Below are 56,673 nucleotides of genomic sequence, written 5' to 3'. Positions count from 1 at the left end.
CCAACGCTGCCCGATGCCGGACGAGCGACCATCCGATGTCCACGGCAGAAGCGTCGTTGGCGGTGACGAACTCCCTCAGCCGTCCCGCCTGCGCCCGCAGCCCAGCCTCGGACCGCCCCGACACCACCCACGGCACCACCCCACCCGGCACCGCCCCCTCCACCACAGCACCCTGGACCTCCGGAGCCTCGACCGTCGGAGCCTCCTCCACGATCACATGCGCATTCGTCCCGCCCACGCCGAACGACGACACCCCTGCCACCAGCGGTGCCTCAGGACGCGGCCAGTCCGAGGGCTCGGTCTGTACTCGCAGGTTCCACTCGTCCAGCGGGATGGCCGGGTTGGCGGTGCGGAAGTGCAGACTGGCCGGCAGCCGACGCCGTTCCAGGGCCAGCAGGACCTTGATCAGTCCGGTGATGCCCGCCGCGCCCTCGAGGTGCCCGACATTGGTCTTCACCGACCCGACCCGCAGTGGCGAGTGCGCCGGGTGCGCGGAGCCGAGGGCCTGCGCCAGGGCCGCCGCCTCGACGGGATCGCCGACCGGCGTTCCCGTACCGTGCAGCTCGACGTACTGGACCTGCGCGGGGTCGACACCCGCGGCGGCGCAGGCGCTGCGCACCACGCGCGCCTGGGCGGTGCGGCTCGGGGTGGTGAGGGTGTCACCGCCGCCGTCGTTGTTGACCGCGCTGCCCCGCAGGACTCCGTGGATGCGGTCGCCGTCGGCGAGCGCCCGGTCCAGGGGTTTGAGGAGGACGAGACCGCCGCCCTCCCCGCGGACGAAGCCGTTGGCACGGGAGTCGAAGGTGAAGCACCGGCCGTCCGGTGACAGTCCGCCGAAGCGGGCCGCGCTCAGGGCGCCGTCGAAGGCGAGGTTGAGGTGTACGCCGCCGGCGACGGCGGTGTCGCACTCGTCGGCGCGCAGGCTCTGGCAGGCCGTGTGGACGGCGACGAGCGAGGAGGACTGGCCGGAGTCGATCACCAGGCTGGGCCCGTCGGCGCCCAGCACATAGGAGAGCCGGTTGGCGATCATGCCACGGTTGAGGCCGGTCAAGGTGTGGTGGGTGACGGCCGAACCGCCGTGCCGCCGCAGGAGAACGGCGTAATCGTCGCTGATGGCGCCGACGAAGACGCCGGTGCGTTGTGCGGAGAGCCGCTCGGGGGTCAGCCCCGCGTCCTCCAGGGCCTCCCAGCCGAGTTCGAGCATCAACCGCTGCTGGGGGTCCATGGCCGCGGCCTCGCGGGGCGAGATCCCGAAGAACCCGGCGTCGAACAGGTCCGGCCCGTCGAGGAAGGCGCCGCGGTCGAGGGCGGGGTCCTGGTCGGTGCCGGGAGGACGGGTCCATCGCCCCGGGGGTACCGGGGTGACGGTGTCCTGGCCCTCCGCGAGGAGTCGCCAGAACTCCTCCGGACTGTTCGCGCCCGGTAAGCGGCAGGCGATGCCGATCACCGCGATCGGACGGTGCTCGGCACGGTCACGCGACACATCAGTAATTCTGGACAATTAGGCACCTTCCCCCGGACGCCTTGAAATCACTTACCGGCCCCTCACCCTGAAGCGGAGCCGGATTCGCACATGAAGAAATCCGGCAGCGCTCGGCACCGGCTCACTGGACGTACACAGCGGCAACAAGGTGCGCGGATAAGAAGAGCATAAAAGCCATCCGAGCCCGCAGCGGCCGCCCGGAAAGGTTGATCAACTCAGCCGAACGTACCCCAGCGTTCTGCCGGGCGCAAGCATGTTCAAACGCCACCGACCCTGGGTATGGACCGCCCGTATGGGCGGTTGCGTGTGAGGCCTCTCACCGTCCCGCCCACAGGAGGAGTCCCTTCCGAATCCGGCCGACGTATGCCTAGACTGACCGGGCCTCACACATGGACGGCCTTTCGGACGGGGGAATTCGAGTGCCGAGCAGAAGACTCTTGCGGGCCTGGAACCGCTCTTTCTGCATGGTGTTCCCGAGATGCAGAGCCGCCGAGCGCTAGTCGCCGGCTGACGCTCCGGGTACGACCACTCCGCTCACCGTCCTTCACGGCATTCGGTCATTCCTGTCGACCCCGCCGATCGAGGCAATCCCCATAAACACGCGCATGGTCAAGACTTCGCCGAAGAGGGGAAAACTCAGTGACAGCACCCTTAGCAAGCCTGGACGTCCTCGAACCGGAAATTATTCGCCGGACGGTGGACGAAGTGCTCGTGGACTTCCTGACGGAAAAGGACGACGCCGCACCCCAGCCCCATCTGCCCTATCTCTCCGGACTGGTCCGGGAGTTCCTCTCCGGCGGTAAGCGGATCCGGCCCCTGCTGTGTGTGACCGGCTGGCAGGCCGTCGGCGGCACCGCGGAGTCCGAGTCGGTGTTCCGGGTCGCCGCCTGCCTGGAGATGTTCCACGCCTTCGCGCTCATCCACGACGACGTGATGGACCTCAGTGACACCCGTCGCGGCCGCCCCACCGTGCACCGCACCCTCGCCACCCACCATGCCTCGTGCCGAAGTCCGGACGAGGTCGAGTGGTTCGGCTTGAGCGGCGCGGTCCTGCTGGGCGACCTCGCGCTCACCTGGTCCGACGAGCTGCTGCACTCGGCCGGACTCTCCCCCGCCCAGCTCGCGGCGGTCCTGCCGCTGGTGTCCCGGATGCGCACCGAGGTGATGGTGGGTCAATACCTCGATCTGCATGCCACCGGTGGCCTGACCGACGACGTCGAGGCCACGCTGAACGTCTGCCGCTACAAGACGGCCAAGTACACCATCGAGCGCCCGCTGCACGTCGGCGCAGCGCTCGCGGGCGCCGGCCCCGAGGCCATGGCGGCCTTCACCTCCTACGCCCTCCCGCTCGGCGAGGCCTTCCAGCTCCGCGACGACCTGCTCGGCGTGTACGGCGATCCGCTGGTCACCGGCAAGTCCCGGCTCGACGACCTGCGCGCCGGCAAGAACACCACGCTGACCGCGCTCGCCCTGCGCGCCGCCGACGAGAAGCAGAACGCGACGCTGCGCCGGCTTCTCGGCGATCCGCTGCTGGACGAGGAGGGAGCGGCCGCCGTCCGCGGGATCTTCGAGGCGACCCGCGCCCGGGAGACCGTCGAGCGCATGATCGACGACCGGCAACGACAGGCACTGAGCGCGCTCGACGACGCGCCGTTCACCGCGGACGCCGTCGGCGCCCTGAGGCGGATCACCCGTACGGCCACTGCGAGGGACTCATGACCACTGAAATCTCCGCCCCCGAGACCGTTCTCCCCGGCATGATGCGCCACTGGAACCAGTGCACCCGGAAGTTCACCGAGGTGTTCGAGCAGCACATCGGGTACATGCCGCAGATGGTGCCGATGACCGATACCGAACTGCGGGAAGTCATCGACGCCTGCAATACCGCGGTGGCGCCTTTCGGGAAGTCCGTCTCCGACGAACGCTGGATCTCCTACATGGATGTCGTCCGGTGGTCGCAGAGCGCCCGCCACATCCGGGACATGGAGGCATTCAAGGCGGTCTGCATCCTCAACTGCGTCACCTTCGTGTGGGACGACATGGATCCCGCCCTGCACGATTTCGACGTCTTCCTGCCCGAGCTGCGCAAGATATGCGAGAAGTATTACGACGAGGACGGTGCGCAATTCGCCCTCGAAGGCGCCCGCACTTTCATCACCAGCGATCACATGTTCCGCAACTCCCCGATAAAGGAAGTGCTCTGCAACACCTCCCCCGAGCAGTACTTCCGATTCCGCGTGACGGATGTGGGCGTCGACTTCTGGATGAAGATGTCGTATCCGATCTACCGTCACCGGGAGTTCACCGAACACGCCAAGTCGAGTCTGGCCGCGCGTATGACCACCCGAGGCCTGGCAATCGTCAACGACTTCTACTCGTACGACCGTGAAATCTCCCTCGGCCAGATCACCAACTGTTTCCGGCTCTGCGACGTATCGGATCAGGACAGTTTCGAGGAGTTCTTCCAGCGGCGCCTGGACGACATCGTCGAGGACGTGGAGTGCATCAAGTCCTTCGACGACGTCACCCGTGACGTCCTGCTCGACCTCATCTACGGCAACTTCATCTGGACCACCAGCAACAAGCGGTACAAAGCGGCCGTGAACAACGTCAACTCACGTATCCAGTAGGGAAACGGGAAACGTGCACCCGAGCAAAGCCCCCGAAACACCCGCCCGTTCCTGGTCGTTCGGCGCCGCCCCGGGGGCGGTCCCGCTCCTTGGGCATGTGCTCGCGCTCTGGCGCCGGCCTCTGGAGTTCCTGGCCTCCCTGCCCGCCCACGGCGACGTGGTCGAGATCAGGCTCGGGACCGCCCGTGCCTATCTCGCCTGCCATCCCGAGCTCGTCCACCACATCCTGGTGAACCCGCGGACCTTCGACAAGGGCGGTCTCTTCGACAAGGCCCGGCAACTGCTGGGCAACAGCCTGTCCGTGTCCCGCGGCGAAGAACACCGGTATCAGCGACGGGTCATCCAGCCGGCGTTCCACCCCACGAAGATCGCCGACTACACGGCCGCCGTGGGCGACGACACCCGTACCGCGATCAGCGCCTGGCGGCCCGGCCGGACCCAGGACATCGGCGAGGCCATGCACGCCCTGCTGATGCGGGTCGCCGCCCGGACGCTGTTCTCCACCGGTGCCGACGAGCGGACCATCGAGGAGGCCCGGTACTGCCTGCGGATCGTCTCGCAGGGCATCTACAAGCGCACGATCTCCCCGCTGGGCTTCCTGGAGAAGCTCCCCACCCCCGGCAACCGGCGCTACGACCACGCCAACCGCAGGCTGCGCGAGATCGTCGAGTCGATGATCAGCGACCGCCGCCGGTCCACGGCCGACCACGGCGACCTGCTCTCCACCCTGCTGCGGGCCGAACACCCGGAGACCGGGCAGCGGTTGACCGACGAGGAGATCCTCGACCAGGTCGTCACCTTCCTCGTGGCGGGCAGCGAGACCACCGCCTCCACCCTCGCGTTCGTCTTCCACCTGCTGGGCGCGCACCCCGAGGCCGAGCGGCTGGTGCACGCCGAGGTCGACGCCGCCGTCGGCGACCGCTCCCCCGTCTTCGACGACCTGCCGAAGCTGGAGTACACCCGCGCCGTCATCACCGAGGCGTTGCGGCTGTACCCGCCGTCCTGGATGTCGATGCGGGTGGCCGCGGTCGACACCCACCTCGGCGGGCACCCCGTCCCGGCGGGCACGCTGGTCCTCTACAGCCCCCAGGCCCTGCACCACAATCCCGAACTGTTCCCGGCTCCCGGGGAGTTCGTCCCCGAGCGCTGGCTGGGCGACAGCGCCAAGGAAGTGCCACGCGGGGCGCTGCTGCCGTTCGGAGCGGGCAGCCACAAATGCATCGGGGACGTCCTCGCCCTCACCGAGACCGCCCTCATCGTGGCCACGATCGCGAGCCGGTGGCGGCTGCGTCCCGTCCCCGGCACCAGCCTGCGCCCGGAGCCGAAGGCCACCCTGGAGGCCGGCCCGCTGCCCATGATCTGCGAACCGCGCCGACAGCCGTGAGACAAAGGGGATGAAGGACCTATGAGTACGAGGACCGCGCGCCAGCCGTCAGCCGCCCGTGACTGGCGTGTCAGCACCGCGCCCGGTGGTCTGCCGCTGATCGGACATGCCCTGCGGATGGGCCGCGGCCCCTTGGAGTTCCTGACCTCGCTGCCCGCCCACGGCGACCTGGTCGAGCTTCGGCTGGGCACCGGTCGCGCCTATCTGCCCTGCCATCCCGATCTGGTCCACGAAGTGCTGCTCAACGCCCGCGTCTACGACACCGGCGGCCCGGTGAAGGAGAAGGCGCGCCCGATCCTGGGCAACGGCCTGATCACCTCCGACTGGGCGGACCACCGCCGGCAGCGGCGACTGGTGCAGCCCGCCTTCCATTCGGCCCGGCTGCCGACGTACGCCGAGGTGATGCAGCAGGAATGCGCCGTCGAGGCCCGGTCGTGGGAGGCGGGCAGGCCCTTCGACGTCAGCACCGCGATGCAGGCGCTGACCGCCCGGGTCACGGCCCGTGCCCTGTTCTCGACCGAGATCGCGGACCGGGCGGTCGCCGAGATCCAGCGCTCGCTGCCGGTCATCGTGCACGGCGCGTACCGGCGGGCGATGGACCCGACCGGGCTGCTCGCCAGACTGCCCCTCGCGGCCAACCGCCGCTTCGACGAGGCACTGACCCGGCTGCACAGGCTGATCCACCGGATCATCGAGGACTACCGTACGGCCTCCACCGACCGCGGCGACCTGCTGTCGGCCCTGCTGTCCGCCGAGGATCCGGAGACCGGCGCACGCCTCGACGACCAGGAGATCCACGACCAGGTCATGACCCTGCTGCTGGCCGGTATCGAGACCACGGCGAGCGCCCTCGCCTGGAGCTTCCATCTCCTCGGCCAAAATCCGGAGGCCGAGGCGGCCCTGCACGCCGAACTGGACGAGGTCCTGGACCGCCGGCCGCCCGCCTACGCCGACCTGCCCCGGCTCGACCGCACGCAAAGGGTGTTCACCGAGAGCCTGCGGCTCTACCCGCCCGCCTGGCTGTTCACCCGGACCACCGTCCAGGCCACCGAACTCGCGGGCCACGAACTGCGGCCCGGCTCCGACATCCTGATCAGCCCCTACGTCCTGCACCACAACCCCGCGCTGTTCCCGGACCCGGAGTCCTTCGACCCCGACCGCTGGCTGCCCGAGCGGGCCAAGGACGTGACCCGGGGCAGTTACCTGCCGTTCGGCGCCGGCAGCCGCAAGTGCATCGGGGACGTGTTCGGCATGACGGAGGCGACCCTGGCCCTGGCCGCGATCGCCTCCCGCTGGCGGCTGCGCCCCCGACCGGACACGACGGTCCACCCGCGCCCGCACATGAGCCTCAGCTCCGGACCGCTCCTCATGGTCCCCGAACCGCGCTGAGGCCACGCCGGGCAACAACGCGGACGGCCCCCGGGAACTTCTTCCCGGGGGCCGTCCGCTGCCCTGGCGGGCGTGGCTTCAGCGCGTGGAAACAGCCTGTGGATCAGTGGTGGCCGTGGCCGCTCGTGATCTCCTTGTACTCCTCGACGGTCGGCTTGGCGATCTGGGCTTCCTCGCCGTAGTACGCCTCGCTCAGCTTGGCGCGCAGCTTCTCGGAGCCCTTGACCTTGCGCTCGACGCCGTTCTCGTCGACCGTGGGGCCGATCTCGGCCGGCTTGTACTGCTCGTGCGCCGTGAGCGTGTGCAGCTGCTCCTGGCTGAGCGGCTCGTGCACCTCGATGAACTCACCGTGCGGCAGGCGCTTGATGATGCCGGACTCGCGGCCGTGCAGCACCTTGTCCTTGTCCCGGCGCTGGAGGCCGAGGCAGATCCGCTTGGTGACGATGAAGGTGAGGACCGGGATGACGAAGAAGCCGATCCGGACGAACCAGGTGATCGCGTTGATCGAGAGGTGGAAGTGGGTCGCCCAGAGGTCGTTTCCACCACCGATCAGCATCACGAAGTACGCGGCCAGCCAGGCCATGCCGAACGCCGTCCGGGTCGGGGCGTTGCGCGGGCGGTCGAGAATGTGGTGCTCGCGCTTGTCGCCGGTGACCCAGGCCTCGACGAACGGGTACACGGCGATGGCCACCAGCACCAGCGGGAAGACCACGATCGGGATGAACACGCCGAGGACCAGCGTGTGACCCGCGAAGTTGATCTCCCAGCCCGGCATCACACGCACGAGGCCTTCGGCGAAGCCCATGTACCAGTCGGGCTGGGCGCCCGTGGACACCTGGTCCGGCCGGTAGGGACCCATGGCCCAGATCGGGTTGATCGAGGCGATCGCGGCGATGGCCGCGATGACACCGAAGACCAGGAAGAAGAAGCCTCCGGCCTTGGCCATGTAGACCGGCAGCAGCGGCATGCCGACCACGTTGTTGTTCGTCTTCCCGGGGCCCGCGAACTGCGTGTGCTTGTGGTAGAAGACCAGGATCAGGTGCGCCACCATCAGGCCGAGCATGATGCCCGGCAGCAGCAGGATGTGGACGGAGTAGAACCGCGCGACGAAGTCGCCGCCCGGGAACTCGCCACCGAAGACGAAGAACGAGATGTACGTGCCGACGACCGGGATCGACAGCAGCACGCCCTCGATGAACCGCACACCGGTACCCGACAGCAGGTCGTCCGGGAGCGAGTAACCGGTGAAGCCGGTGAACAGCGACAGGACCAGCAGCAGCCAGCCGAACAGCCAGTTGACCTCGCGCGGCTTGCGGAACGCGCCCGTGAAGAACACGCGCATCATGTGGACCATCATCGCGGCGACGAAGATCAGCGCCGCCCAGTGGTGGATCTGCCGGATGAGCAGGCCACCGCGCACGTCGAAGGAGATGTGCATGGTCGAGGCGAAGGCCTCGGACATCAGCTGTCCCTGCAGCGGGACGTAACTGCCGTGGTACTCCACCTCGTTCATCGACGGGTGGAAGAACAGCGTCAGATACACACCCGTGAGGATGATGATGATGAAGCTGTACATGCACACTTCGCCCAACATGAACGACCAGTGGTCGGGGAAGATCTTGCGCATGTTGGCCTTGGCCAGGGAGTAGATCCCGAGCCGGCCGTCGGCCCAGTCGGCGACGCGCTCGCCGGCCGGTGCCTTCCCGCGTGCGCGGGACTCTGAGGTCTCTGTAGTGCTCATCCGCGCTCCCAGAATGCAGGACCGACGGGCTCCTCGAAGTCGCCGCGCGCTTCGAGGTAACCCTGGTCGTTCACGCCGATCCGCAGCTGCGGCAGGGCGTGACCGGCGGGGCCGAAGATCACCCGGGCACCGTCGGAGAGGTCGAAGGTGGACTGGTGGCAGGGGCAGAGCACGTGGTGCGTCTGCTGCTCGTACAGGGAGATCGGGCAACCGACGTGGGTGCAGATCTTCGAGTACGCGACGATTCCCTCGTACGACCACTCGAGCTCGCGCTTGTCCTTGATGTTGTCCGGCTGGATGCGGACGATCATCAGGGCGGCCTTGGCGATCTCGGTCTGGAACTCCTCGTCGTGCTCCTCCAGGCCCTCGGGCTTGGCGAAGGTCAGCGAGCCGACCTGGACGTCGGAGGGACGCAGCGGCTCGTTGGTGTTCATGTTGACGAGCTGCAGGCCCTTGCGCCACATGGTGTGGCGGAGCTTGGTGCCGGGCAGCGGACCGAGGTCCCGCAGCAGCACGACGCCGGAGAGCGGGAACAGGGCCAGCGCGCCGAACATCGTGTTGCGGATCAGCTTCCGACGGCCGAGCGCCGACTCCTTGGCACCCTGCTTGAAGTCCGCGTGGACCTTCGCGCGGACCTCGGGGGACGCCTCGATCGGGTGGCGCTCGTCGGCGATCTCCTCGTCGGACATCAGGGTGCGGGCCCAGTGGACCGCGCCCGCGCCGATCGAGAAGAGGGCGAGACCGAGGGTCAGGCCCAGCGCGAAGTTCAGCGCGTTGATGTGCCCGATCGGGAAGACGTAGATCGTCTTGTCGTGGGGGACGCCCACGTACGAGGCGATGAACCCGACGGTGGCCAGCATCGACACCGTGAACAGCATGGCCACCACGCGCTCGGACCGCTTGGCGGCCCGCTCGTCGATGTCCTGCACCCGGTGCTCGTGGGGCGGGAGGCCGGGGTCCGCGAACGGGTTCTTGTCGTCCGCGACGCCTACCGCGCCGTGCGCGTCCTGCTCTGCGGGCAGGTTCTCTTCTGGAATGTCTTGGCTACTCATGACTTCTTGGCCTTTGCGGTCCGAGCGGCGACCCAGACGGCGACCGCGATCAGCGCGCCGAGGCCGAAGATCCAGGCGAACAGGCCTTCGGAGACCGGGCCGAGACCGCCCAGCTCAAGGCCGCCGGGGCTCACGGAGTCGTCGCCGTTGACCGCGTTCAGGTACGCGATGATGTCCTTCTTGTTCTGCTCCGACATCGTGGTGTCGGGGAACGACGGCATGTTCTGCGGGCCGGTCTGCATGGCCTCGTAGATGTGCTTCGGGCTGACGCCCTCGAGGTCGGGTGCGAACTTGCCGTGGGTCAGGGCGCCACCCTTGCCGGTGAAGTTGTGGCACTGCGCGCAGTTGGTGCGGAACAGCTCACCGCCCTTGGCGATGTCGGCGCCGTCGGGGCCGTACTGCGCCTCGGTCGGGACGGACGGACCCGAGCCCAGGGAGGAGACGTACGCGGCCAGCTGGTCGATCTCGGCCTGCGTGTAGATGACCTTCTTGCGCGGAACCTGCGCACCCGGCTGCTGGGCCGGCATACGGCCGGTGCCGACCTGGAAGTCGACGGCCGCGGCGCCCACGCCCACGAGGCTCGGACCGTCGGAGGATCCCTGACCGCCGGTGCCGTGGCAACTGGCGCAGCCTACGGCGAAGAGCTTCTTGCCCTCGTCGATGGCCAGGGACTGGGCGGTTTCATCTGCCTTCGCCTTGTCCGCGGGTGCGAACACGGCGTACAGCCCCCCGGTGCATGCCAGCGCGAGGAGTAGGACGACGAGCGCCGCCAGCGGATGGCGTCGTCGTGCGGAGAGCTTTTTCACGGATTACCCCGGTGTCAGGATCTTCTGCGTCGATGCTTGCGATGTCGGGAGCGGGCCCGGCTACTTGATCAGGTAGATCGTGGCGAAGAGGCCGATCCAGACGACGTCGACGAAGTGCCAGTAGTAGGACACGACGATCGCCGCGGTCGCCTGCTCGTGGGTGAACCTCTTGGCCGCGTAGGTGCGCCCGAGAACGAACAGGAACGCGATGAGGCCGCCCGTCACGTGCAGGCCGTGGAAGCCGGTGGTCAGGTAGAACACCGAGCCGTACGGGTCGGAGGAGAGCGAGATGCCGTCCTTCTTCACCAGCTCGGTGTACTCGTAGATCTGACCGCCGATGAAGATCGCGCCCATGATGAAGGTGATGATGAACCAGCCCCGGAGCTTCTTCACGTCACCGCGCTCGGCGGCGAAGACGCCGAGCTGGCAGGTGAGGGAGGAGAGCACCAGGATCGTGGTGTTCGTCGCCGAGAACGGCACGTTCAGGGCGTGCGCCATCTCCTTCCAGTGATCGGGTCCCGTCACCGATCGCAGGGTGAAGTACATCGCGAAGAGGGCCGCGAAGAACATCAGCTCGGAACTCAGCCAGATGATGGTTCCGACGCTGGTGAGGTTCGGCCGGTTGACCGACGGGTGCGCGTGCCCGGTATCTACTGTCGTTGCTGTCGCCACGACCGACATTATGTCGGTCGCTTATCCCGCCCTCACCCCGGGGGGTGCCGTTCGGAGTGTCTTGCTGCTCCATACCGGTGTTGACGTGGTGTTCAAGGGAGTAGCATCCGGCCCAACGGGCCTGTCCTTACGACGCTGACGTCACGGAGGAACAATGCAGCCGACCGCCACGGTGCTGGTCTACAGCGACGATTCCAACACCCGCGAGCAGGTGCGGCTCGCCTCCGGCCGGCGGCCGGCTCCCGACGTCCCGCTGGTCGAGTTCCTGGAGTGCGCCACGCCCGCCGCGGTGCTGAAGGAGCTGGACAGGGGCGGGATCGACGTCTGTGTGCTGGACGGGGAGGCCGTGCCGATGGGCGGCATGGGCCTGTGCCGGCAGATCAAGGACGAGGTGTTCAACTGCCCGCCGGTGCTGTTGCTCATCGGGCGGCCGCAGGACGCGTGGCTGGCGACGTGGAGCCGGGCGGAGGGCGCGGTGACGCATCCGGTGGACCCGGTGGAGTTCGCGGCGGCGCTGGCTTCTTTGCTGCGGGACCGGAAGGCCCTGAGCGCCTAGGGCCTCGGGAGCCTCTGTTCATCGGCGACTGCGGGCTCGTCGTGGCTGGTCGCGCCCACGCGGCGGTAGCCGCAATTTCGATACAGCCCCGCGGCCCCGGTAGGTCCAGCGAGCCCCGGTCTAGACGCTCTCCGGCCTCAGCCTGGCCATCTCCGCCGGGGTGGGGCCGTCCGGAGTGCCGGCGACCAGCGCGCTGCCGTCGCGCCACTTCTTCCAGTCCACGTTCCAGTCGCCGAAGCCGTTGCCGAACGGCTCCATCGTGTCGCCGTCCGAGTTGATGACCTTGACCACATCTCCCTCGTGGACCGTGTTGAAGAACCACTCGGCGTTGGACGTGCTCATGCCGGTGCAGCCGTGGCTGACGTTGGCGTAGCCCTGGGAGCCGACCGACCAGGGGGCGGCGTGGACGTACTCGCCGCTCCAGGTGACGCGGGTGGCGTAGTAGACCGGGAGGTCGTAGGAGTCCGAGGAGCCCTCGGCGATCCCGATGCTGGTGCCGCGCATACGTACGAAGTACTCCTTGCCCAGCACGACCTTGACCCCGTTGCGGGTCTCGAAGCCGGGCTTGCCGGTGGTGACCGGGAGCTCGTTGATGACCTCGTCGTTCTTGTACACCTTCATCGAGTGTGACGCGGCGTCCGTCACGGCGATGATGCGGTCGCCGGTGGTCAGCTTCAGGGGCTTGGCCTTGCCGCCCCAGAGCCGGTCGCCGATCTTGATGCCCTCCAGGTCGCTGCGGACCTGGATCGTGGCGTGGGCGGGCCAGTACTCCTTGGGGCGGTAGTGGAGTTCCTTGTCGTCCACCCAGTGCCAGGCGCCCGGTACGGCGGGCGTGGAGTCGACTCTGAGGGCACGCTCGACGACGGCCCGCTGGGCCTTGTCCTTGACGGGACGGTCCAGCTTGGCGGTGACGGGCTGGCCGACGCCGTACGTGCCCGACTTGGGGCCGAAGGTGACGTTCAGGCGGGTCTTGCCGAGTGGTTTGCTGGTGTCGAAGTCGAGGACCTTGCGGCCGGGTGCCCCGTCCTCGTCCTCGGTGCTCACCCGGACCGTGTAATGGGCGTTTGCGGCCAGCGGGGAGGTGCTGCGCCAGCGGGTGCCGTCGGCGGAGAGTTCGCCCGCCAGATAGCGACCGGTGGCGTCCGTGGCGATGACGTCGGTGATGCGGCCGTCGTCGTCCTCGGCGGTGACCTCCAGGGGCTTGTCCGGGTCGGCCTTCTTCCCGTCGCCCGAGGGCGCGTTGAAGGCGATCTGGTCCGCCGCGTCGTACGGCGCCTCTGCCAGCGGGTTCCCGTCGGACCCGCAGGCGGAGGCGCTCGCGCCGAGCGCGATCACCAGCAGGCTGCAGCTGACGACGGTGCGGGTACGCGGTGTGTGGTTCATGACTTCACGCTAGGAAGCGAAGTCAACTGCGGCACGCCGGGTGACTCGTACGAGTGATCACTCTTGCGGCAAACGCAGGAGCCCGGACGCTCCTGACGGAGTGTCCGGGCCCCTGGTGAGCTCGGCTCGTGCTACTGGGTGCGGTTCTCACCGCGGTAGTACTCGAAGACCCAGCCGTACAGACCGACCAGGATCAGCGGCGCCGAGAAGTACATCAGCCACCAGCCGATCGCGATCGAGAGGAAGGCGAGGGCGCCACCGACCGCGAGGGAGAGCGGCTGCCAGCTGTGCGGGCTGAAGAACCCGACCTCGCCGGCGTCGTCCGCGACGTCGGCCTCCTTGTTGTCCTGCGCGCCGGCGTCCACCCGCTTGGCCGTGAAGCCCAGGTAGAAGCCGATCATGATGGACAGCCCGAAGGCCAGGAAGAGCGCCGTGGTACCGGCCGGCTCCTTCGACCACACGCCATAGATGATCGCCATGGCGAGGATGAAGACGCTCAGCCAGATGAACATCCGTCCCTGGATCTTCACTTCCCGGCCTCCTTGCCGCCGTTGCCGGCCAGAGCCTTCTCACCGTGACCGGCGTTCTCGAGCTGGTCGAGAGCGGCGATCTCGGGGTGGTGCAGGTCGAACGCCGGGGATTCGCTGCGGATCCGCGGCAGGGTGAGGAAGTTGTGGCGCGGCGGCGGGCAGGAGGTCGCCCACTCGAGCGAGCGGCCGTAGCCCCACGGGTCGTCGACGCCGACCGGCTTGCCGTACTTGGCCGTCTTCCACACGTTGTAGAGGAACGGCAGGATCGACAGGCCGAGCAGGAACGAGCTGATCGTCGAGATCGTGTTCAGGGCGGTGAACCCGTCGGCCGCCAGATAGTCGGCGTAACGACGCGGCATGCCCTCGGCGCCCAGCCAGTGCTGGACCAGGAAGGTGCCGTGGAAGCCGATGAACAGCGTCCAGAACGTGATCTTGCCGAGGCGCTCGTCGAGCATCTTGCCGGTCCACTTCGGCCACCAGAAGTGGAAGCCGGAGAACATCGCGAAGACGACGGTGCCGAAGACGACGTAGTGGAAGTGCGCCACCACGAAGTACGAGTCCGAGACGTGGAAGTCCATCGGGGGCGAGGCCAGGATGACACCGGTCAGACCACCGAAGGTGAAGGTGATCAGGAAGCCGGTGGCCCAGAGCATCGGGGTCTCGAAACTCAGGGACCCCTTCCACATCGTTCCGATCCAGTTGAAGAACTTCACGCCGGTCGGTACGGCGATGAGGAACGTCATGAAGGAGAAGAACGGGAGCAGCACACCGCCGGTGACGTACATGTGGTGCGCCCACACCGTCACGGACAGACCGGCGATCGCGATGGTCGCCGCGATCAGGCCCGTGTAGCCGAACATCGGCTTGCGGGAGAACACCGGGATCACTTCGGAGATGATCCCGAAGAACGGCAGGGCGATGATGTACACCTCTGGATGGCCGAAGAACCAGAAGAGGTGTTGCCAGAGCAGGGCTCCGCCGTTGGCCGCGTCGAAGACGTGGGCCCCGAACTTTCGGTCCGCCTCCAGGGCGAACAGCGCGGCCGCGAGGACCGGGAAGGCGAGCAGGACCAGGACACCGGTCAGCAGCACGTTCCACACGAAGATCGGCATGCGGAACATCGTCATGCCAGGAGCGCGCATGCAGATGATCGTGGTGATGAAGTTGACCGAGCCGAGGATGGTGCCGAAGCCGGAGAAGGCCAGACCCATGATCCACATGTCGGCGCCGACGCCCGGGCTGCGGACCGCGTCCGACAGCGGGCTGTAGGCGAACCAGCCGAAGTCGGCCGCGCCCTGCGGGGTGAGGAAGCCACCGACCGCGATGAGCGACCCGAACAGGTACAGCCAGTAGGCGAACATGTTCAGCCGGGGGAACGCCACGTCCGGCGCGCCGATCTGCAGCGGCATGATCCAGTTCGCGAAGCCGGCGAACAGCGGCGTCGCGAACATCAGCAGCATGATCGTGCCGTGCATCGTGAACGCCTGGTTGAACTGCTCGTTCGACATCAGCTGCAGACCCGGCCGGGCCAGCTCGGCGCGCATGAACAGCGCCATGACGCCGCCGATCATGAAGAACGCGAACGACGTGGCCAGGTACATCGTGCCGATGGTCTTGTGGTCAGTGGTGGTGAGCCACTTGATCACGACACTGCCGCGGTTCTGGCGCCGGACCGGCAGCTCGTCCGTGTAGTGGGACCCTGCTGCCGCGGCACCCTGGGGTTCGTTGAGGATGCTCACAGGTTCGTCGTCTCCCGGTCCTTCTCGTGGGCGGTCTGCTCGATGCCCGCGGGAACGTAACCGGTCTGCCCCTTCTTCGCGAGGTCCTTGAGGTGCTGCTCGTAGCGCTCGGGGGAGACGACCTTCACGTTGAACAGCATCCGGGAGTGGTCGACGCCGCAGAGCTCGGCGCACTTGCCCATGAAGGTGCCCTCCTTGTTCGGAGTCACCTCGAAGGCGTTGGTGTGGCCCGGGATGACGTCCTGCTTCATCAGGAACGGCACCACCCAGAAGGAGTGGATGACGTCACGCGAGGTGAGGACGAAGCGGACCGTCTTGCCCTTGGGGAGCCAGAGGGTCGGGCCGGGGTTACCGGTCTGCGGGTTCCGCGTGGCGGGCGTCCCGAAGTCGTAGACACCGCCGGCGTTCGCCGGGAAGGCGTTCTTGAACCGGGTCGGAATCGCGGCCAGGTTCTTGTCCGTCTTCGCGTCACCCGTGGAACCCGCGACGGGCTCGATGTAGTTGAACGCCCAGCTCCACTGGTAGCCGACGACGTTGATGGTGACGTCGGGCTGCTTCTTGAGGCTGAGGAGCTTCGACTCGTCACGGGCCGTGAAGTAGAACAGGACCGAGACGATGACGAGCGGAACCACGGTGTACAGCGCCTCGATGGGCATGTTGTACCGGGTCTGCGGAGGTACCTCGACCTTGGTGCGGCTGCGCCGGTGGAAGATGGCGCTCCAGATGATCAGACCCCACACCAGCACGCCAACGGCGAGCGCGGCAGCCCAGGAGCCCTGCCACAGGGAGAGGATCCGCGGAGCCTCTTCCGTGGTCGGGGTGGGCATACCAAGGCGGGGGAAGTCCTTGTATGTGCAACCGGTGGCGGTCGCCAGGACCAGGCCCGCGGTCATTGCCTGCAGCAGCTTCCGCCGCATCGGGCGCCGCGGCGAGCGGTCGGAGCCGTTGGGACTCACGTAGCGCCTTCCCGAGAGTCTCGCCCGCGCGTATTGGCTGCGGCCTGGCCTTACTCGGTGGTCGGTCGCCGCCCTGCGTCGGGCAGGGGTTTGGATGTTTATGCGGACCAAACCCTAGCCGACGCCCATCCGGGGGTCGCCAGGAGGGGGGCCTACCGAGTTGGGGGTTCGCTGGATTGGCGGCTGCGGGTGCGTTGTGGCTGGTCGCGCCCCGCGGCGGAGCCGCAAACAGACCCAGCCCCGCGCCCCTGAGGGGTTAGCGTTGCCGTGTGTCTTATTTCGACGCTGCTTCCAGTGCTCCGCTTCATCCCGTTGCCCGTCAGGCGCTGTTGGCCTCGTTGGATGAAGGGTGGGCTGATCCCTCTCGGTTGTATCGGGAGGGGCGGCGGGCTCGGATGTTGCTGGATGCCGCCCGGGAGGCCGCTGCCGAAGCCGTGGGATGCCGTCCTGACGAGCTGACGTTCACCTCATCCGGAACGCGGGCCGTGCACACCGGGATCGCGGGGGCGTTGGCCGGTCGTCGTCGCGTCGGACGTCACCTGATCGTGTCAGCCGTCGAACACTCCTCGGTGCTCCATTCGGCTGAGGCGTTCGACGTGACGGAGGTGCCGGTGGACCGTACGGGAGCGGTGGACCCGCGGTCGTACGCCGATGCCCTTCGCCCCGACACCGCGCTGGCCTGTCTCCAGTCGGCCAACCACGAGGTGGGGACCGTGCAGCCGGTGGGCGAGGTGGCTGCCCTGTGCCGGGAGGCCGGGGTGCCGTTGCTGGTGGACGCGGCACAGTCGCTCGGGTGGGGGCCGGTCGGGGGTGAGTGGTCCCTGCTGACCGCCAGCGCGCACAAATGGGGTGGTCCGTCGGGGGTCGGCCTGCTGGCTGTACGGAAAGGTGTCCGGTTCTCGCCCCAGGGACCGGCCGACGAGCGGGAGTCGGGGCGGGCGCCCGGTTTCGAGAACCTGCCGGCGATCGTCGCGGCGGCGGCCTCGCTGCGGGCGGTACGGGCCGAGGCTGAGCAGGAGGCCGTACGGCTGCGGGAGCTGACGGCGCGGATCCGTTCGCGCGTGCCGCGGCTGGTGCCGGATGTGGACGTGGTCGGCGATCCGGAGCGGCGACTGCCGGGGATCGTCACCTTCTCCTGTCTCTATGTCGACGGAGAGACCCTGCTGCACGAGCTGGACCGGGCCGGTTTCTCCGTTTCCTCCGGATCGTCCTGCACCAGCAGCACTCTGACGCCCAGCCATGTGCTGAAGGCGATGGGAGTGCTGAGTGAGGGGAATGTGCGGGTCTCGCTGCCGTTCGGGGCGGTCTCCGAGGAGGTCGACCGGTTCCTGGAGGTGTTGCCGGGGGCGGTGGCGGCGGTACGGGAGAAGCTGGGCGTGGTGACGCCGTCGGCCGCCGCCCACGAGGACTCCCTGGTCGTGGACGCTCTCGGCAAGCGGTGCCCGATCCCGGTCATCGAGCTGGCGAAGGTCATCGGGACGGTCCCGGTGGGCGGCACGGTCCGGGTCCTCTCCGACGACGAGGCCGCGCGGCTCGACATCCCGGCCTGGTGCGAGATGCGGGAGCAGGAGTACGTGGGAGAGGAACCGGCGGACCGGGGTTCCGCGTACGTGGTCCGCCGGATCTCCTAGCCGGTCACTTGAGGTGCGTGCGGACCTCGTCGGCCGCCTCGTCCCCGTACGCCTTGGTGAACCGCTCCATGAAGTGACCGCGCCGCAGCCGGTACTCCTGGGTCCCCACGGTCTCGATGACGAGCGTCGCGAGCATGCATCCGACCTGTGCGGCGCGCTCCAGCGAGACGCCCCAGGCGAGGCCCGACAGGAAGCCCGCGCGGAACGCGTCGCCGACACCCGTCGGGTCGGCCTTGCGCTCCTCCTCCGGGCAGCCGACGATGATCGGCTCCTCGCCGACCCGGTCGATCCGCACGCCCTGCGCCCCGAGCGTCGTGACCCGGTGGCCGACCTTGGCGAGGATCTCCTCGTCGGACCAGCCGGTCTTGGACTCGATGAGGCCCTTCTCGTACTCGTTGGAGAAGAGGTACGTGGCGCCTTCCAGCAGGATCCGGATCTCGTCGCCGTTCATCCGGGCGATCTGCTGGGAGAAGTCCGCGGCGAACGGGATGCCGCGGGACCGGCACTCCTCGGTGTGGCGCAGCATCGCCTCGGGGTCGTCGGCGCCGATGAGGACGAGGTCGAGGCCGTCCACGCGGTCGGCCACGGTCTTGAGCTCGATCTGGCGGGCCTCACTCATCGCGCCCGTGTAGAAGGAGCCGATCTGGTTGTGGTCGGCGTCGGTGGTGCACACGAAGCGGGCGGTGTGCAGCGTCTCGGAGATGCGGACGGACGCGGTGTCGACGCCGTGCCGGTCGAGCCAGGCGCGGTACTCGTCGAAGTCGAAGCCCGCGGCGCCGACGAGGATCGGCTTGGTGCCGAGCTGGCCCATGCCGAAGGCGATGTTCGCGCCGACCCCTCCCCTGCGGACGTCGAGGTTGTCGACCAGGAAGGAGAGCGAGACCGTGTGCAGCTGGTCCGCGACGAGCTGGTCGGCGAAGCGGCCGGGGAACGTCATGAGGTGGTCGGTGGCGATGGAGCCGGTGACTGCGATGCGCACGGCGAGGCTCTCCAGAAGAAGGGTGTGTTGACGGTTAACGCTATCGGGTCCGTATGGAGTACTGCGAGACAACCTGCGGAGCGGTGAAGCAGGTGAAACTACCCGATAGTAGATCTTTCTTCGCGGGCTCCGGCGTGCATACGGTTCCGTCATGACGAACCTTGAGCTGTACGCGTCCGCCCCGGCCGAGCTGGACGGGGACCTCGCCTCGCTGCGCGGTGACTGTGCCCGGATGGCTCCGCACTGGGCGGTCCCGGACCGGATCGTTTCTCTTCCGGTTTCTCCCTCGCTCATCCACGGTGTGACGGTTCCGGAGGGGTCCGCCCGGCTGCTGGAGGCGATGTCCGAGTACGGCGACTGAGCCACGGGGCTGAGTCACGCGTCTGAGTCACGGCGCGCACGTCGGCGCGTTCGAGGGAACCGCGCGCTCCCCCGCTGCGTCCCATCGCCGTCCCCCGGAAAGGGGATGCGGGATACGACCCGTTCGCCGGCTTTTTTGACAGGGCCGGGTCAGGGTCGAGGGACAGTTGCACAGCAGAAGGAGCGATGCGGTGAACACCGAGCGACCCGACAACAACGACCCCGGCGAGGCTGAGACCGGGAGCGCGGGGGCGTCCGGTGCCGAGGCTCCCCCCGGGGAGGAGAGCCACGCCGAACCCGGTGAGGCCGGCGGGGCCGAGGGCACCGAGGAAGTCACCGACGCGAGCCATGACGGCGACGCGGACGGTCCCGCGAGCCCTGACGCCGGCGCGGACGACGACGTGCCTCAGGCCGTCGCCGGTGCCGACGGCTCCCCGGCCCCCGACACCGAGATCCCCCGCAACGAGGACACCGAGGCCCCCCGCGCCCCGCGGCGCCGGTCCCCCGTCGCCATCGCTGCCGTGGCCGCTGCCGTGCTGGTGGTGGGAGGGGGTGGGGCCTATCTCGCCGCCAGTGCCTCCGGGGGGTCCGGAGGGGCCGCAGGGTCCGGCGAGAACGCGGCCTCCGGTGCGTCCGGTGACGACACCCCGCCGCTTCTCGCCCTCGACGGGTACGGCGCGAGCGGTGGGGCGGGGAACGGGATCGCACCCGGGGAGCCCAATCCGTACGGCGTGACCTACCGCGTGGACGGAAGCCTCCCGGAGGGGCCCGACTCCGCGCCCGTCTACCGGGTCCAGGGGCAGGTCACCGAGGACGACGTGGCACGGCTCGCCGAGGCGCTCGGGGTCGGCGGGACCCCGGTGGCGCAGGGGCAGGTCTGGCGGGTCGGCGGCAAGGACGGCTCGGGGCCGAGTCTCCAGGTGAACCGGCAGGCGCCGGGGGCGTGGACCTTCCAGCGCTACTCCCCCGTCATGGACAACTGCGGGAGCGCCACCGTGTGCGGAGGGAAGCCCGGGACCCCCACCGGCCCTCCGGTGAGCGTGGCGGTCGCGGAGAAGGCCGCCGCCCCGGTGCTGAAGGCGCTCGGCCAGGACACCGCGAAGCTGGACGCGAGCCAGGTCATGGGCGCCCTGCGGGTCGTGAACGCCGATCCGGCCGTGGGCGGGCTGCCCACGTACGGCTGGAGCACCGGCGTCACGGTGAACGGGCAGGGTGAGGTGGTCGGCGGTGCCGGCCAGTTGAAGGCGCCGGTGAAGAGCGACACGTACCCCGTGCTGAGCGCCGAGAAGACGCTGGGCCTGCTGAACAAGGTGCCGGCGCCCGGTCACCGCATGGGTATCGGCGGCTGCGCCAGTCCCGTACCGCTGAAGGACCGTCTCGAGGCGCCCTGCGGGGAGTCGACGGCGAGTCCGGCGAAGAGCGTGCTCACCGTCGAGAAGGCGGTCTTCGGGCTGGCGTCGCACTTCGTGGGCGGTCGGCAGGCGCTCGTGCCGTCCTGGCTGTTCGAGGTGCGGGCGACGGGTGCGAAGGACGCCTTCACGGTGACGTATCCGGCGGTCGACCCGAAGTACATCGCCTCCCCGGCGACCGCGACGCCGGTCCCGCCCGCCTCCCCCTCCGCGCCCTCCGGCCGGCCCACCTCCGCGCCGAAGACGCGGGACGTCAAGGTGGACGGCTACACGGCCGAGGGTGACGAGCTGACCGTGAGCTTCACCGGCGGGGTGTGCGGGGACTACACGGCGACGGCGAGTGAGAGCGCGGGCGAGGTGACGGCCACCGTGACGTACACGCCGTGGCCGGACAAGGTCTGCATCATGATCGCCAAGGAGATCCAGAAGACCGTGCCGCTCGACGAGCCGCTCGGTGACCGCAAGGTCGTGGGCTCGGACGGCAAGGAGATCCCGCTGAAGAAGGCGGGAGCGCGGCTCCCGGAGACCGCCGGGGCCCGGTAGTTCCTCGGACGCGCGAAGGCGGCGGCCCCGTCGGAGGGGGCCGCCGCCTTCTGTCGCTCGAGACCTGGTCGAGCCCGGGACTCAGCTGAAGGAGTCGCCGCAGGCGCAGGAGCCGGTCGCGTTGGGGTTGTCGATCGTGAAGCCCTGCTTCTCGATGGTGTCCACGAAGTCGATGGACGCGCCACCCAGGTACGGGGCGCTCATGCGGTCGGTGACGACCTTGACGCCACCGAAGTCCTTGACGACGTCGCCGTCGAGGGAACGCTCGTCGAAGAAGAGCTGGTAACGCAGGCCGGAGCAGCCGCCGGGCTGAACGGCGACGCGCAGGGCCAGGTCGTCACGGCCTTCCTGGTCGAGCAGGGCCTTGACCTTCGCCGCTGCGGCGTCGGACAGGATGATGCCGTCGGTGACGGTGCCGGTCTCGTCCGATACGGACATCTACATCTCTCCCGGGTTGTACGGAGACTGCTTGCCGACTGGTGCAACCGGCAAGGCCGCGGATTCATTCCGGGCCGGACGCCGGTTTTTCCGGCGCCTTCTTCATGCTCGCACATGCGGTCGCCGTCAGAAAATGCCTCTTCGGGATTCACGTCACATCGACGCAATGACCATCGTCAAAGTGACGTGAACCGGGTTATGATAGATAACGTCAGTTCGACGAAAAGTAGAAAGGGTGCGTGTCGTGACCACCGCCCAGACCACGGAGCTCGACGTACAGCCGACTCCGCTCGCCCTGTTGCTGCTCGGCCGCGAGGCCGACCCGAGGAGCGAGCGGGGCGTCGAGTGTCCCGGCGACCTGCCCTCGCCCTCCGACCCGGACCTGGTCGAACGGGCCCGCGCGGCCAAGGAGAAGCTCGGGGACAAGGTGTTCGTCCTCGGCCACCACTACCAGCGTGACGAGGTCATCCAGTTCGCCGACGTCACGGGCGACTCCTTCAAGCTGGCCCGGGACGCGGCCGCGCGCCCGGAGGCCGAGTACATCGTGTTCTGCGGTGTGCACTTCATGGCCGAGTCCGCGGACATCCTCACCTCGGACGACCAGAAGGTGGTCCTCCCCGACCTCGCCGCCGGCTGCTCCATGGCCGACATGGCGACGGCCGAGCAGGTCGCCGAGTGCTGGGACGTGCTCACCGACGCCGGCATAGCCGAGCAGGTCGTGCCGGTGTCGTACATGAACTCCTCGGCGGACATCAAGGCGTTCACGGGGAAGCACAGCGGCCTGATCTGCACGTCCTCCAACGCCAAGCGCGCCCTGGAGTGGGCCTTCGAGCAGGGCGAGAAGGTCCTCTTCCTGCCCGACCAGCACCTCGGCCGCAACACCGCGGTCCGCGACATGGGCATGTCCCTGGAGGACTGTGTCGTCTACAACCCGCACAAGCCGGGCGGCGGCCTGACCGCCGAGCAGCTGCGCGACGCGAAGATGATCCTGTGGCGCGGGCACTGCTCGGTGCACGGCCGCTTCTCGCTGGAGTCCGTGGAGGACGTGCGCGCCCGCATCCCCGGGGTGAACGTCCTGGTGCACCCCGAGTGCAAGCACGAGGTCGTGGCCGCGGCGGACTACGTCGGCTCGACCGAGTACATCATCAAGGCACTGGAGGCTGCCCCGGCCGGCTCGAAGTGGGCCATCGGCACGGAGCTCAACCTCGTACGCCGCCTCGCGAACCGTTTCGCCCCCGAGGGCAAGGAGATCGTCTTCCTCGACAAGACGGTCTGCTTCTGCTCGACCATGAACCGCATCGACCTGCCGCACCTGGTCTGGACCCTGGAGTCCCTGGCCGAGGGCAAGCTCGTCAACCGGATCGAGGTCGACAAGGAGACCGAGACGTTCGCGAAGCTGGCGCTGGAGCGGATGCTGGCGCTGCCGTAGAACCGTGGCCGCAAGCGCTCACCCCGACGCGGAGGTCCGCTCGGGGTGGGCGGGGTCGAGGGTGAAGACGTCGCCGGAGAGCGTGGGGACGACCAGGGCACCCTTGTTGAGCAGCACCTGGGGCAGCACTTCGCTCTGCGAGTTCACCCACTTGGCACGCGGCGGGGTCTCCCACAGCAGCGTGCCCCCGTCGGCGTCCAGGGCCGCGACCCGGCCACTGGCACCGGACAGATAGACCACGCGGGCGCCCGGGGCGGGAGTGACACCGCCGGGCTGCTCCAGGCTCGTCGGGGTCTGCCACAGTTGCTTGCCGGTGCGCACCGACACGGCGGTCACCCGCCCGGAGTCCCCGGTGAACCACAGGGTGCCGCCCGCCGCCGTCGCGGTGCCCTCGGACTTCTCGGCCAGCTCCGTCGTCGTGGCGGCGCCGGTGACGGGGTCCACCAGCCGGATGCGGGAGAAGGGGCCCTTGGTACCGGTGCTCAAATGCCCCGCCACTTCCTCGCCGGCATCGAGGTAGAGCAGGCGGCCGTCGTACGTGCCGACGAGGGTCGAGTGATCGGGCACCTTCAGGCGCCGCACCGAACCGTCGGCGCGGTCGAAGCCCAGGAGCAGGATCTCCTTGGCGGGCGTCATGCCGGGGACGCACTCCAGGTAGAGGCCCACGTTCGTGTGCGCGGGGTCGCACTGCATCCCGGCCGGAAGGGGCGCCGTCCAGCGCTGGGCGCCGGTGCGTGCCGAACGAGCGGTCAGCGATCCGCGGCCGATGTCCGGGACGAGCACCAGGTCTCCGGTGACGGACACCTGGGTCGCCCGCGGGCCCACCGTGCGGTGCCAGAGCCGTTTCCCTGTCGCGGTGTCGAGGGCGATGACCGAGGTCACGAGGTCGCCGCCCTCGGGTTGGTACTGCTGTTTGACCAGCATGACGTCGTCCGCGACACCGAGGAACCAGAAGAAGTACGACCTCTTCCTCGGAAGGGACGGCACCCCGTCGGCACGCCAGTCGACCCGGCCGGTGACGCCGTCGAGGCGCACGGGCAGCACCGCGTCACCCGCGCAGTAGAGGGCGCCCTCGTACATCTGGCACTCCGGGCCGCTGTCGCCCCCTCCGTCCAGGAGGGTGATCCCCTTCTTCAGGCCTCGCTCGGCGGTGGCGTACACCGTCGTCCGCCAGGGCCGCCAGCCGCCGGGCAGCTCCGTCCCGCCCGCGGCGGCGTCCTCCGCGCGGACCGTGCCGCTCCCGCCGTCGTCGGTCCGTCCGAGGCCGCTCAGCAGATACGCCGTCAGCCCGAGGACCAGTGCGCCGATCGCCGCGGACACCGCCCACAACGGGCGCAACCGGCGCCGGCGGCCGGGCGAGGTGGCCGACTTCGGGTCGGGGGCCCCGGTGCCGGAGTCCGGGGCCGGCAGGTTCCCGCGTGACGTCACCGTCCGCGGGACGTCCACCGCCTCCTCGGGCAGCACCCGAGCGAACTCCCGGGCCACCTCGTCCAGTCCGGGCCGGTCCGCGGGTTTCTTGGCCAGACAGCTCTGCAGGATCGTCCGCAGATCCGGTCGTACGCCGTCCAGGACGGGTTCGTCGTGCACCACCTGGTAGGCCGTGAGGTAGGGGCTGTCCGCGTCGAACGGCCCCCGGCCCGTAAGGGTGTACACCAGCAGCGCGCCCAGCGCGAAGACATCGGAGGCCGGGCCGACCGTGCGGGCGTCGGTGAGCTGTTCCGGGGACATGAAGGGCGGGGTGCCGATCATCTGGCCGGTCTCGGTGAGGGGGTGGTTCTCCGCCGCCCGGGAAATACCGAAGTCGATGACACGGGGGCCGTCCTCGGCCATCAGGACGTTGGCGGGCTTCAGGTCGCGGTGCACCACACCGGCCCGGTGGATGTCCCGCAGGGCCTCCACCAGCCCCAGCGCCAGGCGCCGTAGTTCGGTCTCCCGCAGCGGGCCGAGCTCTGTGATCCGGTCGGCGAGCGAGCGGCCGGGTACGTACTGGGTCGCCATCCACGGCCGCGCCGCCTCCGGGTCGGCGTCCAGGACGGGGGCCGTGAAGGCGCCGCTCACCTTGCGGACGGCCTCGATCTCCTGGCGGAAGCGGGTGCGGAAGACGGGGTCCTCGGCGTACTGGGCATGTACGACCTTCACGGCGACCTCGCGCCCGGAGCGGGATCTGCCCCGGTAGACGATGCCCATTCCCCCGGACCCGAGCCGGTCGGCCAGTTTGTACCCGCCCACCGATTTCGGGTCGTCCTTGTGCAGCGGCACGCCCGCATCCCCTTCCCCCGTGCGGCAGTTCCGGGGCCCAGCATAGGTAACCGGGGGCGGCGAGCCCCGTCCCAGGAAGCTCCCGGCCCGCCCCGTCACACCCCCGCACGCGAGTTGAGCCGGGCCGCCTGGCGGGTCAGATAGTCGCGTTCGGCGAGGTTGGGGGCCTTGTGGGCGGCCTCGGCGTACAGGCGGGCCGCGGTCGTCAGGTCGCCGGCGCGTTCGTGGAGGTAGGCGGCGGCCGCGGTGCGGCGGGGCAGTGAGTCCTCGATCCCGGCCAGCGCGGCCAGGCCCGCCCGGGGACCGTCCGCCTCGCCCACGGCGACCGCCCGGTTGAGGCGGACCACGGGGCTGTCGGTGAGACGGGCGAGTTCGTCGTACCACTCGACGATCTGCACCCAGTCGGTCTCCTCGGCGGTGGGCGCGTCGGCGTGCAGGGCGGCGATGGCGGCCTGGGCCTGGAACTCGCCCAGCCGGTCGCGGGCGAGGGCGGCCTGGAGGATCCGCACGCCCTCGGCGATCGCCGCGGTGTCCCAGCGGCCGCGGTCCTGCTCGGCGAGCGGCACCAGAGTGCCGTCGGGGGCGGTGCGGGAGGCGCGGCGGGCGTGGTGGAGCAGCATGAGGGCGAGCAGCCCGGCGACCTCGGGGTGGTCGATGGCGGCGGCGAGCTGCCGGGTGAGGCGGATGGCCTCGGCGGCGAGGTCGACGTCGCCGGAGTAGCCCTCGTTGAAGACGAGGTAGAGCACGCGGAGCACGGTGGCGACATCGCCGGGCTGGTCGAAGCGGACCCTGGAGACGGTGCGCTTGGCCCGGCTGATGCGCTGGGCCATGGTCGCCTCGGGCACGAGGTAGGCCTGGGCGATCTGGCGGGTGGTGAGGCCGCCGACGGCCCGCAGGGTGAGGGCGACGGCGGAGGACGGGGTGAGCGAGGGGTGGGCGCACAGGAAGTACAGCTGGAGCGTGTCGTCCACGGCGGGCGCGGGCCCGGGTGCGGGTTCCTCGTCGATACGGTCCTCACGGCGGCGGCGTGCGGTGTCCGCGCGGGTCGCGTCGAGGAACTTCCGCCAGGCCACGGTGACCAGCCAGCCCTTCGGGTCCCTCGGCGGGCCGGCCGGCCAGACCCGGACGGCCTCGACGAGCGCGTCCTGGACGGCGTCCTCGGCCGCCGCGAAGTCGGCTCCGCGGCGGACGAGGACGCCGAGCACGCTCGGCGTGAGGCGTCTGAGCAGCGCCTCATCCACCGGCGTGGCAGTCGTCGGTGGCGGTGGGCGAGGCGGCGAGGAAGGGGCGCAGCTCCAGCCACTCGTGGATCGGCCTGCCGCCGGCGCCGGGGGCGGCGGACAGTTCGCCGGCCAGCTCCACGGCCCGCTCGTAGCTGTCGACGTCGATGATCATCCAGCCGGCGATGAGGTCCTTGGTCTCGGCGAACGGCCCGTCCGTGACCGGCGCCCGTCCCTCGCCGTCGTAGCGCACCCACGTCCCCTCCGGAGCGAGCGCCTGCCCCTCGACGTACTCCCCGGTCTTCTCCAGCCGCTCCGCGAAGTCCCGCATGTACTGCACGTGCGCCGAGATCTCCTCGGGCGTCCACTGCTCCATGGGCACGTCGTTGGCCGGTGCCGGAGCGCCGCGGTAGTGCTTCAGCAGCAGGTACTTGGCCATGGTGTCTCTCCTCGGTCCCGGTGCGGCCCATTCTGGCCGCTTCCACCACGGGGACGGAGCGGGGCGCGGGTTCTCGACATCGCCGCACGGATTTTCTCCGGCCCCCGCCCACCGGGTTCACTCCACCCTGGGACGTACCAGTCCCGACTCGTACGCGATCACCACGAGCTGCGCCCGGTCCCGTGCCCCCAGCTTGGCCATGGCCCGGTTGACGTGGGTCTTGACGGTGAGCGGGCTGACCTCCAAGCGCTCGGCGATCTCGTCGTTGGAGTGGCCGCCGGCGACCTGGACGAGGACCTCGCGCTCGCGGTGGGTGAGGGCGGCGAGGCGTTCGGAGCGGACGGGGTCGTGCTCGTCGGCCGCGTCGCCCTGGGCGAGGAAGCGGGCGATCAGGCCCTTGGTGGCGGTCGGGGACAGCAGGGCCTCGCCACCCGCCGCGACCCGGATGGCGCTGAGGAGCTCCTCGGGCTCGCTGCCCTTGCCGAGGAAGCCGGAGGCGCCGGCGCGCAGGGACTGCACGACGTAGTCGTCGACCTCGAAGGTGGTCAGGATGACCACCCGGACATGGGCGAGGGAGGGGTCCTCGCTGATCATGCGGGTGGCCGCGAGGCCGTCCGTGCCGGGCATCCGGATGTCCATGAGGACGACGTCGGCACGCTCCTGCCGGGTCAGCCGGACGGCCTCGGCGCCGTCGGACGCCTCGCCGACCACCTCCATGTCCGGCTCCGAGTCGACGAGCACACGGAAGGCGCTGCGCAGCAGTGCCTGGTCGTCGGCGAGCAGGACACGGATCGTCATACGGGCTCTCCCGGTTGGTCTCTGGCCACGGTGCGGGTCTTGACCGGCAGGATCGCGTGGACGCGGAAACCGCCTCCGTAGCGGGGGCCGGTGGTGAGGGTGCCGCGCAGGGCGGTGACGCGCTCGCGCATGCCGAGGAGGCCGTGGCCGCCGCCGTTGTCCGGGTCGTCGTCCTGGCCGGCCCCGTCGTCGAGGACGGTGATCTCCACGTTCGGGCCGACGCGTACGACGCTGACCTCGGCCTTGGCCTCCGTACCGGCGTGCTTCTGGACGTTGGTGAGGGCTTCCTGGACGACCCGGTAGGCGGCCAGGTCCACGGCGGCGGGGAGGGTGGTGCCGTGGTCGGCGCGGGCGACCTCGACGTGCAGGCCCGCGCTGCGGAAGGTGCCGACGAGTTCGTCGAGGCGGGCCAGGCCCGGGGCGGGTTCGGTGGGGGCCTCGGGGTCGCCGGACTGCCGGAGCAGGCCGACGGTGGCGCGCAGTTCGTTCAGAGCGGAGCGGCTGGCCTCGCGGACGTGGGCGAGGGCCTCCTTGGCCTGGTCGGGGCGCTTGTCCATGACGTGCGCGGCGACTCCGGCCTGGACGTTGACCAGGGCGATGTGGTGGGCGACGACGTCGTGCAGGTCGCGGGCGATGCGCAGGCGCTCCTCGGCGACCCTGCGGCGGGCCTCCTCCTCACGGGTGCGTTCGGCCTTCTCGGCGCGCTCCCTGATGGCCTGGACGAAGGCGCGGCGGCTGCGCACGGCGTCGCCCGCGGTGGCGCCGATGCCGGTCCAGGCGAAGATGGCGAGGTTCTCCTGGGCGTACCAGGGCAGGGGCCCGGCGAGCATCGCGGCGCTGGTGAGGACGGTCATGGTGAGCAGGCCGGCGCGCCAGGTGGTGGGGCGGTCGGTGGTGGAGGCGACCGTGTAGAGGGCGATCACGGCGGCCATGGCGACGGGGGCGCGGGGGTCGCCGGTGACGCACTCGGTGACGGAGGCGGCGCCGGTGAGGGCCAGGACGGTGAGGGCGGCGCGGCGGCGGAAGACCAGGGCGAGGGCGGCGAGGGCCATGAGGACGAGGCTGAGCGGGGCCGGGGTGCGGAGGCTCCAGCTGACGGCGTCCTGCCCATGGGGCTCGACGAAGGATCCGGCCACCATGCAGGCGAGGACGCCGGCGGCGAGTACGGCGTCCAGGGCCAGGGGGTGCGCCTTGAGGTGGTGCCGGGCACGGTCGACGGGGCGGCTCACTCCTGAACAGTACGGGGACCCTGCCGGGGGCGGAACGGGGGCTGGCAGTACGTTTCCGACTCCGCGGGCGCGGAGCGCGGTCACCGTCCCGGGAGCGCCGACCGTCGGACGCCGGCCTGAGGCGTGGGGCGACTGGGGCACGGCGGGGGCGCCCTTGACACCGGAAGAGCCAGTGGCGCGGGCAGGGGTGAAGGTGCGAGCGGACGTGCCGGGGCGGAACGGGCGTGAGCAGTGCGTTTCCGGCCTCACGGGCGCGGCGTGCGGTGACCGTCCCGGGAGGGGGAAGGGGCGAGCGGACGTCGGTGGCTCGGTGGCGGGGGGCCACATCGACGTGCGAAGCCCCGGCGGCTCAAGGGGCCGGGCCCGCCTCGAGCAGGCCCGTCTCGCCGGCGGCTCGGGGCGGCACGCCGCGCGCTTCGTAAGGAAGCGGGCGGCGCGGAACGGAGCGGGGTGGTGTCAGCCCGGGATCAGGCCGTCGTCGCTGAGCAGGTCCCGGACTTCCTCCAGGGTCGCGTCCGCGGACGGGAGGATCAGTTCCGAGGGTTCCAGGGAGTCGTCCGGGAGGGGGGTGCCCAGTTCCCGGACGCGGGCGAGGAGGGCGTGAAGAGTGCGGCGGAAGCCCGGGCCGTCGCCGGTCTCCATCTCGGCCAGCAGCTCGTCGTCCAGTTTGTTCAGGTCGGCGAGGTGGCTCTCGGCCAGCCTCACCTGTCCCTCCCCCATGATCCGTACGATCATGTCGCCCTCCTCGGCGTGGGCCCTACTGCTTGTCGAAGCGTGGAGTGTCCTGCGGCTGCTGGGACTGCGACTGGCCGGTGCCGCCCTCGATGGCCTGCTGCGACGAGGAGCCTCCCGCCAGCTCGGCCTTCATGCGCTGCAGTTCCAGCTCTACATCCGTACCACCGGAGAGCCGGTCCAGCTCGGCCTGGATGTCGTCCTTGTGCATGCCGGACTGGTCGTCCAGGGCACCCGAGGCCAGCAGTTCGTCGATGGCGCCGGCCCGGGCCTGGAGCTGGGCCGTCTTGTCCTCGGCCCGCTGAATCGCCAGGCCCACGTCGCCCATCTCCTCGGAGATGCCGGAGAAGGCCTCGCCGATCCGGGTCTGTGCCTGGGCCGCCGTGTAGGTCGCCTTGATGGTCTCCTTCTTGGTCCGGAAGGCGTCCACCTTGGCCTGGAGGCGCTGGGCCGCAAGGGTGAGCTTCTCCTCCTCGCCCTGCAGCGTCGAGTGCTGGGTCTCCAGGTCGGTCACCTGCTGCTGGAGCGCGGCACGGCGGGACAGCGCCTCACGGGCGAGGTCCTCACGGCCGAGCGCGAGCGCCTTGCGGCCCTGGTCCTCCAGCTTGGAGGACTGCGACTGCAGCTGGTTCAGCTGAAGCTCCAGGCGCTTGCGGGAGGTGGCCACGTCGGCCACGCCCCGGCGTACCTTCTGGAGCAGTTCCAGCTGCTTCTGGTACGAGTAATCGAGGGTTTCGCGCGGGTCCTCGGCCCGGTCAAGGGCCTTGTTCGCCTTCGCGCGGAAGATCATCCCCATACGCTTCATGACACCGCTCATGGGCTTCGCGCGCCCCCTTCTGACGGACTTCCAGCTCCAGCTCTGCGACAGAACCCACAGTACGGGCCCTGCATCCATTGACGCACCGTTCCGGGACGGATGCGCTCATCCCCAAGGACGACTGACGAATCCCTTGCTCCGGCGTAAGGAGTAGGTGACCTTCAGGGTGAGCGACCCGTCACCGGACGTCCCCTCTGTCCCCCTGCATGACGACTGGTGTTGCCGGATCGTTCCCCACCGGGCTGGGGTCCAACCCCGGACACCCCTTACCCTTGGGTTTTGTGTTCCGTAGCCGTGCCACCAAGGAAGAGAAGGCCGCTGTCGCCGACAAGGCGCAGCTGACCGACTCCAAGCAGCCCCGCGACCCGCAGGCCCCCAAGGGCAGGCCCACGCCCAAGCGCAGTGAGTCCCAGTCCCAGCGCCGCAGCGTCGCCAACACCTCACTCACGCGCAAGGACGCCGCCAAGCGTCAGCGCGAGGAGCGCCGTGCGGCCCTGGAGAGGCAGCGCCAGGCGCTGGCCAGCGGTGACGAGCGGTATCTGCCCAAGCGGGACAAGGGCCCGGTGCGCAAGTTCGCCCGCGACACCATCGACGCCCGGTTCAACGTGGCGGAGTTCTTCCTGCCGATGGCCGTGGTCATCCTGCTGCTGAGCCTGGTGCGGGTGGGCGCGCTGCAGAGCATCGCGCTGCTGCTGTGGCTCGTGGTGATCGTCCTCATCGTGCTCGACATGATCCTCACCGGTTTCCGTCTGAGGAAGCGTCTCGCCGAGCGCTTCCCGGACCACGACCGCAAGGGCGCCGTCGGCTACGCCCTGATGCGCTCCCTCCAGATGCGTCGCCTCCGGCTGCCGAAGCCGCAGGTCAAGCGCGGAGAGCGGCCCTGAGTACGACGTCGTTCTCCGGGGGTGCGGCAGATGCCTGGCTGGGGAGGCTGGGCGGGCTGCGCAATGTCGTACGACAGGAGCTGGTGGCCCGGCAGCTCGACGAGCAGATAGTGGGCCGGTACCCGGTCGGACAGCGGCTGCGGGTGCTCGACGTGGGGATGGGCCAGGGCACGCAGGCGCTGCGGCTGGCCCGGGCCGGACACCAGGTGACCGGGCTCGAACAGGACTCCACGATGGTCGCGGCGGCCCGGGAGTCGCTGTCCGCCGAGCCCGAGGGCATCCGGGAGCGGATGCGGATCATCGAGGGCGACGGCCGCGAGACCGGGGTGCACTTCCTGCCGGGCAGCTTCGACGTGGTGCTGTGCCACGGCGTGCTCATGTACGTCGAGGAACCCGATCCGCTGCTCGCCGGGCTGGCGCGGATGCTGGCGCCGGGCGGGCTGCTGTCGCTGCTGGTGCGCAACGCCGACGCGCTGGCGATGCGGCCGGGGCTGGCCGGTGACTGGGCCGGCACGCTGGACGCCTTCGACACCACCGCGTACCGCAACCGGCTGGGCCTCGACGTCCGGGCCGACCGGCTGAGCACCCTGACCGCCACGCTCGCCGGCATCGGGGCGCCGCTCCAGGCCTGGTACGGCGTGCGGGTCTTCACGGACACCGCGACGGACGACGCCGAGACACCCCCCGACATGGAGACCCTGCTGGCCTGCGAGGAGCGGGCGGGGCGGACGGATCCGTACCGCGGGGTGGCCGCACTGCTGCACCTGTGCGGAGTGCGCGGCTGACCACCACCGGGGAACCCCTCCAAGCCTGATACGGCGTGCCGGGGCCAACGGACGACACCGAAACCACCACCCGACGTGGAAACCCTGCTGGCCTGCGAGGAACGGGCCGCACGGACGGACCCCTACCGCGGCGTCGCCGCACTGCCGCACCTGTGCGGAGTGCGCGGCTGACCACCACCGCGGCGCCCCTCCAAGCCTGATACGGCGTGCCGGGGCCCACCGACACGGCAATGGACGACGCCGAGACGCTGCTGCACCTGTGCGGAGTGCGTGGCTGAGCCCGTTCGGGCGAACAGCGCAGGCCGGGGTGTTCGCCCCGACCTGAGACTCGGACCATGAATGCTTCGCGTACCCGTGCTCCGCGGCTGCCGCTGGTGGCGCTCGTGTGTTCCGTCGCGCTCCTGTCCGGGTGCTCCGACTCCGGTTCCTCCGGCCGCAAGGAGGCGTCGACCACGCAGGCCGCCCAGGCCGCCGTTCCCGCCGCCGCCGGCGACCTCCAGAGCGCCTACCAGAAGGTGATCAAGGACGTTCTGCCGTCGGTCGTGCAGATCCAGGCAAGCGGTGATCTGGGGTCCGGGGTGGTGTACGACGACAAGGGGCACATCGTCACCAACGCGCATGTGGTCGGGAACGAGAAGACCTTCAAGGTGACGACCGCGAACAACGAGAACGAGCTGACCGCCACGCTCGTGTACTCCTACCCCGAGCAGGACCTCGCCGTCATCAAGCTGGACAAGGTGCCGGACGGGCTGCGGCCGGCGGCCTTGGGGGACTCCGTCAAGGTCCAGGTCGGGCAGATCGTCCTCGCCATGGGCTCACCGCTCGGCCTGTCGTCCAGCGTGACGCAGGGCATCGTCTCGGCGACCGGACGGACCGTCAGCGAGAGCGGCAGCGGGGGCGGGACGGGGGCGACCATCCCCAACATGGTCCAGACGTCCGCGGCCATCAACCCCGGCAACAGCGGCGGCGCCCTCGTCAACCTCGACGGCCAGGTCATCGGCATCCCCACGCTCGCCGCGGTCGACCCCACCTTCGGGGACAGCGCGGCGCCCGGGATCGGGTTCGCGATCCCCGCGTCGATGGTGAAGACGGTCGCCGATCAGATCATCAAGAACGGCAAGGTCACCGACTCGGGCCGGGCCGCGCTCGGCATCACCGGCCGGACGGTCGTCGACGACAGCTTCCAGCCCGCCGGGGTCGCGGTGGTCGAGGTCAAGAACGGCGGGGCCGCGGACAAGGCCGGCATCGAGGCGGGTGACGTCATCACGCAGCTGGGCGACACCTCGATCACGACGATCACGTCGCTGTCCGAGGCGCTCGCGGCGGACAGGCCGGGACAGAAGACGTCCGTGACGTTCACCCGCGCCGGCAGCGCGAAGACGGTGAAGGTGACGCTGGGTGAGCAGTAGTCGGTGGTGCGGGCGAGGGCCGCGGGGACCCTCGCCCCGCCCGGTCAGGCTTCCTCCGCCGCCTTCAGGCTCATCGGACCGTAGATCTCCGTGGTGTCCTCGAACAGCCGCACCTGTTCCGCGCCACCGGCGAGCAGGGGCTTCCAGTACTCACCGAGCCAGGACTCGGCGTCGCCCTGGGTGGTGAACTCCTCCGGCTCCACGGCGGGCTGGGTCTCCGCGCCGTCGGCCTTCTCGAATCGCCAGGTCCATGTCGCCATGCGAGCCTCCCGTATGTGATCCGTTACGAAGAGCACCCTAAGCGGTAGTTCACGGGATGCGGGCCGGCAGGGGTTGCTCACGCTGTGGCCCGCGCCCCTGGAAGGGGGCTCTGCGCGCGCTGGATCAACACGCTCCGGCGAGAATCGTCGTGTGGAACTGACTTTGCTCGGCACCGGCGCCCCCGCCGGTCTTCCCCGGCCCTCCTGTCCCTGCGCCGCCTGCGCCGTCGCTCTCGGCGAGCACGCACGGGCCGCCACCGCCGTGCTCGTCGACGAGACGCTGCTGCTCGACCTCACCCCCGGTGTGGCCTTCGCCGCCGCCCGCTCCGGGCATTCACTCGCAGGGGTAAGGCAGGTTCTGCTGTCGCACCCCCATGACGGGCCCGCCGTCGAGGTGCCCGCGGGGCTTCCGCAGCCGGGGCGGGTGCCGGACGGGCGGGAGTTGGCGCTGCTGACGGGGCATCGGGTGCGGGCCGTGGCGATGGACGCGCCCGGGACCGGGTACGCGGTCACCGGGCCCGACGGCCGGCGGCTGCTGTATCTGCCGCCCGGGGGCGCGCCCGCGGGGCTGGAGAGGGGGGCCGTGGAGTCGTACGACATGGTGCTCTCCGATGTCGTACGACGGCCGGACGCTCTGGCCCGGCTGCGGGCGGTGGGGGCGGTGGGAGCCACGACCGATGTCGTCGCCGTCCATGTCGACCACGACGTGCATCCCGGTGCGGAGTTGGGGCGGAGGCTGGCCGCCGCCGGGGCGCGTGCGGTGCCCGACGGGACGGCCCTGGTCGTCGGCGGCTACGAGGACGTACCCGATGTGCCGCGGCGGACGCTGGTGCTGGGCGGGGCGCGGTCCGGGAAGTCGGTGGAGGCGGAGCGGCGGCTGGAGGCGTTCCCCGACGTGCTGTACGTGGCGACCGGCGGGTCGCGGGGCGGGGACACCGAGTGGGCCTCGCGGGTCGCCGCGCACCGGGAGCGGCGGCCGGGGTCGTGGCGTACGACGGAGACCTGTGACCTGGTGCCGCTGCTGAAGGACGACGGGGCGCCGCTGCTGATCGACTGTCTGTCGCTGTGGCTGACGGACGCGATGGACGCCGTCGGGGCGTGGGACGACGCGGAGTGGGCCGACGGCGGGGAGCGGGAACTGCGGGCGCGGGTACGGGAGTTGACGGACGCGGTGCGGGAGACGCGGCGGACGGTGGTGGCCGTGTCGAACGAGGTGGGGTCGGGGATCGTGCCGGCCACCGCGTCCGGGCGCCGCTACCGGGACGAACTCGGGCGGCTGAACGCGGCGTTCGCGGGCGAGTGCGAGCAGGTGGTGCTGGTGGTGGCGGGGCAGGCTATGGCGCTACGGGGCTGACGGCTCCTTGCGGGCGATGACCCGGTAGGTCCTCGCGAAGCGGGTGCCGGCGAGGAGGAGGGCCAGGGTGTGGTCCAGCGCTCTCGCGGCGGAGGCCAGCGGACCGGTCACCGGCGCGGGCAGGGTGCGGGGCAGACGGGTCGTCAGGCGGGCCGGGACGTGCGCGGATCTGCGGGCGGTGGCGATGATCGTGCAGCCCCGGGACTCCAGTTCGGCGCGGGGATCGTCCGGGGACTCCACGAGGAGGTGGCCGCCGGGGCGCAGGACGGTGAGGGCCGCCTGAAGCTCCCCGGGGTCCGCGAGCGGGTTCAGCAGGCTGACCACGTCGTAGCGGGCGCGCAGGTGGGCGGTGATCCACGGGTCCGTCAGACGGCCCTGGTAGCCCTGCTCCAGGCGCTCGACCGCCTGGGCGCGCAGGACGCGGGGGGTGGGGTCGAGGCCGTCGAAGGCCGTGTAGGGGAAGAAGGCGCGGGCCGCCTCCGGGAAGTCCGCGTCGCCCGTGTCCACGTCCAGCCAGCTCTCGGGTTCGGGGAATCGCAGTATCGCGCGGGCGGTGGAGCGAAGACGCCGTACGGAAGGGGCGGCTGGTGCGGTCATGGGGCCTCCCGGGGACACGCGTCAATTCACAACAAAACGGAACGTATGGGATCCCGATCGCGGGTGCAATGACGTCGTGGCCCTGTGGCGCCCCCGTGTTCGATCAGGGCCGGTACTGTTCGGCGAATGAGCTCGCTTAATCTCGACGACTTCACCGATCTGATCGAGCGTCCCGACGGCGGGGTGCGCCGCGACGCGGAGGCGCGCCGGGAGCGTCAGATCGTGCCGCCCGGGGCGCTGGGCCGCCTCGATGACCTGGGTGAGTGGCTGGCCGCGGCGCAGTCGGCCGTACCGGTACGGCCGGTCGAACGGCCGCGGGTCGTGCTGTTCGCCGGTGACCACGGGATCGCGGAACGGGGTGTCTCGGGGCGGGCCGCGGGCAGCGCCTCGGAGCTGGTGCGGGAGGTGCTGGAGGGCGGCCGTCCGGTGTCGATCCTCGCGCGGCGGCTCGGCGTGCCGGTGCGGGTCGTCGACATGGCGCTGGACTGCGATCCGGCCGAGCTGCCGGAGGACGTCGTACGGCATCGGGTGCGGCGCGGCAGCGGTCGTATCGACGTCGAGGACGCGTTGACCCTGGAGGAGGCGGAGGCCGCCTTCCGGGCCGGGATCGCGGTGGCCGACGAGGAGGCCGACTCCGGGACCGATCTCGTGGTGCTCGGCGATGTCAGCGTGGGCGGGACCACGGCGGCCGGGGTGCTGGTCGCGGCGCTGTGCGGGACCGACGCCTCCGTCGTGACCGGGCGGGGCGGGGCCGGGATCGACGACCTGGCGTGGATGCGCAAGTGCGCGGCGATCCGGGACGCGCTGCGGCGGGCGCGGCCGGTGCTCGGGGAGCAGTTGCAGCTGCTGGCGACGGTGGGCGGTGCCGACCTCGCGGCGATCACCGGGTTCCTGTTGCAGAGCGCGGTGCGCAAACTGCCCGTCGTGCTGGACGGGGTGGTCGTGGCCGCCTGCGCGCTGGTGGCGCAGCGGATCGCGTTCCGGGCGCCGGACTGGTGGCTGGCCGGGCAGAACAGCGGGGAGCCGGGGCAGTCCAAGGCACTGGACAGGATGGCCCTGGAGCCGCTGCTCGACCACGGTGTGACGGTCGGCGAGGGTGCGGGCGCGCTGCTGGCGCTGCCGCTGGTGCAGGCCGCGGCGGCGCTGGCCGCCGAGCTGCCGGAGAAGCCCGAGGTTTCCGCGGAGAAGCCCGAGGAGCCGGAGGAGAAGCCCGAGGAGGAGTAGTCACGGGCAGAGGAGTAGTCACGGACAGGTGAGTGGCCTTGCGACGGAAACGGCGGCGCGAAGGGCATGATCGCCCTTCATGGGAGATGTCCGCGTTGCCCCCCTTCCGAATGTCCGCTCCACCACCGCCTCCCGGCGGGCCGCCGGGTTCGCCGTCTGGTATCTGCGGGTCGTCGCGTTCGTCAACTTCCTCAGCGCGGCGTGGGTCTCGCTGGGGCAGGACGTGCGGCGGCACAACCAGGAGGACTTCTTCACGCCGTATCTGCTGACGGCGGGCTTCGCCTCCGGGGTGTTCACGGCCTTCCTCGCCATCACCATGCGGCGGCGCAAGCGCGCGGCGTGGATCCTGAACCTGGCGCTGTCGGGGGCGTTCCTCGCGCTGTTCGTCCTCGCGATGGCGTTCCCGGAGATCCGCCGCTACGCGCAGAACTGGATCTCCCTGTTCCTCACCGCCGCCTTCGTGGCGGCCCTGCTCGTCGGGCGGCGGGAGTTCTACGCCAAGGGCGACCGGTCCAACCCGCGGCTCGCCGCCGCCGTGGCCGTGGGCGGACTGCTCGTGTGCTCGCTGCTGGCCGCGCTGCTGGTGACCGTCACCAACCAGGCGTCGCGGTCGTCGGCCTTCGCGGAGCGGTGGTGGTACGGCACGCTGCGGCTGGTGTCGGTCGCCGCCGACGACTCCCGCTTCGACGGGATCCTGACGCCGAACTGGGTCAACGTCGTCATCAACGTGCTCAGCACGGTCCTCGTCCTCGCGGTCTTCTACGCCGCGTTCCGCTCCCGGCGTGCCGTCGACCCCCTCACCGAGGACGACGAGCGGCGCCTTCGCGCACTGCTGGAGCGGCACGGCGACCGGGACTCGCTCGGGTACTTCGCGCTGCGCAGGGAGAAGAGCGTCGTGTGGTCGCCGACCGGGAAGGCGGCCGTGGCCTACCGGGTCGTCGGCGGGGTCTCCCTGGCCTCCGGCGATCCGATCGGCGACCCGGAGGCCTGGCCGGGGGCGATCGAGCCGTGGCTCGCGGAGGCCCGGGCGCACGGGTGGCTGCCGGCGGTGATGGGGGCGGGCGAGGACGCGGGGACCGTGTACGCGCGGCACGGCCTGGACGCGCTGGAGCTGGGCGACGAGGCGATCGTCGAGGTCGCCGAGTTCACCCTGGAGGGGCGGGCGATGCGGACCGTGCGGCAGGCCTGCAACCGGGTGAAACGGGCCGGGTACACCGTGCGGATCCGGCGCCACGAGGACATCCCCGCCGAGGAGATGGAGGCGCTGGTACGGCGGGCCGACGACTGGCGGGACGGGGCGACCGAGCGCGGGTTCAGCATGGCGCTGGGGCGGCTCGGGGACCCGGAGGACGGCCGGTGCGTGGCGCTGGAGTGCCGGGACGGCGAGGGTGAGCTGAAGGCGCTGCTGTCGTTCGTGCCGTGGGGGCCGCACGGGCTGTCCCTCGACCTGATGCGCCGGGACCGCGACTCCGACAACGGCCTCATGGAGTTCATGGTCATCGAGCTGCTGAACCGGGCCCAGGAGATTCAGATCACCCAGGTCTCGCTCAACTTCGCCATGTTCCGTTCGGTCTTCGAACGTGGAGCGCGTCTTGGCGCCGGACCGGTGCTGCGGCTGTGGCGGTCGCTGCTCAGCTTCTTCTCCCGCTGGTGGCAGATCGAGTCCCTGTACCGGGCCAACGCCAAGTACCGGCCCATCTGGGAGCCGCGGTTCCTGCTCTTCGAGAAGAGCGCGGACCTGCCACGCATCGGCATCGCCTCGGCGCGCGCGGAGGGGTTCCTGGAGGTGCCGGGGCTGCCGGGGTGGCTGCGGCGCCGGGAGCGCCTGAGTACGCACAGGTGAGGACCGTGGGATGAAGAGGCTCGGCCGCTGGGCTCGCGCGGAGTGGGGCGAGCTGTACACCGCCGTGCGCGGTCCCCTGCTGCGGCGGAGGTGGCGGGCGGTTCCCCTGGCCCTGACGGCCATGTGTCTGACGGCGGCCCTGCACTTCGTGCACAACCAGTCGTGGGGCTACGACCTCGTCCAGGACGTCGGTGCCGTGCGCGCCGCGGATCCCCTGTGGCTCGCCCTGCTGCGCACGCCGCTCTCCCTGTTCGTGCCGGCCCTGGACCTGCCGGTGTGGGGTGCGCTGGCGCAGATCCTGTTCGTGTTCGGGATCGCCGAGATCTGTCTGGGCCGGTGGCGGACGCTCGCACTGGCGTACGCGGCCACGCTCGCCGGCACGCTGTACGCGCGCGTGGGCATCTGGCTGGGCCCCGACAACCCGCTCGGTCTGCACGCCTCGGACGCCCACGTCGTCGACACCGGCCCGTCGGCGGCCGTGGTCGGCCTCGCCGTCTTCCTCGGCTGGCGCTACGGCGCCCGGGTCACCGCGGGTGCGGTGATCGCCGCGATGGTGGCCGAGGTACTGGTGAAGGAGAACCTCGCCGGCCGGGAACACCTCGCGGCGATCGCGGTGATGCTGCTGCTGTGCGGAATCTCCGCGGCCCGTCGGAGGCGGCCGCCGGAAAGAACCGGCGCGCACCTCCCGACGCCGGGTCCCTGAACCGAACCCGCCCACCGGCCCCGGCAACTGGCCGGGCTCGCGGCGCATCAGCCGGCTCCCGGAAACCGGCCGACCCGGCCCCCACCGGCCCCGGAAAGCCGCCACACACCCCGGACCAGCACTCGGCCAGCCCCGCGGCGCGTCAGCGGTGTTCCGGGGCGTGGGTCGGGTCGGGTTTGCCGCCGATCAGGTCCTGGAACTTTCGGCGGGGGCCCGACCAGCGCTTGTCGTGGCGGTAGGAGCGCAGGGTGGCCCGGGCGCGGGCGCGTGGGCGGCGGCGGTAGAAGCGGCGGGCCCAGGGCGAGCCCGGGCGGGCCAGCCGGACGAGACCGATCAGGCCGACGAGCGGGACGATCACGCTGAAGATCGCCATCCGGGTCTTGCCCTTGAGCAGGACGAGCATCGCGAAGAGGAAGTTGACCACCACGCTGGTGATGACGCCGCCGCGGTCCTGCGCCTCCTCCTGCGTCACGTCGTTGACGCCGAACGGCGAGAACCCCGCGAGCACCAGGCCCACCAGCGCCACGGTGAGCACCACGACCTCGACGCTCTTGCGGCCCTCCTCGCTCCAGTACACGTCGTCGAGATGCAGGATCAGCGCGAACTCGTCCAGCACCAGCCCCGCCCCCACCCCGAAGACGACCGCGCACAGCCCCGCCCCGAAGCCGTGCCGCCCGCTGGCGACCGCGCCGAAGCCGCCGACGACGGTGAGGACGACTCCCGGCACCACGTGGTGGATGTGCACGCCTCCGGAACTGACGTTGCCGAAGGGCCCCTTGCCGGCCCTGATGAGCCGGGTGATGACCCGCGTGACCAGGAAGGTCAGCACGAACGCGGTCAGGGCGAGGAGCAGCGGCAGCTTGCCGGGTTCGACGATGTTGCGGTGCAGCCAGTGGCCCATGGACCCAGTGTCCGGTCGGCGGGGGTGGGCCGCCCGGCGGCTACGGCGTCCGGGCTACCCTGCCGACGTGTCCATGACCCCGCCCCCGCTCGACGGCCTCCGCTTCGCCTTCGGCACGCTCAGCGTGCTCCCCGTGAAGGTGACCCGCTGGGACCGGGAGGCGGCCCGCGGCGGAATGCTGTGCGCCCCACTGGTCGGCGTGGTCCTGGGATGTGTGTCGGCGGCGGTCGGTCTCCTGCTGCTGTTCCTGGGTGCCTCCGCGCTGCTCGCCGCGGTCGCCACGGTCGCCGTTCCCGCGGTCCTCACACGGGGCCTGCACCTCGACGGTCTCGCGGACACCGCCGACGGCCTGGGCAGCGGCAAGCCCGCCGAGGACGCCCTGCGGATCATGAAGCAGTCGGACATCGGCCCGTTCGGGGTCATCACCCTCGTCCTCGTGCTCCTCGCCCAGGTGGCCGCGCTGTCGCAGACGTACGCCGGCTCATGGGCGCGGGGCGCGGCGGCCGCGGTGGTCTCGGCGACGGCCGCGCGCCTGGCCCTGACCCTGGCGGCCCGCACCGGGGTCCCGGCGGCCCGGCCGGAGGGGCTCGGGGCCGCGGTGGCGGGGGTCGTCCCGGTGCGGGGCGCGGTGCTCGCGGCGGCCGCCGTGACCCTGGGGGCGGCCGCAGCGGCGGCGCTCTTCGGGTCGTACGACGTCGTCCGCACGGTCCTCGCGGTCGCCGCCGCCGTGGCGGTGGCCGAACTTCTCCTGCGGCACTGCACGCGCCGCTTCGGCGGGGTCACCGGGGACGTGTTCGGAGGGCTCGCGGAGACGGCCGCAACGACCGCCCTGGTGGTCCTGTCGCTGAACTTCTAGCAGGCCTCGCGCCACACCCCCAGCTCGTACTTCTTCAGCATCGAACTCAGCCTCAGCCGCCGGGACTCGGCGCAGAAGCGGCTGGTGGGCAGTTCGTACTCGACGTGGAAGACGGCCTTGTCCGCCTTGATGAACGGCTCCATGTCCGCGCACTCGTCGTACTGCGCGCACTGCTCGTTGACCGCGAAGTCGAAGTCGCGCACCAGGTCCGGGATCTGGTCGAGGTCGTTCTTCAGACCGACCGACATGCCGCGGTCGTGGGCCAGCCTCGCGATCAGGCGGTTGTAGCGGAGCTGGTCCGCCGCCGTCAGGGGGAAGCCCGTGCGGTTCTTGTAGCCGTCCATGTTGTCCGGCTCCACCGCGTCGAAGCCCTTCTCGCGGCACATGTCGAGGCGGTCCGCCATCAGGGGTTCCAGGACGTCGGTGGCGCGGATGTCGAGCCAGCGCTCCCCCTCCCAGCCGTTGCCGCGCCCGATCACCGACCCGGGGAACCGGCCGGCGTCGGGGCGCCAGTCCTCGAACGCGCCCGTGGAGAGGTAGCAGATGACCTTGCGGCCCTTGTCGTGGAGGGCGGACACCACCGCCTCGGACTGGTCGAAGCCGTCGATGTCGTACACCGGCACGTCCACGGAGGTGTCGACCCGGCCGGTCAGCTGCCACTGCCAGGCGACGCCGGGGCGGGGCCGCCAGCGGGAGTCACCGGGCTCGGATTCGTGGGTCGTCGAGCACCCCGTCACCAGGAGGAGCAGGGCGACGAGCAGGAGGGGGCGTTTCAAGGGGTGCTCCAGGGCATGCGGAACGAGCGACGGCCGACCCGAGCGTAGGCTCGTCCCGGGTGGTCGCCGACAGGGGTGAAGGCCCCGATCGGGATCCATTTTCGGACACGAAATAGGGTCGGCCGTCGGGCCCGGTCGACCCACCCACTCGACCCACATCAAACTTCACATCGGAAGCGAGAATTCACCACCGTGACTGCTCTGACTCTCAGCACCTCCGCGGCGCCCGGCCTGCGGGCCGACGCGATCGTGATCGGTGTCGTCAAAGGCGCGAAGGGCCCGGTCGTGGCGCCCGGCGCCGAGGCCGTGGACGCGGCCTACGACGGCAGGCTCGCCGGTGTCCTGGAGACCCTCGGTGCCTCCGGCGCCGAGGGCGAGGTGACGAAGCTGCCCTCGCCCTCCGGCCTCAAGGCCCCCCTCGTGGTGGCGGTCGGCCTGGGTGCCGAGCCCGAGAAGGACTCCTCCTTCGCCCCGGAGGCGCTGCGCAAGGCCGCCGGTGTCGCCGCCCGCGCGCTGACCGGTTCGAAGAAGGCCGCGTTCGCGCTTCCGCTGGGCGACGCCGCCGACCTGGGCGCGGTCGCCGAGGGCGTGCTGCTCGGGGCGTACTCCTTCACCGCCTACAAGGAGAACGCGCCTTCGCGGAGCGACGCCAAGGCGAAGAACGGCAAGGCGCCGCTGGCCGAGGCCGCGCTGCTGGGCGGCAAGCCGCGCGACGCCGCGTACAAGGCCGCGCTGGCCCGGGCCGTCGCGGTCTCCGAGGAGCTCAACCGCGCGCGCGACCTCATCAACATGCCGCCGAACGACCTGAACCCCGAGGCCTTCGCCGCCATCGTGCAGGCGGCGGGCAAGGAGCACGGCCTCAAGGTGCAGGTGCTCGACGTGAAGGCCCTGGAGAAGGGTGGCTACGGCGGCATCCTCGGCGTCGGCGCGGGGTCGGCGTCGGGGCCGCGGCTGGTGAAGCTGTCGTACACCTCGTCCAAGGCGACCAAGCACCTCGCGCTGGTCGGCAAGGGGATCACCTACGACTCGGGCGGCATCTCGCTCAAGCCCGCGGGCCACAACGAGACGATGAAGTGCGACATGAGCGGGGCGGCGGCGGTGTTCGCGGCCGTGGTCTCGGCCGCGCGGCTGGGCCTCGAGGTCAATGTGACCGGGTGGCTGGCGCTGGCCGAGAACATGCCGTCGGGGTCGGCCACGCGCCCCGGTGACGTGCTGCGGATGTACAGCGGCAAGACGGTGGAGGTGCTCAACACCGACGCCGAGGGCCGGCTGGTGCTGGCGGACGCGCTGTGGGCGGCGTCGGCGGAGAAGCCGGACGCGATCGTGGACGTGGCGACGCTGACCGGGGCGATGATGCTCGCGCTGGGCAGCCGGACGTTCGGGATCATGGCCAACGACGACGCGTTCCGCACGGCGGTGTACGAGGCCGCGGAGGAGGTCGGGGAGCCGGCGTGGCCCATGCCGCTGCCGGAGCACCTGCGCAAGGGGATGGACTCGCCCACCGCCGACATCGCGAACATGGGTGAGCGGATGGGCGGCGGGCTGGTCGCCGGGCTGTTCCTGCGGGAGTTCGTGGGCGAGGGCATCCCGTGGGCGCACCTCGACATCGCGGGCCCGGCGTTCAACGACGGGGGGCCGTTCGGGTACACGCCGAAGGGTGGGACCGGGACCGCGGTGCGTACGTTGGTGCGGCTGGCGGAGCTTGTCGGCTCCGGTGACCTGGGGTGATGCTCGCCTAGGAGCTCGGTTCCCAAGGGGCGTGGGCGGCTGCGGGCCGGTGGTGGCTGGTCGCGCGGTTCCCCGCGCCCCTGGGCGTCTCACCTGGGCCCTCGTCCGCCTGCGAGCGGCGGCTGGTCGCGCCCGCGCGGCGGAGCCGCAGATCGATACAGCCCCGCGCCCCTGGGTGTCTCACCGGGGCCTGCCTTCACATGTGAGCGTGTGGTGTCTCACACCCCGGCCCGGCGTCTCGTTCGGTGCTGACAAGTGCGAAGATGGGGCTCGGCAGGACAGGGCCCCCACACAGGGCCGAAGAAAGAGCGGCCGGACACCAGCCGCCGCCCGGTCACTGGAGACCGGCGTACGGCGCACATGCATGGAGGACGTGACGTGGCGAACGACGCCAGCACCGTTTTCGACCTAGTGATCCTCGGCGGTGGTAGTGGCGGTTACGCCGCGGCCCTGCGCGGGGCGCAGCTGGGGCTTGACGTCGCCCTGATCGAGAAGGACAAGGTCGGCGGTACCTGCCTGCACCGGGGATGCATCCCCACCAAGGCCCTGCTGCACGCGGGCGAGATCGCCGACCAGGCCCGCGAGAGCGAGCAGTTCGGTGTGAAGACCACCTTCGAGGGCATCGACATCGCCGGGGTGCACAAGTACAAGGACGGCGTGATCGCCGGCCTGTACAAGGGCCTCCAGGGCCTCGTCGCCTCCCGGAAGGTCCACTACATCGAGGGTGAGGGCCGGCTGTCGTCGCCGACCTCCGTCGATGTCAACGGCCAGCGCATCCAGGGCCGCCACGTGCTCCTCGCGACCGGCTCCGTGCCGAAGTCGCTGCCGGGCCTGGAGATCGACGGCAACCGGATCATCTCCTCGGACCACGCTCTCGTCCTGGACCGCGTTCCCAAGTCCGCGATCATCCTGGGCGGCGGTGTCATCGGCGTCGAGTTCGCCTCCGCGTGGAAGTCCTTCGGGTCGGAGATCACGATCATCGAGGGCCTCAAGCACCTCGCCCCCCTCGAGGACGAGAACTCCTCCAAGCTTCTTGAGCGCGCGTTCCGCAAGCGCGGCATCAAGTTCAACCTCGGCACCTTCTTCTCGAAGGCCGAGTACACGCAGGACGGCGTCAAGGTCACTCTCGCCGACGGCAAGGAGTTCGAGGCCGAGGTGCTGCTGGTGGCCGTCGGCCGCGGGCCCGTCTCCGCCGGTCTCGGCTACGAGGAGCAGGGCGTCGCGATGGACCGCGGCTACGTCCTGGTCGACGAGTACATGCGCACCAACGTCCCGACCATCTCCGCCGTCGGTGACCTGGTCCCCACGCTCCAGCTCGCGCACGTCGGCTTCGCCGAGGGCATCCTGGTGGCGGAGCGTCTGGCCGGCCTGAAGACCGTTCCGATCGACTACGACGGCGTGCCGCGGGTGACGTACTGCCACCCCGAGGTCGCCTCCGTGGGTATCACCGAGGCCAAGGCCAAGGAGATCTACGGCGCGGACAAGGTCGTCGCTCTGAAGTACAACCTCGCGGGCAACGGCAAGAGCAAGATCCTTGGTACCTCGGGCGAGATCAAGCTCGTCCAGGTGAAGGACGGTGCCGTGGTCGGCGTCCACATGGTCGGCGACCGTATGGGCGAGCAGGTCGGCGAGGCGCAGCTGATCTACAACTGGGAAGCGCTGCCGGCCGAGGTCGCCCAGCTCATCCACGCCCACCCGACGCAGAGCGAGGCGCTCGGCGAGGCGCACCTGGCCCTCGCGGGCAAGCCGCTGCACGCGCACGACTGATCCCTCGGTCGACAAGCGACTCCGCGTCTTCGCGACGACACAGACTTCCGCAATTCGTAAGGAGCAACCGAAACCATGGCGGTTTCCGTAACCCTTCCGGCGCTCGGCGAGAGCGTCACCGAGGGCACCGTCACCCGCTGGCTCAAGGCCGAGGGTGAGCGCGTAGAGGCCGACGAGCCGCTGCTCGAGGTCTCGACCGACAAGGTCGACACCGAGATCCCCTCCCCCGCCGCCGGCGTCCTGGCCTCCATCAAGGTCGCCGAGGACGAGACGGTCGAGGTCGGCGCCGAGCTGGCCGTGATCGACGACGGCACCGGCGCCCCGGCCGCTGCCCCGGCTCCGGCCGCCGAGCCGGTCGCCGAGCCCGCCCCGGAGCCGGCCGCGGCCGCTCCGTCCACCGAGCAGGCCGCCCCGGCGCCCGCTCCCACCGCCGAGGCCGCTTCCGGCGGCGGTTCCGCCGAGGGCACGGACGTCGTCCTGCCCGCGCTCGGCGAGTCCGTCACCGAGGGCACCGTCACCCGGTGGCTGAAGGAGGTCGGCGAGGAGGTCGCGGAGGACGAGCCCCTGCTCGAGGTCTCCACGGACAAGGTCGACACCGAGATTCCGGCGCCGGTCGCCGGTGTCCTGCTGGAGATCGTGGTCGGCGAGGACGAGACCGCCGAGGTCGGCGCCAAGCTCGCCGTCATCGGCGCCCCGGGTGCGGCTCCGGCCGCTGCCCCGGCCCCCGCCGCCCCGGCCCCGGCCGCCGAGGCCCCCGCTCCCGCCCCGGCCCCCGCTCCCGCGCCGGCCCCCGCGGCTCCGGCGCCCGCCCCGGCTCCGGCCCCGCAGGCGCCCTCGGCTCCGGCCCCGCAGCAGCAGACGGCTCCGGCTCCCGACCCGGCGCCCGCGGCTCCGGCTCCCGCGCCCGCCCCGGTCACCCCGGCCCCGGCTCCCGCCGCGACCTCCGGTGACGACGGCGCCTACGTGACCCCGCTGGTGCGCAAGCTCGCCGCGGAGAACGGCGTCGACCTGGCCGGCGTCAAGGGCACCGGCGTCGGTGGCCGTATCCGCAAGCAGGACGTCGTCGCCGCCGCCGAGGCCGCGAAGGCCGCCGCCGCTGCTCCGGCTCCCGCCGCTGCCGCCGCCCCGGCCGCCGCTGCCAAGAAGGCGCCGTCCCTGGAGGCCTCCCCCCTCCGTGGCCAGACCGTCAAGATGCCGCGCATCCGCAAGGTCATCGGCGACAACATGGTCAAGGCGCTGCACGAGCAGGCGCAGCTGTCCTCGGTCGTCGAGGTCGACGTCACCCGTCTGATGAAGCTGCGCGCCCGTGCCAAGGACGCGTTCGCGGCCCGTGAGGGCGTCAAGCTCTCCCCGATGCCGTTCTTCGTCAAGGCCGCCGCCCAGGCGCTGAAGGCGCACGCGCCGATCAACGCCAAGATCAACGAGGGCGAAGGCACGATCACCTACTTCGACACCGAGAACATCGGTATCGCGGTGGACTCGGAGAAGGGCCTGATGACCCCGGTCATCAAGCACGCGGGCGACCTCAACATCGCCGGCATCGCCAAGGCCACGGCGGAGCTCGCGGGCAAGGTCCGCGCGAACAAGATCACGCCCGACGAGCTGTCCGGCGCGACCTTCACCATCTCCAACACCGGTTCGCGCGGTGCGCTCTTCGACACGATCATCGTGCCGCCGGGCCAGGTCGCGATCCTCGGCATCGGTGCCACGGTCAAGCGCCCGGCGGTCATCGAGACCGAGGAGGGCACGGTCATCGGCGTCCGCGACATGACCTACCTGACCCTCTCCTACGACCACCGTCTGGTGGACGGCGCCGACGCGGCCCGTTACCTGACCGCGGTCAAGGCGATCCTGGAGGCGGGCGAGTTCGAGGTCGAGCTCGGCCTGTAAGCCACCCGGTTGTGCGCGGTGCCCCCGTCCGGAGTTCTCCGGGCGGGGGCGCCGTCGTCTCACCGGGGCGTCAGCGGCCTGTCCGACCAGCCCCACAGCTCCTCCACCCACACATTGGGAATGGACAGCTTCGGCGCGCGCGTGAGGTGCCTGGTGCGGTACGCCTTCAGGACGTCGTAGGTGGCGTCCAGGCAGTCCCGCGAGGTGAGCTTCCCGGTCCTCGGGTCGACGCCGACGAGGAAGCCGCGGGCCTCGACCGTACGGATCATGGCCCGGGCCCTGTCCACGTCGTACGTCGAGGACGTGGTGCAGCGGTAACGGCTGTACGGGTGCTCCGACGTGCTCATCTCGCTGAGCATGCGGTCGTACGGCCCCTCGGCGTGCCAGGCCCCGATGTCGCCGCCCGGCGGGGTGTACAGCTTCCCGCTGGGGTTCTCCACGGCGCCGTAGACCCAGCGGCCGGTGCCCGGGACCTTGAAGCCCCAGCCGACGTGCCCGAACTTCTGGGCGCCGTCGGGTTTGACGAACACGCAGGCCCCGCCCCTGCTCGGGGCCCTGCCCGCCATCCCCGTGATCGCTTCCGTGCTGCTCGGTGCCGGCTGGGCCGTCACCCGGGTGGCCGTCTGCCCGCAGCCCGCCACGCCGACGATCGCGCCGATCACGGCCGCGACGGCCAGTCCTCGTCGTCCCCCGGTGGTCATGCGTCCCCCTGTGGTGCGAAGGGGCGCCCCGTGCGGGAACCCCCTGGAGAACGCGACACATCTCAGGGCCTCGGGGTTCCGTGTCTTGACAGAAGTCGTGCGGCTGGGAGCGTGTAAGCCTCGTCTCACCTGCATGAAAGCGCCCCCGTGCGCCCCTCCCGGACGGGCCCTCGGCCTTATTGTCTTTACGTCAAACGCCCTTAAGGAGCTCTCATGACCGCGCCCGTCGTCCACTCGCTGCGCGAACAGATCCGCGAGCACATCGTGGAGGGGATCGTCAGCGGGCGCTGGCAGCCGGGCGAGCGGATCGTGGAGCGCCGTATCGCGACCGAGCTGGAGGTCAGCCAGACGCCGGTGCGGGAGGCGCTGCGCGAGCTGGAGTCGCTGCGGCTGATCGAGTCCGCGCCGAACAAGGGCGTACGCGTGCGGAACCTGACGGCGGCCGACCTGGAGGAGAGCTACCCGGTCCGGGCCGGCCTGGAGGCGATCGCGGCGGAGCTGGCGGCGGAGCGGCTGGCGCGGGACTGCTCGGCCCTGGAGCCGCATGTCGCCGCGCTGTACGAGGCGGACCGGGAGTCCGACGGCACGGGGCAGGTGCGGCACACGGTCGGTTTTCACCGCGAGCTGGTGCGGGCGGCCGGCAACTCGGTGCTGCTGCACACCTGGGAGGGCCTGGGCATCGAGGTCTTCACGGCCCTGTCGATCCGCTGGCTGGGGACGGTCCAGCAGTCGTACGCGGAGGAGCACGACGAGCTGGTGGCGGCCTTCAAGCGCCGGGATCCGCGGATCCCGGAGATCGTGAAGGCGCATGTCCTGGGGTGCGCGCCGAGGGCCTGACCGGGGGTGACGCGCCCGTCCGTACGGGGCCGCTGCTGGTCCTCGACCGGCTGCACAACACCCCGGCGAGGTGGTCGACGACCACGGCGAGGTGCCGGCCCGGAACTCGATGGCGAGGCACTGGTCGGCGACGCGATGTCCCGCCCGCGACGCGAGCACAACCTGAAGGTTCGGCACCACCGCAGCGCCGTCATACCGAGCGAGGTCTGGCGGAGCAGAGTGCACCGGCGCCCGAGGAAGGTCGCCGAACACCCGAGCGCCCCCTCGCTCAAACGGCCCCCGACCTGCGATAACCCCGGTTTTCACGGTCACTCGGTGCCATCGTCGAAGGCACCCCGTGCCTACTTTCTCGAGATCGAGAAGTTTTACCCCGAACCCTTTGATCGATCATCGATCAGGGAGTTAGAGTCGCCGACGGGCTTCCACCGAGGCCCCACTGCCCTGTCCTGCCAAAGACAAAGGGCACCCCCCTTCGACTGAGGAAGGCGGCGACATGACCGACCCCAACGCCATCCAGCCGAGCGAGCTCGACCAGCTCCCCGACCGGGACCCCGAGGAGACCGCCGAATGGCAGGCCTCCCTGGACGCCGTCGCCAAGGCGGCCGGCCCGCACCGCGCCGCGTACCTGATGCGCCGCACGCTGGAGAGGGCGGAGGGCAACGGCATCGCGCTGCCGAAGCTCCTCGAGACGGACTACGTCAACACCATCCCCACCTCCGCGGAGCCGGGCCTGCCCGGTGACCCGGAGATGGAGGCCCGCATCACCGCGTGGAACCGCTGGAACGCGGCCGCGATGGTCACCCGCGGCTCCAAATACGGCGTCGGCGGCCACATCGCCACCTTCGCCTCCGCGGCCTGGCTCTACGAGACCGGGTTCAACCACTTCTTCAAGGGCAAGGAGGCCGACGGGTCCGGTGACCAGCTCTACATCCAGGGCCACGCCTCCCCCGGCATCTACGCCCGCGCCTTCCTCGACGGCCGGCTGACCGAGCACCACCTCGACAACTTCCGCCGCGAGTCGGGCGGCGACGGCCTCCCGTCGTACCCGCACCCGCGCCGCCTGCCCTGGCTGTGGGAGTTCCCGACGGTGTCGATGGGCCTGGGCCCGCTCTCCGCGATCTACCAGGCGCGCTTCAACCGCTACCTGACGGCCCGCGGCATCAAGGACGTCTCCGAGTCCCACGTCTGGGCCTTCCTCGGCGACGGCGAGATGGACGAGCCGGAGTCCACGGCGGCACTCGCACTGGCCTCCCGCGAGGGCCTCGACAACCTCACCTTCGTCATCAACTGCAACCTCCAGCGCCTCGACGGCCCGGTCCGCGCGAACTTCAAGATCGTGCAGGAGCTGGAGGCCCAGTTCCGCGGCGCCGGCTGGAACGTCGTCAAGTCGCTGTGGGGCAACGCCTGGGACGAGCTCTTCCAGCTCGACACCACGGGCGCCCTCGTACGACGGCTGCGCGAGGTACCCGACGCGCAGGTGCAGACGTACCAGACCCGCGACGCCGCCTACATCCGCCAGGACTTCTTCGGCAAGGACCCGGCGCTCGTCGAGATGGCGAAGCTGCTGTCCGACGACAAGATCCTGGAGTGCTTCCACCTCTCCCGCGGTGGCCACGAGGCGCGCAAGGTGTACGCCGCCTACAAGGCCGCCGTCGAGTTCAAGGGCGCGCCGACGGTCATCCTGGCCCAGACGGTCAAGGGCCACACCCTCGGCGAGGGCTTCGCGTCGAAGAACGCCAACCACCAGATGAAGAAGCTCTCGGTGGACGAGTTCAAGACGATGCGCGACCTGCTCGAACTGCCCATCAAGGACAGCGACTTCGTCGACGGCGTGGTCCCCTACGGCCACCCGGGCGCCGACTCCCCGGAGGTGCGCTACCTCCAGGAGCGCCGCGCGGCCCTCGGCGGCCCGGCCCCGGCCCGCCGCGTCCACCCGGTGGCCCCGCTGCCGGCCCCCGCCGAGAAGGCGTTCGCCTCCTTCGACAAGGGCTCGGGCTCGCAGAACGTCGCGACCACGATGGCCTTCGTCCGCCTGATCAAGGACCTGGTCCGCGACAAGGAGACCGGCAAGCGCTGGGTGCCGATCGTCCCGGACGAGGCGCGCACCTTCGGCATGGAGAGCCTCTTCCCGTCCCTGGGCATCTACTCCCCCAAGGGCCAGACGTACGAGCCGGTCGACCGCGACCAGCTGATGTACTACAAGGAGGCCCAGAACGGCCAGATCCTCAACGAGGGGATCACCGAGGCCGGTTCGATGGCCGACTTCATCGCCGCTTCGACGTCGTACGCGACGCACGGCGAGGCGATGATCCCGTTCTACATCTTCTACTCGATGTTCGGCTGGCAGCGCACGGCCGACCAGATGTGGCAGCTCGGCGACCAGCTGGGCCGCGGCTTCCTGGTCGGCGCCACGGCGGGCCGTACGACGCTGACGGGCGAGGGCCTCCAGCACGCGGACGGTCACTCGCCGGTGATCGCGGCGACGAACCCGGCGGCGCTGACGTACGACCCGGCGTTCGCCTACGAGGTCGCCACGATCGTGCGCGACGGCATCCGCCGCATGTACGGCGAGGCCGCCCCCGGCGAGGACCCGAACGTCTTCTACTACCTGACGGTCTACAACGAGCCGCTTCCGCAGCCCGCCAAGCCGTCCGGTCTCGGCATCGACGAGGGCATCGTCAAGGGCCTGTACCGCTTCAACACGGCGGAGTCCGCGGGCCTTTCCCCGGTCGCGAACGCCCCCCGCATCCAGCTCCTCGGCTCCGGCACGGCGATCCACTGGGTGCTGAAGGCGCAGCGGATGCTCGCCGAGGAGTGGGGCGTGGCCGCCGACGTGTGGTCCGCGACCTCCTGGACGGAGCTGCGCCGTGACGCGCTGGAGGCCGACGCCGGTCTGCTGCGCGGCGAGGAGCGGGTCCCGTACGTCCGTCAGGCGCTGCACGGTGCCGAGGGCCCGGTGCTCGCGGTCTCCGACTACATGCGCCAGGTGCCCGACCAGATCGCGCAGTGGGTCGAGCAGGACTGGTCGTCGCTCGGCGCGGACGGCTTCGGCCTCTCCGACACCCGTGAGGGCGCCCGCCGCCACTTCGGCGTCGACGCCGAGTCGGTCGTCGTCGCCGCCCTGGCCCAGCTGGCCCGCCGCGGCGAGGTCAAGGCGACGGCGGTGAAGGAAGCGCGGGAGAAGTACGGGCTGTGAGGCTCTGAGCTGCTCGGCACTTGGGCGCTTCGGCGAAGGGGTACGGCGGCTGCCGTGCCCCTTCACTGTCAGTGGCCCCCGGCATCATGGCCGTATGCGTGCTGCCCGGCTCATCAAGATGGTGCTGTTGCTCCAGTCCCGGCCCTCCATGACCGCCGGCGAGCTGGCGCGGGAGCTGGAGGTGTCGGAGCGGACGGTGACGCGGGACGCCCAGGCGCTGTCGGAGGCGGGGGTTCCGGTGTACGCCGACCGGGGGCGGGCCGGCGGGTACCGGCTGATCGGCGGGTACCGGACCCGGCTGACCGGGCTGGCCCGCGGTGAGGCCGAGGCGTTGTTCCTGTCCGGAGTGCCGGGGGCGCTGCGGGAGATGGGGCTGGAGGACGCGGCTTCCGCCGCCCGGCTGAAGGTGTCCGCCGCGCTGCTCCCCTCCCTCAGCGACGCCTCCCGGACCGCCGCTCAGCGCTTCCATCTCGACGCGCCCAACTGGTTCACCGAGCCGAAATCCCCCGAGCTGCTGCCCGCCATCGCCGACGCGGTGTGGGACGACCGCCGGGTCACCGCGCGCTACCGCGGCCGGGAGGGCGAGGTGGAGCGGGAGCTGGAGCCGTACGGACTCGTGCTCAAGGCGGGCGTCTGGTACCTGTGCGCGCGGATTCCGGGGGCCGGTTCCTACCGGGTGTACCGCATCGACCGGTTCACGGAGGTCACGGCCGACGAGCATCGGTTCGAGCGGGACGAGGAGTTCGACCTGCCGGGCTTCTGGGAGGAGCGGGCCGAACAGTTCGCGCGCTCGATCCTGCGGGCCGAGGTCGTCGTACGGCTGTCCGAGGCAGGGGCGCACAGAGTGCCGTACGCCGTCGATCCCGCCGCTCCCGTCCGGGAGGCGCTGGCGGCGGCCGGGCCGCCGGACGGCGACGGGTGGGTGACGGTGACCCTGCCGGTGGAGTCCGAGGAGGTCGCGCACGCGCAGCTCGCCTCGCTGGGGCCGGAGGTGGAGGTGCTGGCTCCGGAGAGCCTGCGGGCGCGGTTCGCGCGGGACGCCGTACGTCTGGCGGGGCTGTACGGCACGTGAAGGTCTCTGTTCGGGACATAACAATCCGCCGCACTCCACGTGCGCCGCACCCCCTGAGGCCCGATGCTGGACCCGTGATGGACGAGACGGAGTTCTGGGAGCTGGTGGACGCCACCCGCGAGGCCGCCGAGGGCGACCCCGAGGAGCAGGCCGACCTGCTCGTGGACCGGCTGCTGGCGCTGGACCCGGAGATGGTCCTCGACTTCGCCCGTCACTTCGAGGCCCGCTTCAACCGCGCGTACACCTGGGACCTGTGGGGCGCCGCCTGGATCCTGCTGGACGGGGCCAGCGACGACGCCTTCGACTTCTTCCGGTGCTGGCTGATCGGCCAGGGCCGCGAGGTGTACGAGGGCGCGGTGCACGACCCCGACTCCCTCGCCGACCTGCTGGCCGACTTCGACGAGGAGATCGACGGCGACGGCGAGGAACTGGGTTACGCGGCCGACGAGGCCTACGAGCAGCTCACCGGTGCCGTCGCTCCCGACCTCGGCATTCCGCCCGCGGCCTCCGAGCCGCTCGGCGCGCCGGTGGACCTGGAGAGCGACCGGGTGCTGGCGGAGCGGTATCCCAAGCTGTGGGAGCGGTTCAGGGGCTGAGCCCCCGTGCTGTGGGAGCGGTTCGGGGGCTGAGCCCCCGTCAGGGCCGCCCGCCGGTCTCAGGCCGCTGTCGTGGTCCTGCGCCGGGTCGTGTCCGTCGGGATGTACGCCTGCGTCTGGTCAGCCTTCACCGCGTGGTGCATCGGGGCCGCGTTGGCCTGGTCGAGCGCGGACGCGGTCACTGCGGCCGGGCCGAGGACCACGGCCGCGACGGCGCACACGACCGCCCAGGGGCCGCGGGCGGTGCGGGTCCAGCCGCCGGCCTTCTCCATGGTGCTCGTGGTGTTCATGTGACTGCTGTTCATTTCTTCCCCACCTCCAGTCAGTGCGTGTGCATGACGATAGGGCGGCTGTTTCGGCGTGGTCCTTGAGCCGCCTACGAGGAACCTGTGAGGGCTCGCGCTCTTGACCCCCGCCGTGACTCCCGGCTTACCGTGGCCGCCCCGAACAGGAGCACCCCGCCCATGACCAGCCCGTACGTGCGCGAGATCACGCGCGAGGAGCATCTCGCCCACCTGCGGCTGCATCCCGACGTGAGCCATCTGCAGATCCCCGAGTGGGCCGACGTGAAGCCCGACTGGCTCGCGGAGAGCGTGGGCTGGTTCGAGGACGGGACGCGGATCGCGGCGGCGCTCGTCCTGTACCGGCCGCTGCCCGGCACCCGGCGCTGTCTCGCCTATCTCCCCGACGGGCCCGCGATCGACTGGCTCGGCCCACGCCCGGAGCGCCTGCTGGATCCCCTCGTCGCCCACCTGGAGAAGCGCGGGGCGTTCTCGGTGCGGATGGGGCCGCCCGTGGTCGTGCGGCACTGGGACGCCGGGACGGTGACCGCGGGCATCTCCGACCCCGACGTCCACCATGTGCGCGAGCTGCCCGCGGCAGGCGTCGACGGGTTCGCGCTGGACGCCGGGGAGCGGCTGCGCGGCCTCGGGTGGCGGCGCTGCGCGGCCGACGAGGACAGCGGCTTCGGCCCCGGGCAGCCGCGGTACGGCTGTCACATCCCGCTGGCGGGCCGCTCGGTGGACGACCTGCGCGAGGGGCTCGCACCGCACTTCGAGCAGTCCCTGCGCACGGCCGAGTCGGCGGGTGTCCGGGTCTCCTGGGGCACGGCCGCCGACCTGCCCGACTTCTACCGCCTCTACGCCGCGACCGCCGCCCGCGACGGCTTCCGGGCCCGCCCTCCGGTCTACTTCCGGCGCATGTGGGAGGCCCTGAACGCCGAGGACTCCGACCGGCTGCGGCTCTATCTCGCCGAGTACGACGGCGAGGTGCTCTCCGCCGCGCTGATGATCAACGTCGGCTCCCGGGTCTGGCACTCCTACGCCTCGTCCGGCCGCCGGGGGCGGGAAGTACGGCCCAGCAGCGCGCTGTTGTGGCGGATGCTGTGCGATGCGCGGGCGGCCGGTGCCTCGACGTACGACCTGCGTTCCGTCACGCCCTCCCTCGACGAGGACCGTCTGCTGGGCCGGCTCCACTTCAAGACGGGGGCCGGGGGCCGGGTCGTGGAGTACCTCGGGGAGTGGGAACGGCCGGTGGGGCTCCAGGGCAGGGTGCTCCAGCGGGCGTTGGGGGTGTATCTCGGCCGCAGGTGACCGGGTCAGGTCCTGCCCTGGAGCCGGGCCGCGGTCTTCCTGATCTGCGGCAGCAGGGCCTTGAGGGCGGCACCGGGGCAGGTCGTCATGTAGGCGTCGCCGTGGGCCGCGAGGGCGGGCAGCGCGGTGGTGGTGCCGGCTTTGTAGCGGCTGAGGCTGTTGCTGGAGGTGAGCCGGACGGTGGTGCGCGGGTCGATGTCGGCGAGGCCGAGTTTCCAGGCGGCCAGGGCGGCGATCGCGTCCGCCATCGCCCGGGGGACGTGGACGCCGGCGGTGAAGGTGCCGAGGGCGGCGATGCCCGCGGTGCGGTGGTTGAAGCCCAGGGTGTGGGCGCCGGTGACGGGACGGTCGACGCCGCCCGCACGGCCCTCGTAGATGGTGCCGCAGCGGTCGACGAGGAAGTTGTAGCCGATGTCGTCCCAGTCCCGGGCGCCGGTCTGGCCGGCGGCGAGGTAGCGGATGATGCGGGGCGCGTCGGCGCAGTCGTAGTCGTTGGGCGAGTCGGTGTGGTGCACGAAGACCGCGAGCACCTTGTCGTCGTAGTGCGGGGGCGGCGGGGTGCGGACGGCGGCGTTCGCCTCACCGGTGCGGGCGGCCCACACCGACCTCGGCACGATGTGCGGCCTGGCCGCACCAGGCGTGGCCACCCCGTGCCGGACCCCGGTGCCGCTCCGCGCGGCCTTGTCGGAGCCCGTGCCCTCCCTGCCCACGACGACACACAGCACGAGCACGAGCACGAGCACCGCGGCGAGGGCGGGGATGCAGACCAGGAGGGGGCGGGAGATACGGGGGGCTCGTCGGCGGGGTCCGGGGGGCGTGGGCTGATCAGGGGCGGCCGGGTTCGGGGCGGGTGCGGGCTCGTCAGCGGGCGTGGGATCCAGGGAGGGAGCTCTCTCCGAGGTCCCCAGGAAGGCCGACCCCTCCGACTGGCCAGGTGGCGTGGACATGGAGCCGGGGGGCGGTGCGGGGGATGTTCCTGCGGGCGTGGGGGTCGCCGGAGCCTGGGCTCGGCCGGGGCTGGCCGGCCGGGTGCCGGGCGCGGGGGTCGCGGCGGGGGGCGCGCCCGAAGGTTCGGGCATCGGCGGAGCCGGGGAGCGG

Annotated in this window: 50 protein-coding genes and 1 pseudogene (1 of these 51 only partly in view); 26 read left to right on the top strand and 25 right to left on the bottom strand. The window is 70.8% G+C overall.

Annotated features, from left to right (window positions below):
* On the bottom strand, positions 1-1,483 hold part of the coding region annotated (locus ACFYZ8_RS05495) for a type I polyketide synthase (RefSeq protein WP_389049738.1) (this coding region is incomplete at its 3' end). 208 nt of the annotated region lie to the left of the window's left edge; 1,483 of 1,691 annotated nt are visible.
* 639 nt (positions 1,484-2,122) lie between these two features.
* Here ACFYZ8_RS05495 and ACFYZ8_RS05490 point away from each other — a divergent pair.
* From ACFYZ8_RS05490 to ACFYZ8_RS05475, 4 genes are read left to right on the top strand one after another with little or no spacing between them, the layout of a single operon-like run.
* Positions 2,123-3,202 carry a polyprenyl synthetase family protein gene (locus ACFYZ8_RS05490; protein ID WP_359040569.1) on the top strand — a complete coding sequence of 360 codons (1,080 nt, stop codon included), beginning with the start codon at positions 2,123-2,125 and terminating at the stop codon, positions 3,200-3,202.
* Complete coding sequence (locus ACFYZ8_RS05485; RefSeq protein ID WP_388535112.1) at positions 3,199-4,113, top strand: terpene synthase family protein; 915 nt, start codon at positions 3,199-3,201, stop codon at positions 4,111-4,113. The genes ACFYZ8_RS05490 and ACFYZ8_RS05485 overlap by 4 nt, the downstream gene beginning before the upstream one ends.
* A gap of 13 nt (positions 4,114-4,126) precedes the next feature.
* Positions 4,127-5,497: a cytochrome P450 gene (locus ACFYZ8_RS05480; protein ID WP_388535115.1), complete on the top strand. Its 1,371-nt coding sequence runs from the start codon at positions 4,127-4,129 to the stop codon at positions 5,495-5,497.
* Between the two features lie 21 nt (positions 5,498-5,518).
* Positions 5,519-6,886 (top strand): cytochrome P450, encoded by a 1,368-nt coding sequence (locus ACFYZ8_RS05475; RefSeq protein ID WP_388535118.1) that lies wholly within the window; start codon positions 5,519-5,521, stop codon positions 6,884-6,886.
* A gap of 103 nt (positions 6,887-6,989) precedes the next feature.
* On the opposite strand, the gene ACFYZ8_RS05470 is transcribed toward ACFYZ8_RS05475, so the two are convergent.
* Genes ACFYZ8_RS05470 through ACFYZ8_RS05455 form a run of 4 tightly spaced genes read right to left on the bottom strand, consistent with a single transcriptional unit; the run spans position 6,990 to position 11,166 of the window.
* Positions 6,990-8,627 (bottom strand): cytochrome bc complex cytochrome b subunit, encoded by a 1,638-nt coding sequence (locus ACFYZ8_RS05470; RefSeq protein ID WP_359034584.1) that lies wholly within the window; start codon positions 8,625-8,627, stop codon positions 6,990-6,992.
* Positions 8,624-9,679: a Rieske 2Fe-2S domain-containing protein gene (locus tag ACFYZ8_RS05465; protein WP_388535121.1), complete on the bottom strand. Its 1,056-nt coding sequence runs from the start codon at positions 9,677-9,679 to the stop codon at positions 8,624-8,626. The genes ACFYZ8_RS05470 and ACFYZ8_RS05465 overlap by 4 nt, the downstream gene beginning before the upstream one ends.
* Complete coding sequence (locus ACFYZ8_RS05460; protein WP_359034581.1) at positions 9,676-10,485, bottom strand: c-type cytochrome; 810 nt, start codon at positions 10,483-10,485, stop codon at positions 9,676-9,678. The genes ACFYZ8_RS05465 and ACFYZ8_RS05460 overlap by 4 nt, the downstream gene beginning before the upstream one ends.
* 60 nt (positions 10,486-10,545) lie before the next feature.
* Positions 10,546-11,166 carry a heme-copper oxidase subunit III gene (locus tag ACFYZ8_RS05455; protein ID WP_311714067.1) on the bottom strand — a complete coding sequence of 207 codons (621 nt, stop codon included), beginning with the start codon at positions 11,164-11,166 and terminating at the stop codon, positions 10,546-10,548.
* 145 nt (positions 11,167-11,311) lie between these two features.
* Between ACFYZ8_RS05455 and ACFYZ8_RS05450 the strand changes: the two genes are divergently transcribed.
* Positions 11,312-11,713, top strand: coding sequence for a hypothetical protein (locus ACFYZ8_RS05450; protein ID WP_359034579.1), 402 nt, complete (start codon positions 11,312-11,314; stop codon positions 11,711-11,713).
* Between the two features lie 120 nt (positions 11,714-11,833).
* Here ACFYZ8_RS05450 and ACFYZ8_RS05445 read toward each other — a convergent pair whose 3' ends face one another.
* The 4 genes from ACFYZ8_RS05445 to coxB all read right to left on the bottom strand — a co-directional run bounded on the left by ACFYZ8_RS05445 (position 11,834) and on the right by coxB (position 16,321).
* Positions 11,834-13,096, bottom strand: coding sequence for an Ig-like domain-containing protein (locus tag ACFYZ8_RS05445; RefSeq protein WP_359034577.1), 1,263 nt, complete (start codon positions 13,094-13,096; stop codon positions 11,834-11,836).
* 131 nt (positions 13,097-13,227) lie between these two features.
* On the bottom strand, positions 13,228-13,626 hold the full coding sequence (locus ACFYZ8_RS05440) for a cytochrome c oxidase subunit 4 (RefSeq protein ID WP_359034575.1): 399 nt from the start codon (positions 13,624-13,626) through the stop codon (positions 13,228-13,230).
* Complete coding sequence (gene ctaD / locus ACFYZ8_RS05435; protein WP_359034573.1) at positions 13,623-15,365, bottom strand: cytochrome c oxidase subunit I; 1,743 nt, start codon at positions 15,363-15,365, stop codon at positions 13,623-13,625. The genes ACFYZ8_RS05440 and ctaD overlap by 4 nt, the downstream gene beginning before the upstream one ends.
* Positions 15,362-16,321, bottom strand: coding sequence for a cytochrome c oxidase subunit II (gene coxB / locus ACFYZ8_RS05430; RefSeq protein ID WP_356586339.1), 960 nt, complete (start codon positions 16,319-16,321; stop codon positions 15,362-15,364). Before coxB ends, ctaD begins: the two co-directional genes overlap by 4 nt.
* 269 nt (positions 16,322-16,590) lie before the next feature.
* Here coxB and ACFYZ8_RS05425 point away from each other — a divergent pair, with 269 nt between their 5' ends.
* Entirely contained in the window at positions 16,591-17,952 is a 1,362-nt protein-coding gene (locus ACFYZ8_RS05425) for a cysteine desulfurase/sulfurtransferase TusA family protein (protein WP_388535127.1), read from the top strand.
* Positions 17,953-17,956: 4 nt separating this feature from the next.
* Here ACFYZ8_RS05425 and ACFYZ8_RS05420 read toward each other — a convergent pair whose 3' ends face one another.
* Complete coding sequence (locus ACFYZ8_RS05420; protein ID WP_359034568.1) at positions 17,957-18,931, bottom strand: carbohydrate kinase family protein; 975 nt, start codon at positions 18,929-18,931, stop codon at positions 17,957-17,959.
* Between the two features lie 151 nt (positions 18,932-19,082).
* Here ACFYZ8_RS05420 and ACFYZ8_RS05415 point away from each other — a divergent pair, with 151 nt between their 5' ends.
* Together ACFYZ8_RS05415 and ACFYZ8_RS05410 are read left to right on the top strand one after the other, a co-directional pair.
* Entirely contained in the window at positions 19,083-19,292 is a 210-nt protein-coding gene (locus ACFYZ8_RS05415; RefSeq protein WP_359034566.1) for a hypothetical protein, read from the top strand.
* A gap of 190 nt (positions 19,293-19,482) precedes the next feature.
* Positions 19,483-21,243: a hypothetical protein gene (locus ACFYZ8_RS05410; RefSeq protein ID WP_388535130.1), complete on the top strand. Its 1,761-nt coding sequence runs from the start codon at positions 19,483-19,485 to the stop codon at positions 21,241-21,243.
* A gap of 81 nt (positions 21,244-21,324) precedes the next feature.
* On the opposite strand, the gene ACFYZ8_RS05405 is transcribed toward ACFYZ8_RS05410, so the two are convergent.
* Entirely contained in the window at positions 21,325-21,681 is a 357-nt protein-coding gene (locus ACFYZ8_RS05405) for an iron-sulfur cluster assembly accessory protein (RefSeq protein WP_020137379.1), read from the bottom strand.
* Between the two features lie 244 nt (positions 21,682-21,925).
* On the opposite strand from ACFYZ8_RS05405, the gene nadA reads away from it, so the two are divergent.
* Complete coding sequence (gene nadA, locus ACFYZ8_RS05400) at positions 21,926-23,110, top strand: quinolinate synthase NadA (protein ID WP_388535133.1); 1,185 nt, start codon at positions 21,926-21,928, stop codon at positions 23,108-23,110.
* A gap of 18 nt (positions 23,111-23,128) precedes the next feature.
* Here the strand turns inward: nadA and ACFYZ8_RS05395 are convergent, their stop codons facing one another.
* From ACFYZ8_RS05395 to ACFYZ8_RS05365, 7 genes are all read right to left on the bottom strand, one after another.
* Positions 23,129-25,369 (bottom strand): serine/threonine-protein kinase, encoded by a 2,241-nt coding sequence (locus ACFYZ8_RS05395; RefSeq protein WP_388535136.1) that lies wholly within the window; start codon positions 25,367-25,369, stop codon positions 23,129-23,131.
* 95 nt (positions 25,370-25,464) lie between these two features.
* Entirely contained in the window at positions 25,465-26,610 is a 1,146-nt protein-coding gene (locus ACFYZ8_RS05390; RefSeq protein WP_388535138.1) for an RNA polymerase sigma factor, read from the bottom strand.
* Entirely contained in the window at positions 26,603-27,028 is a 426-nt protein-coding gene (locus tag ACFYZ8_RS05385) for a YciI family protein (protein ID WP_388535141.1), read from the bottom strand. The genes ACFYZ8_RS05390 and ACFYZ8_RS05385 overlap by 8 nt, the downstream gene beginning before the upstream one ends.
* 117 nt (positions 27,029-27,145) lie before the next feature.
* Entirely contained in the window at positions 27,146-27,826 is a 681-nt protein-coding gene (locus tag ACFYZ8_RS05380) for a response regulator (protein ID WP_388535144.1), read from the bottom strand.
* On the bottom strand, positions 27,823-29,055 hold the full coding sequence (locus tag ACFYZ8_RS05375; RefSeq protein WP_388535146.1) for a sensor histidine kinase: 1,233 nt from the start codon (positions 29,053-29,055) through the stop codon (positions 27,823-27,825). Before ACFYZ8_RS05375 ends, ACFYZ8_RS05380 begins: the two co-directional genes overlap by 4 nt.
* Positions 29,056-29,511: 456 nt before the next feature.
* On the bottom strand, positions 29,512-29,790 hold the full coding sequence (locus ACFYZ8_RS05370; RefSeq protein ID WP_359034550.1) for a hypothetical protein: 279 nt from the start codon (positions 29,788-29,790) through the stop codon (positions 29,512-29,514).
* Positions 29,791-29,812: 22 nt separating this feature from the next.
* Positions 29,813-30,592 (bottom strand): PspA/IM30 family protein, encoded by a 780-nt coding sequence (locus ACFYZ8_RS05365; RefSeq protein ID WP_234358555.1) that lies wholly within the window; start codon positions 30,590-30,592, stop codon positions 29,813-29,815.
* 218 nt (positions 30,593-30,810) lie between these two features.
* On the opposite strand from ACFYZ8_RS05365, the gene ACFYZ8_RS05360 reads away from it, so the two are divergent.
* The 4 genes and pseudogenes from ACFYZ8_RS05360 (at position 30,811) to ACFYZ8_RS05345 (ending at position 33,682) form a co-directional block, all read left to right on the top strand.
* Positions 30,811-31,488 carry a DUF3043 domain-containing protein gene (locus ACFYZ8_RS05360; RefSeq protein WP_388535150.1) on the top strand — a complete coding sequence of 226 codons (678 nt, stop codon included), beginning with the start codon at positions 30,811-30,813 and terminating at the stop codon, positions 31,486-31,488.
* An 83-nt stretch (positions 31,489-31,571) separates the two neighbouring features.
* Complete coding sequence (locus ACFYZ8_RS05355) at positions 31,572-32,273, top strand: methyltransferase domain-containing protein (protein WP_359034545.1); 702 nt, start codon at positions 31,572-31,574, stop codon at positions 32,271-32,273.
* A 66-nt stretch (positions 32,274-32,339) separates the two neighbouring features.
* A pseudogene (locus ACFYZ8_RS05350) lies at positions 32,340-32,444 on the top strand (SAM-dependent methyltransferase); the annotation flags it as partial.
* A 164-nt stretch (positions 32,445-32,608) separates the two neighbouring features.
* On the top strand, positions 32,609-33,682 hold the full coding sequence (locus tag ACFYZ8_RS05345) for a S1C family serine protease (RefSeq protein ID WP_388535153.1): 1,074 nt from the start codon (positions 32,609-32,611) through the stop codon (positions 33,680-33,682).
* Positions 33,683-33,726: 44 nt separating this feature from the next.
* Here ACFYZ8_RS05345 and ACFYZ8_RS05340 read toward each other — a convergent pair whose 3' ends face one another.
* Positions 33,727-33,942 (bottom strand): hypothetical protein, encoded by a 216-nt coding sequence (locus tag ACFYZ8_RS05340; RefSeq protein ID WP_359034541.1) that lies wholly within the window; start codon positions 33,940-33,942, stop codon positions 33,727-33,729.
* A gap of 151 nt (positions 33,943-34,093) precedes the next feature.
* Between ACFYZ8_RS05340 and ACFYZ8_RS05335 the strand changes: the two genes are divergently transcribed.
* A complete protein-coding gene (locus ACFYZ8_RS05335) occupies positions 34,094-35,296 on the top strand; it encodes a bifunctional adenosylcobinamide kinase/adenosylcobinamide-phosphate guanylyltransferase (RefSeq protein ID WP_388535157.1) in 1,203 nt (400 codons plus the stop codon).
* Here the strand turns inward: ACFYZ8_RS05335 and ACFYZ8_RS05330 are convergent.
* The gene (locus tag ACFYZ8_RS05330) at positions 35,285-35,893 is read right to left on the bottom strand and encodes a MarR family transcriptional regulator (protein WP_388535160.1); all 609 of its coding nucleotides are present in this window, start codon (positions 35,891-35,893) and stop codon (positions 35,285-35,287) included. The two genes, ACFYZ8_RS05335 and ACFYZ8_RS05330, sit on opposite strands and share 12 nt — an antisense overlap.
* A 126-nt stretch (positions 35,894-36,019) precedes the next feature.
* Here ACFYZ8_RS05330 and cobT point away from each other — a divergent pair, with 126 nt between their 5' ends.
* The 3 genes from cobT to ACFYZ8_RS05315 all read left to right on the top strand — a co-directional run bounded on the left by cobT (position 36,020) and on the right by ACFYZ8_RS05315 (position 39,663).
* Positions 36,020-37,117: a nicotinate-nucleotide--dimethylbenzimidazole phosphoribosyltransferase gene (cobT, locus tag ACFYZ8_RS05325; RefSeq protein WP_388535163.1), complete on the top strand. Its 1,098-nt coding sequence runs from the start codon at positions 36,020-36,022 to the stop codon at positions 37,115-37,117.
* Positions 37,118-37,196: 79 nt separating this feature from the next.
* Positions 37,197-38,960: a phosphatidylglycerol lysyltransferase domain-containing protein gene (locus ACFYZ8_RS05320; RefSeq protein WP_388535166.1), complete on the top strand. Its 1,764-nt coding sequence runs from the start codon at positions 37,197-37,199 to the stop codon at positions 38,958-38,960.
* A gap of 10 nt (positions 38,961-38,970) precedes the next feature.
* Positions 38,971-39,663: a hypothetical protein gene (locus ACFYZ8_RS05315; protein ID WP_388535169.1), complete on the top strand. Its 693-nt coding sequence runs from the start codon at positions 38,971-38,973 to the stop codon at positions 39,661-39,663.
* Positions 39,664-39,805: 142 nt separating this feature from the next.
* Here the strand turns inward: ACFYZ8_RS05315 and ACFYZ8_RS05310 are convergent, their stop codons facing one another.
* Complete coding sequence (locus tag ACFYZ8_RS05310; protein ID WP_359034529.1) at positions 39,806-40,564, bottom strand: hypothetical protein; 759 nt, start codon at positions 40,562-40,564, stop codon at positions 39,806-39,808.
* Between the two features lie 73 nt (positions 40,565-40,637).
* Between ACFYZ8_RS05310 and ACFYZ8_RS05305 the strand changes: the two genes are divergently transcribed.
* Positions 40,638-41,420 carry an adenosylcobinamide-GDP ribazoletransferase gene (locus ACFYZ8_RS05305; RefSeq protein WP_388536316.1) on the top strand — a complete coding sequence of 261 codons (783 nt, stop codon included), beginning with the start codon at positions 40,638-40,640 and terminating at the stop codon, positions 41,418-41,420.
* Here ACFYZ8_RS05305 and ACFYZ8_RS05300 read toward each other — a convergent pair.
* On the bottom strand, positions 41,417-42,196 hold the full coding sequence (locus tag ACFYZ8_RS05300; RefSeq protein ID WP_388535171.1) for an endo alpha-1,4 polygalactosaminidase: 780 nt from the start codon (positions 42,194-42,196) through the stop codon (positions 41,417-41,419). The genes ACFYZ8_RS05305 and ACFYZ8_RS05300 overlap by 4 nt on opposite strands.
* Positions 42,197-42,388: 192 nt before the next feature.
* Here ACFYZ8_RS05300 and ACFYZ8_RS05295 point away from each other — a divergent pair, with 192 nt between their 5' ends.
* The 3 genes from ACFYZ8_RS05295 to sucB all read left to right on the top strand — a co-directional run bounded on the left by ACFYZ8_RS05295 (position 42,389) and on the right by sucB (position 47,581).
* A complete protein-coding gene (locus tag ACFYZ8_RS05295) occupies positions 42,389-43,924 on the top strand; it encodes a leucyl aminopeptidase (protein WP_388535174.1) in 1,536 nt (511 codons plus the stop codon).
* Between the two features lie 378 nt (positions 43,925-44,302).
* Entirely contained in the window at positions 44,303-45,691 is a 1,389-nt protein-coding gene (lpdA, locus tag ACFYZ8_RS05290; protein WP_359034523.1) for a dihydrolipoyl dehydrogenase, read from the top strand.
* A gap of 75 nt (positions 45,692-45,766) precedes the next feature.
* Positions 45,767-47,581 carry a 2-oxoglutarate dehydrogenase, E2 component, dihydrolipoamide succinyltransferase gene (sucB, locus tag ACFYZ8_RS05285; protein WP_388535177.1) on the top strand — a complete coding sequence of 605 codons (1,815 nt, stop codon included), beginning with the start codon at positions 45,767-45,769 and terminating at the stop codon, positions 47,579-47,581.
* A gap of 59 nt (positions 47,582-47,640) precedes the next feature.
* Here the strand turns inward: sucB and ACFYZ8_RS05280 are convergent, their stop codons facing one another.
* On the bottom strand, positions 47,641-48,282 hold the full coding sequence (locus ACFYZ8_RS05280) for a hypothetical protein (RefSeq protein ID WP_388535179.1): 642 nt from the start codon (positions 48,280-48,282) through the stop codon (positions 47,641-47,643).
* A gap of 213 nt (positions 48,283-48,495) precedes the next feature.
* Between ACFYZ8_RS05280 and ACFYZ8_RS05275 the strand changes: the two genes are divergently transcribed.
* From ACFYZ8_RS05275 to ACFYZ8_RS05260, 4 genes are all read left to right on the top strand, one after another.
* Entirely contained in the window at positions 48,496-49,119 is a 624-nt protein-coding gene (locus ACFYZ8_RS05275; protein WP_359034517.1) for a GntR family transcriptional regulator, read from the top strand.
* Positions 49,120-49,612: 493 nt separating this feature from the next.
* Entirely contained in the window at positions 49,613-52,315 is a 2,703-nt protein-coding gene (aceE, locus tag ACFYZ8_RS05270; protein ID WP_359034515.1) for a pyruvate dehydrogenase (acetyl-transferring), homodimeric type, read from the top strand.
* Positions 52,316-52,409: 94 nt separating this feature from the next.
* Positions 52,410-53,387 carry a helix-turn-helix transcriptional regulator gene (locus ACFYZ8_RS05265; RefSeq protein WP_388535184.1) on the top strand — a complete coding sequence of 326 codons (978 nt, stop codon included), beginning with the start codon at positions 52,410-52,412 and terminating at the stop codon, positions 53,385-53,387.
* 77 nt (positions 53,388-53,464) lie between these two features.
* The gene (locus ACFYZ8_RS05260) at positions 53,465-53,983 is read left to right on the top strand and encodes a DUF4240 domain-containing protein (RefSeq protein WP_388536318.1); all 519 of its coding nucleotides are present in this window, start codon (positions 53,465-53,467) and stop codon (positions 53,981-53,983) included.
* A 59-nt stretch (positions 53,984-54,042) separates the two neighbouring features.
* On the opposite strand, the gene ACFYZ8_RS05255 is transcribed toward ACFYZ8_RS05260, so the two are convergent.
* Positions 54,043-54,288: a hypothetical protein gene (locus ACFYZ8_RS05255; protein ID WP_388535187.1), complete on the bottom strand. Its 246-nt coding sequence runs from the start codon at positions 54,286-54,288 to the stop codon at positions 54,043-54,045.
* Positions 54,289-54,447: 159 nt separating this feature from the next.
* Here ACFYZ8_RS05255 and ACFYZ8_RS05250 point away from each other — a divergent pair, with 159 nt between their 5' ends.
* A complete protein-coding gene (locus tag ACFYZ8_RS05250) occupies positions 54,448-55,575 on the top strand; it encodes a lipid II:glycine glycyltransferase FemX (protein WP_388535188.1) in 1,128 nt (375 codons plus the stop codon).
* Between the two features lie 5 nt (positions 55,576-55,580).
* On the opposite strand, the gene ACFYZ8_RS05245 is transcribed toward ACFYZ8_RS05250, so the two are convergent.
* Positions 55,581-56,483: a peptidoglycan recognition protein gene (locus ACFYZ8_RS05245; RefSeq protein ID WP_388536320.1), complete on the bottom strand. Its 903-nt coding sequence runs from the start codon at positions 56,481-56,483 to the stop codon at positions 55,581-55,583.
* Positions 56,484-56,673 lie beyond the last annotated feature (190 nt).

The organism is Streptomyces sp. NPDC001668 (genome assembly GCF_042893155.1).
Taxonomy (GTDB): Bacteria; Actinomycetota; Actinomycetes; order Streptomycetales; family Streptomycetaceae; genus Streptomyces.
The sequence above is the reverse complement of the archived record's forward strand: the minus strand, read 5'-3'. Positions and strand labels throughout refer to the sequence as shown.

Bases quoted from the DNA above. Each gene is read 5' to 3' on its own strand.
- ACFYZ8_RS05485 (WP_388535112.1), top strand. From the start codon at position 3,199: ATGACCACTGAAATCTCCGCCCCCGAGACCGTTCTCCCCGGCATGATG.
- ACFYZ8_RS05475 (WP_388535118.1), top strand. From the start codon at position 5,519: ATGAGTACGAGGACCGCGCGCCAGCCGTCAGCCGCCCGTGACTGGCGT.
- ACFYZ8_RS05470 (WP_359034584.1), bottom strand. From the start codon at position 8,627: ATGAGCACTACAGAGACCTCAGAGTCCCGCGCACGCGGGAAGGCACCG.
- ACFYZ8_RS05465 (WP_388535121.1), bottom strand. From the start codon at position 9,679: ATGAGTAGCCAAGACATTCCAGAAGAGAACCTGCCCGCAGAGCAGGAC.
- ACFYZ8_RS05455 (WP_311714067.1), bottom strand. From the start codon at position 11,166: ATGTCGGTCGTGGCGACAGCAACGACAGTAGATACCGGGCACGCGCAC.
- ACFYZ8_RS05450 (WP_359034579.1), top strand. From the start codon at position 11,312: ATGCAGCCGACCGCCACGGTGCTGGTCTACAGCGACGATTCCAACACC.
- ACFYZ8_RS05445 (WP_359034577.1), bottom strand. From the start codon at position 13,096: ATGAACCACACACCGCGTACCCGCACCGTCGTCAGCTGCAGCCTGCTG.
- ACFYZ8_RS05415 (WP_359034566.1), top strand. From the start codon at position 19,083: ATGACGAACCTTGAGCTGTACGCGTCCGCCCCGGCCGAGCTGGACGGG.
- ACFYZ8_RS05405 (WP_020137379.1), bottom strand. From the start codon at position 21,681: ATGTCCGTATCGGACGAGACCGGCACCGTCACCGACGGCATCATCCTG.
- ACFYZ8_RS05385 (WP_388535141.1), bottom strand. From the start codon at position 27,028: ATGGCCAAGTACCTGCTGCTGAAGCACTACCGCGGCGCTCCGGCACCG.
- ACFYZ8_RS05380 (WP_388535144.1), bottom strand. From the start codon at position 27,826: ATGACGATCCGTGTCCTGCTCGCCGACGACCAGGCACTGCTGCGCAGC.
- ACFYZ8_RS05370 (WP_359034550.1), bottom strand. From the start codon at position 29,790: ATGATCGTACGGATCATGGGGGAGGGACAGGTGAGGCTGGCCGAGAGC.
- ACFYZ8_RS05365 (WP_234358555.1), bottom strand. From the start codon at position 30,592: ATGAAGCGTATGGGGATGATCTTCCGCGCGAAGGCGAACAAGGCCCTT.
- ACFYZ8_RS05360 (WP_388535150.1), top strand. From the start codon at position 30,811: ATGACGACTGGTGTTGCCGGATCGTTCCCCACCGGGCTGGGGTCCAAC.
- ACFYZ8_RS05345 (WP_388535153.1), top strand. From the start codon at position 32,609: ATGAATGCTTCGCGTACCCGTGCTCCGCGGCTGCCGCTGGTGGCGCTC.
- ACFYZ8_RS05340 (WP_359034541.1), bottom strand. From the start codon at position 33,942: ATGGCGACATGGACCTGGCGATTCGAGAAGGCCGACGGCGCGGAGACC.
- ACFYZ8_RS05330 (WP_388535160.1), bottom strand. From the start codon at position 35,893: ATGACCGCACCAGCCGCCCCTTCCGTACGGCGTCTTCGCTCCACCGCC.
- cobT (WP_388535163.1), top strand. From the start codon at position 36,020: ATGAGCTCGCTTAATCTCGACGACTTCACCGATCTGATCGAGCGTCCC.
- ACFYZ8_RS05320 (WP_388535166.1), top strand. From the start codon at position 37,197: ATGGGAGATGTCCGCGTTGCCCCCCTTCCGAATGTCCGCTCCACCACC.
- ACFYZ8_RS05315 (WP_388535169.1), top strand. From the start codon at position 38,971: ATGAAGAGGCTCGGCCGCTGGGCTCGCGCGGAGTGGGGCGAGCTGTAC.
- ACFYZ8_RS05310 (WP_359034529.1), bottom strand. From the start codon at position 40,564: ATGGGCCACTGGCTGCACCGCAACATCGTCGAACCCGGCAAGCTGCCG.
- ACFYZ8_RS05305 (WP_388536316.1), top strand. From the start codon at position 40,638: ATGACCCCGCCCCCGCTCGACGGCCTCCGCTTCGCCTTCGGCACGCTC.
- sucB (WP_388535177.1), top strand. From the start codon at position 45,767: ATGGCGGTTTCCGTAACCCTTCCGGCGCTCGGCGAGAGCGTCACCGAG.
- ACFYZ8_RS05280 (WP_388535179.1), bottom strand. From the start codon at position 48,282: ATGACCACCGGGGGACGACGAGGACTGGCCGTCGCGGCCGTGATCGGC.
- ACFYZ8_RS05275 (WP_359034517.1), top strand. From the start codon at position 48,496: ATGACCGCGCCCGTCGTCCACTCGCTGCGCGAACAGATCCGCGAGCAC.
- aceE (WP_359034515.1), top strand. From the start codon at position 49,613: ATGACCGACCCCAACGCCATCCAGCCGAGCGAGCTCGACCAGCTCCCC.
- ACFYZ8_RS05265 (WP_388535184.1), top strand. From the start codon at position 52,410: ATGCGTGCTGCCCGGCTCATCAAGATGGTGCTGTTGCTCCAGTCCCGG.
- ACFYZ8_RS05260 (WP_388536318.1), top strand. From the start codon at position 53,465: ATGGACGAGACGGAGTTCTGGGAGCTGGTGGACGCCACCCGCGAGGCC.
- ACFYZ8_RS05255 (WP_388535187.1), bottom strand. From the start codon at position 54,288: ATGAACAGCAGTCACATGAACACCACGAGCACCATGGAGAAGGCCGGC.
- ACFYZ8_RS05250 (WP_388535188.1), top strand. From the start codon at position 54,448: ATGACCAGCCCGTACGTGCGCGAGATCACGCGCGAGGAGCATCTCGCC.